The 56,749-nt window shown below is 62.8% G+C and carries 51 protein-coding genes (2 of these 51 only partly in view); 24 read left to right on the forward strand and 27 right to left on the reverse strand.

Annotated elements, in window-relative coordinates:
- The 4 genes in view from AC070A_RS18050 to mnhG are tightly spaced (at most 3 nt apart) and all read left to right on the forward strand, a layout consistent with a single transcriptional unit that may run on beyond the window.
- Nucleotides 1–829, forward strand: the 3' portion of a protein-coding gene (locus AC070A_RS18050; protein WP_112995948.1) for a monovalent cation/H+ antiporter subunit D. Its footprint begins 788 nt before the window's first position; 829 of the gene's 1,617 nt are visible here — the last part of the coding sequence; its start codon lies beyond the left edge, outside the window; it ends in the stop codon at nt 827–829.
- 3 nt (nt 830–832) lie between these two features.
- On the forward strand, nt 833–1,318 hold the full coding sequence (locus AC070A_RS18055) for a Na+/H+ antiporter subunit E (protein WP_057254531.1): 486 nt from the start codon (nt 833–835) through the stop codon (nt 1,316–1,318).
- Nucleotides 1,315–1,596 carry a K+/H+ antiporter subunit F gene (locus AC070A_RS18060; protein WP_057254530.1) on the forward strand — a complete coding sequence of 94 codons (282 nt, stop codon included), beginning with the start codon at nt 1,315–1,317 and terminating at the stop codon, nt 1,594–1,596. The genes AC070A_RS18055 and AC070A_RS18060 overlap by 4 nt, the downstream gene beginning before the upstream one ends.
- Nucleotides 1,593–1,964, forward strand: coding sequence for a monovalent cation/H(+) antiporter subunit G (mnhG, locus tag AC070A_RS18065; RefSeq protein WP_058326881.1), 372 nt, complete (start codon nt 1,593–1,595; stop codon nt 1,962–1,964). Before AC070A_RS18060 ends, mnhG begins: the two co-directional genes overlap by 4 nt.
- Nucleotides 1,965–2,021: 57 nt before the next feature.
- Here mnhG and cobM read toward each other — a convergent pair whose 3' ends face one another.
- Nucleotides 2,022–2,783 carry a precorrin-4 C(11)-methyltransferase gene (gene cobM / locus AC070A_RS18070; protein ID WP_058326882.1) on the reverse strand — a complete coding sequence of 254 codons (762 nt, stop codon included), beginning with the start codon at nt 2,781–2,783 and terminating at the stop codon, nt 2,022–2,024.
- A 122-nt stretch (nt 2,784–2,905) separates the two neighbouring features.
- Entirely contained in the window at nt 2,906–4,147 is a 1,242-nt protein-coding gene (gene cbiE, locus AC070A_RS18075) for a precorrin-6y C5,15-methyltransferase (decarboxylating) subunit CbiE (protein ID WP_112995949.1), read from the reverse strand.
- On the opposite strand from cbiE, the gene AC070A_RS18080 reads away from it, so the two are divergent.
- The gene (locus tag AC070A_RS18080) at nt 4,116–4,901 is read left to right on the forward strand and encodes a cobalt-precorrin-6A reductase (RefSeq protein WP_093233582.1); all 786 of its coding nucleotides are present in this window, start codon (nt 4,116–4,118) and stop codon (nt 4,899–4,901) included. The two genes, cbiE and AC070A_RS18080, sit on opposite strands and share 32 nt — an antisense overlap.
- Here AC070A_RS18080 and AC070A_RS18085 read toward each other — a convergent pair.
- From AC070A_RS18085 to ung, 6 genes are all read right to left on the reverse strand, one after another.
- On the reverse strand, nt 4,880–5,644 hold the full coding sequence (locus AC070A_RS18085) for a precorrin-3B C(17)-methyltransferase (protein ID WP_113132243.1): 765 nt from the start codon (nt 5,642–5,644) through the stop codon (nt 4,880–4,882). The two genes, AC070A_RS18080 and AC070A_RS18085, sit on opposite strands and share 22 nt — an antisense overlap.
- Nucleotides 5,641–6,378 (reverse strand): precorrin-2 C(20)-methyltransferase, encoded by a 738-nt coding sequence (locus tag AC070A_RS18090; RefSeq protein ID WP_112995951.1) that lies wholly within the window; start codon nt 6,376–6,378, stop codon nt 5,641–5,643. Before AC070A_RS18090 ends, AC070A_RS18085 begins: the two co-directional genes overlap by 4 nt.
- Nucleotides 6,375–7,007 carry a precorrin-8X methylmutase gene (locus AC070A_RS18095; protein WP_058325298.1) on the reverse strand — a complete coding sequence of 211 codons (633 nt, stop codon included), beginning with the start codon at nt 7,005–7,007 and terminating at the stop codon, nt 6,375–6,377. Before AC070A_RS18095 ends, AC070A_RS18090 begins: the two co-directional genes overlap by 4 nt.
- Nucleotides 7,008–7,009: 2 nt before the next feature.
- Nucleotides 7,010–8,377 carry a precorrin-3B synthase gene (gene cobG / locus AC070A_RS18100; RefSeq protein WP_162728105.1) on the reverse strand — a complete coding sequence of 456 codons (1,368 nt, stop codon included), beginning with the start codon at nt 8,375–8,377 and terminating at the stop codon, nt 7,010–7,012.
- 110 nt (nt 8,378–8,487) lie between these two features.
- On the reverse strand, nt 8,488–9,258 hold the full coding sequence (cobF, locus tag AC070A_RS18105; protein WP_112995953.1) for a precorrin-6A synthase (deacetylating): 771 nt from the start codon (nt 9,256–9,258) through the stop codon (nt 8,488–8,490).
- 95 nt (nt 9,259–9,353) lie between these two features.
- Nucleotides 9,354–10,061: a uracil-DNA glycosylase gene (gene ung, locus AC070A_RS18110; protein WP_057254522.1), complete on the reverse strand. Its 708-nt coding sequence runs from the start codon at nt 10,059–10,061 to the stop codon at nt 9,354–9,356.
- Nucleotides 10,062–10,286: 225 nt separating this feature from the next.
- Here ung and modA point away from each other — a divergent pair, with 225 nt between their 5' ends.
- The 3 genes from modA (at nt 10,287) to modC (ending at nt 13,018) form a co-directional block, all read left to right on the forward strand.
- Entirely contained in the window at nt 10,287–11,078 is a 792-nt protein-coding gene (gene modA, locus AC070A_RS18115) for a molybdate ABC transporter substrate-binding protein (protein ID WP_112995954.1), read from the forward strand.
- Between the two features lie 168 nt (nt 11,079–11,246).
- On the forward strand, nt 11,247–11,948 hold the full coding sequence (gene modB / locus AC070A_RS18120) for a molybdate ABC transporter permease subunit (protein ID WP_058325301.1): 702 nt from the start codon (nt 11,247–11,249) through the stop codon (nt 11,946–11,948).
- Complete coding sequence (modC, locus tag AC070A_RS18125; protein WP_112995955.1) at nt 11,945–13,018, forward strand: molybdenum ABC transporter ATP-binding protein; 1,074 nt, start codon at nt 11,945–11,947, stop codon at nt 13,016–13,018. The genes modB and modC overlap by 4 nt, the downstream gene beginning before the upstream one ends.
- On the opposite strand, the gene AC070A_RS18130 is transcribed toward modC, so the two are convergent.
- Nucleotides 13,015–13,413, reverse strand: a complete 399-nt coding sequence (locus AC070A_RS18130; protein WP_112995984.1) for a winged helix-turn-helix domain-containing protein — start codon at nt 13,411–13,413, stop codon at nt 13,015–13,017. The genes modC and AC070A_RS18130 overlap by 4 nt on opposite strands.
- A 186-nt stretch (nt 13,414–13,599) precedes the next feature.
- On the opposite strand from AC070A_RS18130, the gene AC070A_RS18135 reads away from it, so the two are divergent.
- The 6 genes from AC070A_RS18135 to AC070A_RS18160 all read left to right on the forward strand — a co-directional run bounded on the left by AC070A_RS18135 (nt 13,600) and on the right by AC070A_RS18160 (nt 21,512).
- Nucleotides 13,600–14,931, forward strand: coding sequence for an NAD(P)/FAD-dependent oxidoreductase (locus AC070A_RS18135; protein ID WP_112995956.1), 1,332 nt, complete (start codon nt 13,600–13,602; stop codon nt 14,929–14,931).
- 419 nt (nt 14,932–15,350) lie between these two features.
- Nucleotides 15,351–16,583, forward strand: a complete 1,233-nt coding sequence (locus tag AC070A_RS18140; RefSeq protein WP_057254517.1) for a 3-methyl-2-oxobutanoate dehydrogenase (2-methylpropanoyl-transferring) subunit alpha — start codon at nt 15,351–15,353, stop codon at nt 16,581–16,583.
- A 1-nt stretch (nt 16,584) separates the two neighbouring features.
- Complete coding sequence (locus tag AC070A_RS18145) at nt 16,585–17,598, forward strand: alpha-ketoacid dehydrogenase subunit beta (protein ID WP_112995957.1); 1,014 nt, start codon at nt 16,585–16,587, stop codon at nt 17,596–17,598.
- Nucleotide 17,599: 1 nt separating this feature from the next.
- Nucleotides 17,600–18,883: a dihydrolipoamide acetyltransferase family protein gene (locus AC070A_RS18150; protein WP_113737283.1), complete on the forward strand. Its 1,284-nt coding sequence runs from the start codon at nt 17,600–17,602 to the stop codon at nt 18,881–18,883.
- A gap of 7 nt (nt 18,884–18,890) precedes the next feature.
- Entirely contained in the window at nt 18,891–20,285 is a 1,395-nt protein-coding gene (gene lpdA, locus AC070A_RS18155; RefSeq protein WP_112995958.1) for a dihydrolipoyl dehydrogenase, read from the forward strand.
- A gap of 45 nt (nt 20,286–20,330) precedes the next feature.
- Nucleotides 20,331–21,512 (forward strand): acetyl-CoA C-acyltransferase, encoded by a 1,182-nt coding sequence (locus tag AC070A_RS18160; RefSeq protein ID WP_112995959.1) that lies wholly within the window; start codon nt 20,331–20,333, stop codon nt 21,510–21,512.
- Between the two features lie 109 nt (nt 21,513–21,621).
- On the opposite strand, the gene purU is transcribed toward AC070A_RS18160, so the two are convergent.
- The 5 genes from purU to hmgA form a co-directional block, all read right to left on the reverse strand.
- Nucleotides 21,622–22,506: a formyltetrahydrofolate deformylase gene (gene purU, locus AC070A_RS18165; protein ID WP_057254512.1), complete on the reverse strand. Its 885-nt coding sequence runs from the start codon at nt 22,504–22,506 to the stop codon at nt 21,622–21,624.
- A gap of 194 nt (nt 22,507–22,700) precedes the next feature.
- Nucleotides 22,701–23,339 carry a maleylacetoacetate isomerase gene (gene maiA / locus AC070A_RS18170; protein ID WP_058325307.1) on the reverse strand — a complete coding sequence of 213 codons (639 nt, stop codon included), beginning with the start codon at nt 23,337–23,339 and terminating at the stop codon, nt 22,701–22,703.
- A gap of 29 nt (nt 23,340–23,368) precedes the next feature.
- On the reverse strand, nt 23,369–24,385 hold the full coding sequence (locus AC070A_RS18175) for a fumarylacetoacetate hydrolase family protein (RefSeq protein ID WP_057254510.1): 1,017 nt from the start codon (nt 24,383–24,385) through the stop codon (nt 23,369–23,371).
- Between the two features lie 69 nt (nt 24,386–24,454).
- Nucleotides 24,455–25,324 carry an MBL fold metallo-hydrolase gene (locus tag AC070A_RS18180; RefSeq protein ID WP_112995961.1) on the reverse strand — a complete coding sequence of 290 codons (870 nt, stop codon included), beginning with the start codon at nt 25,322–25,324 and terminating at the stop codon, nt 24,455–24,457.
- On the reverse strand, nt 25,321–26,688 hold the full coding sequence (gene hmgA / locus AC070A_RS18185; protein ID WP_058325309.1) for a homogentisate 1,2-dioxygenase: 1,368 nt from the start codon (nt 26,686–26,688) through the stop codon (nt 25,321–25,323). Before hmgA ends, AC070A_RS18180 begins: the two co-directional genes overlap by 4 nt.
- Nucleotides 26,689–26,854: 166 nt before the next feature.
- Between hmgA and AC070A_RS18190 the strand changes: the two genes are divergently transcribed.
- The gene (locus AC070A_RS18190; protein WP_112995962.1) at nt 26,855–27,325 is read left to right on the forward strand and encodes a MarR family winged helix-turn-helix transcriptional regulator; all 471 of its coding nucleotides are present in this window, start codon (nt 26,855–26,857) and stop codon (nt 27,323–27,325) included.
- Between the two features lie 4 nt (nt 27,326–27,329).
- Here AC070A_RS18190 and AC070A_RS18195 read toward each other — a convergent pair whose 3' ends face one another.
- Entirely contained in the window at nt 27,330–27,809 is a 480-nt protein-coding gene (locus AC070A_RS18195; RefSeq protein WP_057254506.1) for an Lrp/AsnC family transcriptional regulator, read from the reverse strand.
- A gap of 131 nt (nt 27,810–27,940) precedes the next feature.
- Here AC070A_RS18195 and hppD point away from each other — a divergent pair, with 131 nt between their 5' ends.
- The gene (gene hppD / locus AC070A_RS18200; protein WP_057254505.1) at nt 27,941–29,053 is read left to right on the forward strand and encodes a 4-hydroxyphenylpyruvate dioxygenase; all 1,113 of its coding nucleotides are present in this window, start codon (nt 27,941–27,943) and stop codon (nt 29,051–29,053) included.
- Nucleotides 29,054–29,194: 141 nt separating this feature from the next.
- On the opposite strand, the gene AC070A_RS18205 is transcribed toward hppD, so the two are convergent.
- The 7 genes from AC070A_RS18205 to AC070A_RS18235 all read right to left on the reverse strand — a co-directional run bounded on the left by AC070A_RS18205 (nt 29,195) and on the right by AC070A_RS18235 (nt 38,230).
- On the reverse strand, nt 29,195–30,154 hold the full coding sequence (locus tag AC070A_RS18205) for a glycoside hydrolase family 26 protein (RefSeq protein ID WP_057254504.1): 960 nt from the start codon (nt 30,152–30,154) through the stop codon (nt 29,195–29,197).
- A gap of 18 nt (nt 30,155–30,172) precedes the next feature.
- Nucleotides 30,173–30,688: a DUF995 domain-containing protein gene (locus tag AC070A_RS18210; protein WP_057254503.1), complete on the reverse strand. Its 516-nt coding sequence runs from the start codon at nt 30,686–30,688 to the stop codon at nt 30,173–30,175.
- Between the two features lie 48 nt (nt 30,689–30,736).
- The gene (locus AC070A_RS18215) at nt 30,737–32,731 is read right to left on the reverse strand and encodes a glycosyltransferase (RefSeq protein WP_112995963.1); all 1,995 of its coding nucleotides are present in this window, start codon (nt 32,729–32,731) and stop codon (nt 30,737–30,739) included.
- Nucleotides 32,728–33,711 (reverse strand): UDP-glucose 4-epimerase GalE, encoded by a 984-nt coding sequence (galE, locus tag AC070A_RS18220; RefSeq protein WP_112995965.1) that lies wholly within the window; start codon nt 33,709–33,711, stop codon nt 32,728–32,730. The genes AC070A_RS18215 and galE overlap by 4 nt, the downstream gene beginning before the upstream one ends.
- A 1-nt stretch (nt 33,712) precedes the next feature.
- Nucleotides 33,713–34,753 (reverse strand): UDP-glucuronic acid decarboxylase family protein, encoded by a 1,041-nt coding sequence (locus tag AC070A_RS18225; protein WP_082641249.1) that lies wholly within the window; start codon nt 34,751–34,753, stop codon nt 33,713–33,715.
- Between the two features lie 564 nt (nt 34,754–35,317).
- Nucleotides 35,318–36,118 carry a helix-turn-helix transcriptional regulator gene (locus tag AC070A_RS18230; RefSeq protein WP_057254501.1) on the reverse strand — a complete coding sequence of 267 codons (801 nt, stop codon included), beginning with the start codon at nt 36,116–36,118 and terminating at the stop codon, nt 35,318–35,320.
- A 1,182-nt stretch (nt 36,119–37,300) separates the two neighbouring features.
- The gene (locus tag AC070A_RS18235; protein ID WP_112995966.1) at nt 37,301–38,230 is read right to left on the reverse strand and encodes a siderophore ABC transporter substrate-binding protein; all 930 of its coding nucleotides are present in this window, start codon (nt 38,228–38,230) and stop codon (nt 37,301–37,303) included.
- A 252-nt stretch (nt 38,231–38,482) separates the two neighbouring features.
- On the opposite strand from AC070A_RS18235, the gene AC070A_RS18240 reads away from it, so the two are divergent.
- The 3 genes from AC070A_RS18240 to AC070A_RS18250 are packed head-to-tail and all read left to right on the forward strand — an operon-like array spanning nt 38,483 to nt 41,140.
- Nucleotides 38,483–39,427, forward strand: a complete 945-nt coding sequence (locus AC070A_RS18240; protein WP_492384745.1) for an ABC transporter permease — start codon at nt 38,483–38,485, stop codon at nt 39,425–39,427.
- Nucleotides 39,417–40,385, forward strand: a complete 969-nt coding sequence (locus tag AC070A_RS18245; protein WP_112995969.1) for an iron chelate uptake ABC transporter family permease subunit — start codon at nt 39,417–39,419, stop codon at nt 40,383–40,385. Before AC070A_RS18240 ends, AC070A_RS18245 begins: the two co-directional genes overlap by 11 nt.
- Nucleotides 40,382–41,140 (forward strand): iron ABC transporter ATP-binding protein, encoded by a 759-nt coding sequence (locus tag AC070A_RS18250; protein ID WP_058326893.1) that lies wholly within the window; start codon nt 40,382–40,384, stop codon nt 41,138–41,140. Before AC070A_RS18245 ends, AC070A_RS18250 begins: the two co-directional genes overlap by 4 nt.
- Before the next feature lie 80 nt (nt 41,141–41,220).
- On the opposite strand, the gene AC070A_RS18255 is transcribed toward AC070A_RS18250, so the two are convergent.
- The gene (locus AC070A_RS18255; protein WP_113132238.1) at nt 41,221–44,319 is read right to left on the reverse strand and encodes an efflux RND transporter permease subunit; all 3,099 of its coding nucleotides are present in this window, start codon (nt 44,317–44,319) and stop codon (nt 41,221–41,223) included.
- Nucleotides 44,316–45,479: an efflux RND transporter periplasmic adaptor subunit gene (locus AC070A_RS18260; RefSeq protein ID WP_162728103.1), complete on the reverse strand. Its 1,164-nt coding sequence runs from the start codon at nt 45,477–45,479 to the stop codon at nt 44,316–44,318. Before AC070A_RS18260 ends, AC070A_RS18255 begins: the two co-directional genes overlap by 4 nt.
- Before the next feature lie 277 nt (nt 45,480–45,756).
- Here AC070A_RS18260 and AC070A_RS18265 point away from each other — a divergent pair, with 277 nt between their 5' ends.
- The gene (locus AC070A_RS18265) at nt 45,757–46,356 is read left to right on the forward strand and encodes a TetR/AcrR family transcriptional regulator (protein ID WP_112995973.1); all 600 of its coding nucleotides are present in this window, start codon (nt 45,757–45,759) and stop codon (nt 46,354–46,356) included.
- A gap of 101 nt (nt 46,357–46,457) precedes the next feature.
- Here the strand turns inward: AC070A_RS18265 and AC070A_RS18270 are convergent, their stop codons facing one another.
- On the reverse strand, nt 46,458–47,501 hold the full coding sequence (locus AC070A_RS18270; RefSeq protein WP_057254494.1) for a class I SAM-dependent methyltransferase: 1,044 nt from the start codon (nt 47,499–47,501) through the stop codon (nt 46,458–46,460).
- A 312-nt stretch (nt 47,502–47,813) separates the two neighbouring features.
- Between AC070A_RS18270 and AC070A_RS18275 the strand changes: the two genes are divergently transcribed.
- Together AC070A_RS18275 and AC070A_RS18280 are read left to right on the forward strand one after the other, a co-directional pair.
- On the forward strand, nt 47,814–49,811 hold the full coding sequence (locus AC070A_RS18275; protein WP_162728104.1) for a putative bifunctional diguanylate cyclase/phosphodiesterase: 1,998 nt from the start codon (nt 47,814–47,816) through the stop codon (nt 49,809–49,811).
- A 177-nt stretch (nt 49,812–49,988) separates the two neighbouring features.
- Nucleotides 49,989–51,755, forward strand: coding sequence for a hypothetical protein (locus tag AC070A_RS18280; RefSeq protein WP_112995976.1), 1,767 nt, complete (start codon nt 49,989–49,991; stop codon nt 51,753–51,755).
- Between the two features lie 11 nt (nt 51,756–51,766).
- On the opposite strand, the gene AC070A_RS18285 is transcribed toward AC070A_RS18280, so the two are convergent.
- On the reverse strand, nt 51,767–52,903 hold the full coding sequence (locus AC070A_RS18285; protein ID WP_112995985.1) for an AI-2E family transporter: 1,137 nt from the start codon (nt 52,901–52,903) through the stop codon (nt 51,767–51,769).
- A gap of 356 nt (nt 52,904–53,259) precedes the next feature.
- Between AC070A_RS18285 and AC070A_RS18290 the strand changes: the two genes are divergently transcribed.
- Together AC070A_RS18290 and AC070A_RS18295 are read left to right on the forward strand one after the other, a co-directional pair.
- Nucleotides 53,260–54,633 (forward strand): DUF3300 domain-containing protein, encoded by a 1,374-nt coding sequence (locus tag AC070A_RS18290; protein WP_112995977.1) that lies wholly within the window; start codon nt 53,260–53,262, stop codon nt 54,631–54,633.
- Between the two features lie 21 nt (nt 54,634–54,654).
- The gene (locus AC070A_RS18295) at nt 54,655–55,635 is read left to right on the forward strand and encodes a DUF2950 domain-containing protein (RefSeq protein WP_112995979.1); all 981 of its coding nucleotides are present in this window, start codon (nt 54,655–54,657) and stop codon (nt 55,633–55,635) included.
- A gap of 109 nt (nt 55,636–55,744) precedes the next feature.
- Here AC070A_RS18295 and AC070A_RS18300 read toward each other — a convergent pair whose 3' ends face one another.
- A protein-coding gene (locus AC070A_RS18300; protein WP_218373495.1) for a sensor histidine kinase crosses the window boundary here: on the reverse strand, nt 55,745–56,749 show its 3' portion. It continues 90 nt past the right edge of the window; 1,005 of the gene's 1,095 nt are visible here — the last part of the coding sequence; its start codon lies off the right edge, out of view — the gene reads right to left on this strand; it ends in the stop codon at nt 55,745–55,747.

The raw sequence follows: 56,749 nt of genomic DNA on the forward strand, positions 1-56,749 counted from the left end.
CATCCTCAGGCTTTCGCTGTTGGTCTTCGGCGCCAGCGCCGGCGCCTCGGCGGGCTTCGGCCAACCGATCCTGCTTCTGGGTGGCCTGCTGACAATCGCCTTCGGCGCGATCGGCGTGCTGGCCTCCCAGGCCATGGGCCGTCTGGCCGCCTATTCGGTGCTGGTTTCTTCCGGCACCCTGCTCGCGGCAATCGGCCTCGGCCATCCGAGCATGATTGCCGGCGCGCTGTTCTATCTCGTCAGTTCGACACTGACGATCTCCGCCTTCTTCCTCTTGATCGAACTGGTCGAGCGTGGCCGCGACGCCGGCGCCGACGTTCTGGCGGTGACGATGGAAGCCTACGGCGATGCCGACGAGGACGAGGAGGAAGAAGTGGTCGGCGCCGCGATCCCCGGCACCATGGCGATCCTCGGCCTCTGCTTCTGCCTTTGCGCCCTGCTGCTTGCCGGCCTGCCGCCGCTTTCCGGCTTCGTCGCCAAATTCGCGATCCTCGGCGGTCTTTTCGGCCTGTCGGGAGCCGAAGCCGCTCCGGCGATTTCCGCAGCCGACTGGACCTATGTCACCCTCTTGATCGTCTCCGGTCTCGCGGCGATGATCGCCATGAACCGCGTCGGCATCCGCACCTTCTGGGCGTCGATTGAAAACACCGTGCCGCGGGTGGTCGTCATCGAGATCACACCCGTCGTCGTGTTGCTCGCCACCTGCATATACCTCAGCGTGCAGGCCGGCCCGACGATGCGCTACATGCAGGCGACGGCGGACTCGCTTCTGAACCCGGCAGGCTATGCAGAACGCGTACTCACCGCACCTCGGGCGGAAGGGCAATAGCCGATGCGCACCTGGTTTCCCTACCCGCTTCTTTCGGCCGGTTTGCTCGCCATCTGGCTGCTGCTCAATCAGTCGGTCGCCCCCGGCACGATCCTCATGGGTTCCGTGCTTGCCACCGGTCTCGGCTGGGTGACGCTCAAGCTCGGCCTCGCCCGTTCGCACCCGCGGCGGGTCCTGCTGATGCTGCGTTTCGGCTTTACCATTGCGCTCGACATCATCCGATCCAACCTGGCCGTCGCTGCCGTCATTCTAAGGGGCCGACGCAGACCGCCGAATTCCGGCTTCCTGACCGTCGATATCGATCTCGATGACGAAAATGCCCTGGCGCTGCTCGCCTGCGTCATGACGGCGACGCCGGGAACGGCCTGGCTCGAATACGATCGCCTGCGCAAATCCCTGCTCTTCCATGTGCTCGACATGGAGAACGAGCGCGTTTGGATCGATACGGTCAAGCGCTACGAGGCCGCCTTGAAGGAGATATTCGGATGATGGAACTCACGATCATCTGGTCGATCCTGATTGCCCAGATCATGCTCGGCCTGGCGATGGCGTTCGCCTTCTACCGCATGGTCAGGGGACCACGCGCGCAGGATCGCATCCTCGGCCTCGACACGCTCTACATCAACGCCATGCTGATGCTGCTCACCTTCGGCATCCGCACGGCAAACTCGATCTATTTCGAATCGGCGTTGATCGTCGCACTGATCGGTTTCGTTTCGTCGATCGCCTTCGGCAAGTTCCTGATGCGCGGGGAGATTATCGAATGAGCCATGTCACCGACCTTCCCGTCTGGGCGGCCATTCTGGTCTGCGGGCTCACGGTTCTGGGCGCTGCCATAGCGCTGATCGGCTCGGTCGGCCTGCTGCGGTTTACCAGCTTTTACGAGCGGCTGCATGCGCCGACGCTGGCAACCAGCGGCGGCGTGCTGCTGATCTGCACAGCCTCGATCATCTGCTTCGCCGTGCTGCAGAGCCGCTGGGTGTTCCACGAAATCCTGATCATCGTCTTCGTTCTCGTCACCACACCGATGACGCTGATGCTGCTCGGGCAGGCCGCACTCTATCGCGACCGCGTGGAAGAAAAACACGGCGTGCCGCTCAAGCAGCGTCCGCCGCGCGAAGAACCGGCAGAGTAGGTTTCAGCCTGCGCAACGACAGGGAAAGCCGGCGACAGGGACCTGAAGCGACCCGGCCTATTCGCCGCGGCCCCTGAACCGTCGCTGATAGGCGGGATCGTAGAGCGAACTCTCGCGGAAATCGGAGGCTTCGAGCCCCGGGCCGACGAAGATCAGCGCGGTGCGCTCGATCGGCTCTTCCGCCACCTTGGCGGCGATGTCCCCGAGCGTGCCACGCACCACCCGCTCGTCCGGCCAGGAGGCTTTAACGACGATGGCAACAGGGCAATCGGCGCCATAAAGCGGCGTCAGTTCCTCGACCACCTGCTGGAGCGCGTGGATGGCGAGATGGATCGCCAGCGTCGCGCCGGTGGCGCCGAAGGCGGCGAGCGTCTCACTGTTCGGCATCGGCGAGGCGCGACCGGAGACGCGGGTCAGCACCAAGCTTTGAGCCACCGCCGGAATGGTCAATTCGCGCCCAAGCGCTGCGGCCGCCGCCGCAAAAGATGGCACGCCCGGCGTCATCGTGTAGGCGATGCCGTGCTTCTCCAGCCGGCGGATCTGCTCGGCCACCGCACTCCAGACCGAGAGGTCGCCAGAATGAAGCCGCGCCACGTCGAGACCGTCGGCAGCCGCCTTCAAGTATTCCGCCTCGATTTCGTCCAGCGACATCGGCGCGGTATCGACGATGCGCGCACCCGGCGGGCAATACTGCAGGAGGTCCGGCGAAACGATCGAGCCGGCATAGAGGCAGACCGGGCAACGTCCGATCAGGTCGCGGCCGCGCACCGTGATCAGATCCGCAGCCCCCGGGCCGGCGCCGATGAAATGTACCGTCATATCTAGCTCTCTCTTTGTTTCACGCAGTTGCGGACGCAAAACCGCTTCACGCTCCTGCTGGTTTTGCTCACTTTTCTTCCGCATTTCCGGACGCAAAACCGCTTCGCACTGCTGGTATTGTTCTAGCTCTTCGCCCAGGACCACTGCGTCACCGGCATGGCAGGCCGCCATCCGGTCATCGCGCCAACGGGACCGGCTCGTGCGATATCGATTCGGATCAGCGTGCCACCGAGCCGCACGTGATGATCAAGCAGCACCGCTTCCATATCCGTTGTCACCGCGTTGGCGACCAGACGTCCACCAGGCCCGAGCGCCGCGATCGCGGCCTCCATCACGCCGGCTTCGCTGCCGCCGCCGCCGATGAAGATCGCATCGGGCTGCGGCAGGCCGGCAAGGGCGGCCGGTGCTTCACCTTCGACCACTGTCAACCCCGGCACACCGAACATCGTCGCGTTGCGGCCGATGCGGACCGCACGCTCCGGCGACACTTCGATGGAGATCGCGCGCATGGTCGGGTCGGCCAGCATCCATTCGATACCGATCGAGCCGGAGCCGCCGCCGATATCCCAGAGCAGTTCGCCCTTGCGCGGCGCCAGTGCTGACAGCGTCAAAGCCCGCACCTCGCGCTTGGTGATCTGGCCGTCATGCTCGAACAGCGCGTCGTCGCGGCCGGCCGCAAGCGGCAGGATGCGCGCGCCCTCGTCGGCCGTGACCTCGATGGCGCAGACATTCAAGGGGTGCACGAGGCCGAGCATGAAACGCGAGGCGATCTGCGTCGTCACCCGTTCGCCGGCGCCGCCGAGCGCCTCCAGAACCGTCAGCCGGGACTGACCGAAGCCGCTGGCGACCAGCAGCTCGGCCAGGTCCCGCGGGCCGGCCCCGTCCGATGTCAGCGTCAGCACGCGCGCGCCCGGATGCAGGTGCGGCCGCACCAGATCGAGCGGACGTCCATGCACTGAGACGAGCGTCGCATCCTGCAAGGCCCAGCCTAGCCGTGAGGCGGCAAGGCTGATCGAGGACGGTGCGGGGAGCGTGCGGATTTCGGCAGACGCGATCCGGCGCGCCAGCGTCACGCCGACGCCGAAGAAGAATGGGTCGCCCGAGGCAAGCACCACCACGGGGCTGCCACGGCGACCGACGATTTCCACCACCGAGCGCTCGAGCGGGCTCTGCCAGTGATGAGCCTCGCCTGTGATAAGGGGAGCGGCGAGCTCCAGGTGGCGATGACCGCCATAGACGACGGGTGCCTCGGCGATCAACCGCTTGGCCTCGTCGCCGAGACCCGCTACACCATCTTCACCGATACCGATGACGGTCAGCCAGGGGGAGACGATGGCGGGTTCGCTGTTCGGCACGTCAGCCATGGAAAAACCTCGCATTCTGATATTGGGCGGCACCACCGAGGCGCGCGAACTCGCGAGCCGATTGGCCGAAGACGCCCGCTACGACACCGCAATCTCGCTTGCCGGTCGTACCGCCGACCCGCGGCCGCAACCGGTCAAGACCCGCATTGGCGGTTTCGGCGGCGCCGATGGGCTGGCGCACTTCCTGCGCGACGAAAACATCGCCCTGCTGGTCGACGCCACGCATCCCTTTGCCGCGCGCATATCGCACAACGCCGCGGAAGCGGCGCAACGAACCGGAATTCCGCTGCTTGCGCTTCGCCGACCGGAATGGCTGCCCCTGCCCGGCGATCGCTGGACCACCGTCGACAGCGTTGTCGAAGCGGTGAGCGCGCTTGGCGATCGCCGCCGGCGCGTCTTCCTCGCCATCGGCCGGCAGGAGGCGTTCCACTTCGAGGTCGCACCGCAGCACAGCTACGTCATCCGCAGCGTCGATCCGGTCACTCCGCCGCTTAACCTGCCCGACCAGGAGGCGATCCTGGCGACCGGCCCCTTCAAGGAAGCCGATGAAGCCGCGCTGCTGGAGACCCGGAAGATCGACGTGATCGTTGCCAAGAACAGCGGCGGCAGCGCCACCTATGGCAAAATCGCCGCAGCGCGCCGGCTCGGCATCGAGGTGATCATGGTCGAGCGGCGCAAACCGACGGATGTGCCCGCCGTTGGCAGTTGCGACGAGGCACTCGACCGCATCGCTCACTGGCTCGCTCCCGCATAGAAGCGCGGCGTGTAGACGAGATCGGGTTGCCCTTCACGCTCGACGATGCGCGTTTCCGGCGAGCCGATGATGACGCAGGTCGCCATGTCGGCGCGGTTGGCATCGGCCTCGCCGAGCGGCATCACCGCGATGCGCTCGTCCGGCCGTCCGGCCGCGCGGCCGAAGATGACCGGCACCGTTGCCGGCAGCACACCGCGCAGGATCTCGAAGGCTTCGCCGAGCTGCCACGGTCGCGCCTTGCTGATCGGATTGTAGAGTGCAATGACGAGGCCCGCTTCCGCCGCCAGCCTCAGCCGCCGGGTGATGACCTCCCAGGGCTTCAGGTTGTCGGAGAGAGACATCGCGCAGAAATCATGACCGAGCGGTGCGCCGATGCGGGCGGCAACGGCGAGCATGGCCGTCACGCCGGGCGTGACCACCAGTTCGACCGATTTCCATTCCTTGGGCCCCTTGTCGATCGCCTCGCAGACGGCAGCCGCCATCGCAAAGACACCGGGATCGCCGCCGGAGACCATGCAGACCTTCACGCCGGCAGCAGCCCGCGTCAGCGCCACCTGTGCCCGGTCGAGCTCCTCGCGATTGTCGGAGGCGACGCGCAGCTGGTCGGGACGCAGGTTCAGCCGATCGAGATAGGGAAAATAGCCGTAAAACTCTTCCGCCGCCGCAACAGCTTCCGCCGTCTCCGGCGTCATCTGCTTCGGGCTGCCCGGGCCGGTGCCGACCACATAGAGCGTACCGGTCATGGCCTGTCCTTCCAGCCGGGCACGAGCACCAGCGAGAAATAGGGCGCCTCGTCGTCGGCCTTCTCGGCCAGCGCCGTCATCGCCGCGTTCTTCATCGTGCCGCGCTCGACATAGACCGCCTGATTGAGGCGACCGGAGGCGGCAAGCGCCCGTCGGATCTTCGGCAGATTGCGTCCGACCTTCATGATCACGGCCGCTTCGGTATCCCCAAGCCGCCGGCCAAGCTCGGCCTCGGCCATCGTGCCCGGAAGCACGGAGAGCACATCATCGCCCTGCACCAGCGGCAGGCCGGCAAGCGACCAGCAGCCGGACATGGCGGTAATGCCAGGGATCACCTCGACCGGGAAGCGGTTGGCGAGCCGCACATGCAGGTGCATGTAGGAGCCATAGAACAGCGGATCGCCTTCGCTGAGCACCGCGACCGTGCGCCCGGCGAGAAGATGCGCCGCCACGGCTTCGGCGGATGCATTGTAGAAATCGGTGATCTGGCTCTTGTAGGCGCCGTCGTCCTTGTCGATCTCGGTCGTCACCGGATAGTAGAGCGGCAGCTCCAGGAGATCGGGCTTCAGCAGGCCTTCGACGACCGCGCGGCCGTTGCCGCTGCGCCCGGCCTTGGCGAAATAGGCAAGCACGTCGGCTTCGCCCAGCGCCTTCACCGCCTTGACCGTCAAGAGCTCCGGATCCCCCGGGCCGGTTCCAACGCCGATCAGGCGCCCCACGCCGGCGCCGCTCACAGGCCCGGCCTCGCGAGCGAATTCAGCGCCGCAGCCGTCATGGCGCTACCGCCGAGGCGACCGCGCACGATGGCGAAGGGAACGCCATAGGAATTCTCGGCCAGCGCATCCTTCGATTCCGCCGCGCCGACGAAACCGACGGGCATGCCGAGGATCGCCGCCGGCTTCGGCGCGCCGTCACGCAGCATTTCGAGCAGGAAAAACAAGGCCGTCGGCGCGTTGCCGATCGCCACGACCGACCCGGCCAGGCGCTCGCTCCAGAGCCTGAGCGCGGCGGCAGAGCGGGTGTTGCCGATCGCGGCGGCAATCTCAGGCGTGCGCGGATCGCGCAGCGTGCAGATCACCTCGTTGCCGGCCGGCAGCCGCGCGCGGGTGATACCGTGCGCGACCATCTCGGCATCGCAAAGGATCGGCGCGCCGGCCTTGAGCGCCGCGCGGGCCGAGGTCACGAAATCGGGAGAGAAGACGAACTGCTTGGTCGCTTCGACGGAGCCGCAGGCATGCACCATGCGCACCGCCAGATCCGCTTCCTCCTCGGAGAATCCGGAAAGGTCGGCCTCGGCGCGGATGATCGCGAAGGAACGCTCGTAGATGGCGTTGCCATCGCGGATGTAATCATACTCAGGCATGTCTATTCCTGTTCGAACGCTGCCGAGACGCGCGCAGCTCCGAGCCGTGTAAGACAGGACTGCGCCGATTCGCCAGCGTCTTTGTTTTGCCGCACCAGCCGGCCGAGGCGGGCAAGCGCGGATTTCACTCCATTCTCATCGGTGTAGGCGCTTGGCAAGCCGTTGGCAGCCCCATTTACGACAAGGCCGTATCCTGATGACGCACCGACCAACGTCAGCTCCGATGGCCTCGGTCGGGCACAGCCCTTCGCGCAGCCGGAAAGATGCACGGTAAGCGAGCCGTCGAGCAGCTCGGGCGCCATCTCGACAAGGCTTTGTGCCATGCCCTTGGTCTCCATCCACGCGGAGGCGCAGCCCTTGCTGCCGGCGCAGGTGGCAATCGCGTTGCGCGGGTCGTCTTCGACGATGCGAAAACCATGCGCCGCCGCCAGGCTCTGGGCGACAGCCGCGGTCTCGTGGCCGAGGCCAAGCACGAAGAAGGCATGCCCCGGCGCAAGCCGGATTGCGGTGGCGCCAAGCTCCTGGGCCTGATGGAGGAAGGCCTCCAGCACGGACGCCTCCACCTGCGCGAAGGCGAGGCCGAGGCCGAGAATAACCCCAGCGTCACCGAGGTCATGACTGCCGGGTATCGAGGCCGAACTCAGAACTGCCGGACGTTCGGACAATGCCTCGCACCGACAAAGGGCGCGGATTTCCGCCGGGTCCAGATCGCGCCCACGTGCCGTCGTGCCGAGGCTCGCCAGTTTTTCGAGAATGGTGATCAAGGCCGGCACGACCGCGTTGCCGACAAACGTCCCGATGATCGATCCCTTCGCTGCCGTCCCGCCCAGCGACAGCAGCCATCCAGAGCCGTCGGGCGTCGAAAGCGCCCGAAGGCGAATGTCGGCAACCACAGCATTAAGACCAAAGCGTCCGCCACCGTCGATGACGACCGACAGTTTGGGCGCAAGCCTCAGCATCGGCCGGCGCGCCTGCAAGGCTTCTCGAAGCCCTGCCGCGATCGGCCGGGGATCCGCGGTCTCAGCGGGATCGATACCGGCAAGCGGCGGCACCTCAATAGCAAGGCCCTCGGCGATCATGATCTCGGCGTCCCCGATCGCCTGCGCCAGCCCAGGTACCGTCGCCGCGCTCAGGCCGCGCAACTGCAGGTTTCCGCGCGCGGTGATCTCGATGATGCCGTTGCCGAAGGTCTTGGCGGCGGCTGCAAGCGCGATGACCTTGGGAATGGTCAGGCTGCCGTCATCGGGCCTGAGCCGCACGAGCAGCCCGTCGCCGGTCTGCATCGGTGCGGCGAGCGACGGACAGGCGCCGCGCCGCATCGAGGCGCTGGCACCGGGTTCTCCGGTCGATGGAAGGGCGCAGGTACTCATCAAATCCGTCATCGCTTGAGGCTCTCCTCCCTGAAGAAGCCTCCAAAGACGCTATAACACAGCCGCAAACCTTGAGTGAGATCAAACACGACGCGGTCTGTCCGGCGTCCTCACTCCTCGAAGTCGACACCTTTGCGAAGCAGGTAGATGTCCATGATCCAGCCCATTCTCTCACGCGCCGACGCCCTTGTTTCGAGGATCCGGTCCCTCACCTCGGCGAGACGGCCGGAAAGGACGATCTCATCCGGCGTACCGAGATAGGCGCCCCAGTAGATCTCGGCATCGGGATCGTCGATCCGCTGAAACGCCTGCTCACCGTCGAGCATCACGACGGAAGTCTGGCTCTTTTCCGGAAAGCTCTCGTGCAACCGGCGCCCGGTGGTGATCTCCACCGGCTTGCCGACGAGGTTCAGCGGAATGCGGTGGCTGGCGCAGAGCGCCTGCAGGCTGGTGATCCCCGGAACGACGTCGTAGTCGAAGGCAACCTGCCCTCGCGCCTTGACCCGCTCGACGATACGGATGGTGCTGTCATAGAGCATCGGATCGCCCCAGACGAGGAATGCGCCGATCCCCTGATCACCCAATTCCTTCGCCAGCAACCCTTCGTAGATCGCGGCGATCTGGGCGTGCCAGTCGTCGACGCTGCCGTCGTAGCTGACGCCCTCGGTGCGGCGCACCGGCACCGCGAATTCGACCGTGCGGCTGTCGCCGCGCGTCACATAACGGGCGCAGATGTCGCGGCGCACTTCGGCCAGCTCGGTCTTCTTCGCCCCCTTGGTCGGGATGAACAGCACGTCGGCGCGGTTCAGCGCATTGATCGCCTGTACCGTCATATGCTCCGGATTGCCCGAACCGATGCCGATGATCAGAATTTTGCGCATGTCCTCGCCTCCGCCTGCCTTCTCTCGGCGTGTTTGGCGGATCGCCGTCTCCGGCGCAAGACCTTACCGCGACAGCGGAAACGTCAACGCCGACCTCAGTTCATTTCGGCGACAGCCGGATCTTCGGGCAGCCGCCAGTCGATCGGATCAAAACCCTTGGATTCCAGGAAGGCATTGGCCTGGGAGAAATGCCGGCAGCCGAGAAAACCGGAATGGGCCGACAAGGGCGAAGGATGCGGCGCGCGCAGCACCAGATGGCGCGACCGGTCGACGAAGGCCGCCTTCTTCTGCGCGTAGGAACCCCAGAGCATGAAGACGACGGGATGATCCGCCTCGTTGACCGCGCGGATGATTGCGTCCGTGAACTTCTCCCAACCGCGCCCCTGGTGTGACGCCGCATTGCCGCGCTCCACCGTCAGCACGCTGTTTAAGAGCAGCACACCTTGCTTCGCCCAGCTTTCGAGGAAGCCGTGTCGCGCCGGCGGAATGCCGAGATCTGTATTCAGTTCCTTATAGATGTTGACGAGCGAGGGCGGTGTTCGGATACCGGGGCGCACGCTGAAGCAGAGCCCGTGCGCCTGGCCGTCGCCGTGATAGGGGTCCTGGCCGAGGATGACGACGCGCACTTTGTCGAGCGGCGTCAGGTCGAGCGCGCGGAAGTATTCAGGTCCCCGCGGAAAAATCTGTCTGCCTTCGTTCCTTTGGGCGAGCAGGAACTGCTTGAGCTCGGCCATATAGGCGCTGGAAAATTCCGGCGCCAGCGCTGCCTTCCAGCTCTCTTCGAGCTTCACCGCCGTTTCCATCGCACCTCCGGTCCATCAATTGGCTTTGAGGCCAGCAATTTAGGCCGCCCGACCGCCATCGCAAGCCCCATCGCGGATGTTGCACGGCTTTTGCCTGGAGCGGATGGGCGCGCCGGACGCCGCGCTGGCCGTCTACAAGAGCATTGTATTTCAATGGATACAACGCTAATCAGGAAGCGATATCGTTGTATCCTAAGAGATATCACGCTTCGTTGGAGGAAATCGATGATCAAGAGAAGAGACTGGCTGAAGGGCCTGGTGTTGACACTCTGCCTCGCCTGGGCCGGTACCACCGTCATGCCGGCATCGGCGCAGGCCGAAGAGAAGGTAACGGTCTTTGCGGCCGCTAGCCTCAAGAACGCGCTCGATGCGATCAATGCCGAGTGGCGGAAGGAAAGCGGCAAGGAAACGACCGTTTCCTACGCGGCAAGCTCGGCGCTCGCCAAGCAGGTCGAGCAGGGTGCACCGGCCGATGTCTTCATCTCCGCCGACCTCGCCTGGATGGACTATCTCACGGACAAGAAGTTGATCAAGGACGACACCCGCTCCAACCTGCTCGGCAACCGCATCGTACTCGTTTCCGGCAAGGCCGACGCAGCAGCCGTCGATATCAAGCAGGGCTTCGACCTGGCAGCCATGCTCGGCGACGGTCGCCTCGCCATGGGTGCCGTCGATTCCGTTCCGGCCGGCAAATACGGCAAGGCGGCGCTCGAAAAGCTCGGCGCCTGGAAGGCCGTAGAGCCCAAGGTCGCCGGCGCCGAAAGCGTGCGCGCGGCACTCCTCCTCGTCTCGCGCGGCGAAGCACCCTATGGCATCGTCTACCAGACCGACGCGGCCGCCGACCCGGGCGTGAAGGTCGTCGGTACCTTCCCGGAAGACAGCCATCCGCCGATCATCTATCCGATCGCGATCACCGCCGAGAGCAAGAGCCCGGATGCCGCCGCCTATGTCGACTTCGTCAAGTCGGCGAAGGGAGCCGCCCTCTTCGAAAAGCAGGGCTTCACCGTCCTTAAGTAATCGGCCTGAAAAGGCGGTGGATCTCGGCTGTCCAGAGGCAGGCGAAGCATCTATCGTCACGTGTCGCCCGCGCCCAAACGCGGGCGACGCGATCATTTGTCAGAGGCGGGGGGCGGACGCAGGCGGACAGCCACATCCCACCGGCCTCGTATCGGGGAGCGACATCTGTTGGACTGGCTTGCAGTAAGCGATGCGGAATGGACGGCGATCCTTTTGAGCCTGCGCGTCGCAACCGTCGCGATGATCTGCAGCCTGCCCTTCGCGCTCGCCATCGCCATGATGCTCGCCCGCGGCCGTTTCTGGGGCAAGACGCTGCTGAATGGTCTCGTTCACCTGCCTCTGATCCTGCCGCCGGTCGTTACCGGTTTCCTGCTGCTCCTGCTCTTCGGCAGGCGCGGACCGCTCGGCGCCTTTTTTGCCGACTACTTCGGCCTGGTCTTCTCCTTCCGCTGGACCGGCGCGGCGCTTGCCTCAGCGGTCATGGCCTTTCCGCTGATGGTGCGCAGCATCCGCCTGTCGATCGAAGCAGTCGACCGCAAGCTGGAAGACGCAGCGACCACGCTCGGTGCCAGCCCGCTCTGGGTGTTTGCCACCGTCACCTTGCCGCTGATCATCCCCGGCATCATCGCCGGCATGATCATCGCCTTTGCCAAGGCGATGGGCGAGTTCGGCGCGACGATCACCTTCGTCTCCAATATTCCCGGGGAAACGCAGACGCTTTCCTCCGCCATCTACACCTTCACCCAGGTGCCGGGCGGCGACGCCGGTGCCATGCGGTTGACGATCATTTCGATCGTCATTTCCATGGCCGCGCTCATTTTCTCCGAACTGCTGGCGACCTTCGCCGCCCGTCGGGTGGCGGCCCAATGAGCCTCACCGTCGAAGCCCGCCACCAGTTCGGCAACTTCTCGCTCGATGCCGCTTTCACCTCGGACGGCGGCGTTACGGCGCTGTTCGGTCGCTCCGGCTCCGGCAAGACCTCGCTGATCAATATCATCGCCGGGTTGTTGAAACCGCAAAGCGGTCGCGTTGTGCTCGATGGCGACGTCATTGCCGACAGCGAGCGTCGGGTCTTCACGCCCGTGCATCGCCGCCGCTTCGGCTACGTCTTTCAGGAAGCGCGCCTCTTTCCGCATTTGAGCGTGCGCCGTAATCTTGCCTATGGCCGCTGGTTCGCCGGCAAGAGCGGCGCCGGTGGCGACTTTGCGCGCATTGTCGAGATGCTCGGCATCGGCCATCTGCTGGAACGCAACCCTTCAGCCCTTTCCGGCGGCGAAAGGCAGCGCATCGCGATCGGCCGTGCGCTGCTGGCAGCACCCCGCCTGCTCCTGATGGATGAACCGCTCGCGGCGCTCGACGAGGCCCGCAAGGCCGAGATCCTGCCCTATCTCGAACGGCTGCGTGACGATGCTGGCATCCCGATCGTCTATGTCAGCCATTCCGTCGGCGAAGTCGCCCGGTTGGCGCGGCGCGTCGTCATTCTGGAGGATGGCCGGGTAACGGCATCGGGTGCCGCCGCCGAGGTTTTGAGCGCGCCGGCCGCCATGCTCGCCACCGGCAGGCGCGAGGCCGGCGTCCTGCTGGAAGGCGAGGTCGAGGGAACCGATCCGTCCCACGAACTGACGACGGTCCGGGTCGGGCGGGAACGACTGCGCATTGCGGGTGTCAGCGCGACACCCGGCAGCAGGCTTCGCCTGCACGTCGCCGCGCGCGACGTCATGCTGGCGACATCAAGACCTGTGGAGATCAGCGCGCTCAACGTGCTGGAAGGGCGCATCCTTGCGATCGCGACGGAGGAAGACGGCAGCGTCGATGTCAGGGTGACTTGCGGCGATGCGACGATTGCCGCCCGCATCACCCGCTTTTCGCGCGACGCGCTGCAGCTTGTTCCTGGCAGGACCGTCTATGCCGTGATCAAGTCCGTGGCGATCGACCACTAAATGTCGTTTGAAACAACCGCGTCCGTACCCGACGGTGCAGTGTTGCCGCGAACGCTTTCGAGCCAGGCAAGATCCTCGGCAATCGCGGCTCGCGTTTTTTCCTCCATCTCGCGGTAGCGCCGGATCAGCTCTTCGCCGAAAGCTGTCACTAGCGCCCCGCCACCCTGTTTGCCGCCGCGCTGCGATTCAACCGAAGGCTCGCTGAACATCCGGTTCAAGGCATCGACCAGTAGCCAGGCGCGCCGATAGGACATGTCCATCGCCCGCCCGGCAGCGGAGATCGACCCGGTCTCGCGGATCAGTTCAAGCAGCATGATCTTGCCGCGGCCGAGCCGGTCGGCGGGCGGAAAATCGATGCGCAGGACGGGGCGAAGATCGGGGCGGCTCTCACTCATGCGGGCGAGCATAGAAGCTCCCCGGGCAAACCGGAAGTCCGCCCGATGGCGAGGCGGACCAGCTTTCCCAAACAAAGTGAGCCGGCAAACCCAAGCTTTCGAGCAATGGCCAGATAGCAGGTCTTGATCTCGCGGCGGCGGCATGCACCGATGACCGTGACACGTCCTGCCCGAAAGTACCTCCCCATGCCCGGTCCCGCGCTTGATCCCATCGCCACCGATACCGCCCTGCCCGCCAAGGCCGACGTCGTCATCGTCGGTGGTGGTATCATCGGCGTCAGCACAGCCCTCTTCCTCGCCGAACGCGGCATCGATGTCGTGCTTTGCGAGAAAGGCATGCCCGGAGCGGAGCAGTCGAGCCGCAACTGGGGCTGGGTGCGGGTCATGGGCCGCGACGAGCGCGAGATCCCACTGGCGATCGAGGCGCTGAGGATCTGGGACACGCTCGACGCCCGTGTCGGCGGCGAGACCGGCTTTCGCCGCAGCGGCATTCTCTACATCTCCGAGAATGAACGTGATGTCGCCAACCGCGATGCCTGGCTCGCGATGGCCAAACCCTATGGCGTCGACAGTCGGCAGCTTGGCGCTGATGCGACCGCGGCGGCGATGCCGAGCGCCGCCCTTCGCTATGAAGGTGCGCTCTTCACCCCAAGCGACGGCCGGGCAGAACCGCAAAAGGCCGTGCCTGCGATCGTTGCCGGCGCCCGCCGCGCCGGAGCGCGCATCTTGACCGGCTGCGCCGTGCGTGGCGTCGAGCGGGCGGCCGGGCGGATCTCCGCGGTTGTGACCGAGAAGGGTCGCATCGAAACTTCGACGGTCGTCGTCGCCGGCGGTGCCTGGTCGCGACTGTTCCTCAAGAGCCTTGGCATCCGCCTGCCGCAACTGAAAGTGCGCAACACGGTCGTGAGAACCGGCCCGGCTTCCGGGGGACCGGAAGGCGCCGGCGCAACCGCAACTTACGCCTACCGCAAGCGGCTCGACGGCGGCTACACGATTGCCGACGGCGCGGCCAATCTGCACGCGATCGTGCCCGACAGCTTCGCGTTCTTCCGCGATTTCCAGCCGGCGCGAAAGGCGGAAGGCGAGGCCGTGCAGGTCGGCCTCAGCGCCCAGAGCTGGAACGAGCTGTTCGAAATCGGCGCCGTCCCGCTCGATCGCCCGGGCGCCTTCGAGCGCCACCGCGTGCTTGATCCCAACCCGGATTCCCGCCGCGCACTTCATGCTCTCGACGCCGCCGCAAAAGCCTTCCCGTTTCTGCGTGAGGCCAAGGTGCAGCAGATCTGGGCCGGCCTGATCGACGTGACGCCGGATGCCGTTCCGGTGATTTCAGCGGCAGAAGGCGTTCCGGGACTGATCATCGCGACCGGATTTTCGGGCCACGGTTTCGGCATCGGGCCGGGCGCCGGGCATCTCGTTGCGGATCTCGTGACCGGAGATAAACCGGTCGTCGACCCCACCCCATTCCGGCTCTCGCGCTTCCTCGACGCGACGCCGATTACGATCGCCCCGCCGGTTTGATCGCCGTACGGCGAAACGCCCGCGAAAGAAAATTACAAGCAGCGACCGGCAAGGCCATGCGCAACACAACGCGTGAGCGCACTCCCGGCAGGATTCTATCTTTCTTCGTCTGCCCCTGCCCCGCAACACGGAAAGACCTTCATAAGCCCCGGAACTCGTGGCAGTCTGTGAGCATTCCCGTCGGGAGAGCGGGGCTTAGGAGGAGTGTACGCAGACCTCAGGCAGAGGAGCCGTGTGAGGTCGGAACGTACGTCTTCGCATATGTCAGTCCGATCGTTTTCCCGATTTAGAGCATTTCCAGCAAAACTGCGTAGCGGTTTTGCGTCCGGAAATGCGTGAAAACAGAGATGAAGAGCGGTTCAATTGGAACCGATCTTTGATTTGGTGCGCTGCGCACTCCGGAGGAGGCCGGAAACTGCATGAGCGATCTCGATCGACTTAGCCTGCATGTCCCCGAACCCGCCGTTCGGCCCGGTGGCCAGCCGGATTTCTCCAACGTCAAGATCCCGAAGGCCGGCTCCGTTCCGCGCCCGGAGGTGGACGTCGCGCCGGAAGAGATGCGCGATCTCGCCTATTCGATCATTCGCGTCTTGAACCGTGACGGCGAAGCGGTCGGCCCCTGGGCCGGTCTGCTGTCCGACGACGAGCTTCTGGCTGGTCTCAAGCACATGATGACGCTGCGCGCCTTCGACGCGCGCATGGTGATGGCGCAGCGTCAGGGCAAGACCTCGTTCTACATGCAGCACCTGGGCGAAGAGGCCGTTAGCTGCGCCTTCCGCAAGGCGTTGGTGAAGGGTGACATGAACTTCCCGACCTATCGCCAGGCCGGTCTTCTGATCGCCGACGGCTATCCCATGGTCGAGATGATGAACCAGATCTTCTCGAACGAGAGCGATCCCTTGCGCGGCCGGCAGCTGCCGATCATGTATTCCTCCAAGGAGCATGGCTTCTTCACCATCTCCGGCAACCTCGCAACCCAATATGTGCAGGCTGTTGGCTGGGCGATGGCGTCGGCGATCAAGCGCGACACCAAGATCGCCGCGGCCTGGATCGGTGACGGCTCGACGGCGGAATCGGACTTCCACTCGGCGCTGGTCTTTGCCTCCACCTACAAGGCGCCTGTCATCCTCAACATCGTCAACAATCAGTGGGCGATCTCCACCTTCCAGGGCATCGCGCGCGGCGGCTCCGGCACCTTTGCCGCCCGCGGCCTCGGCTTCGGCATTCCGGCGCTGCGCGTCGACGGCAACGACTATCTCGCCGTCTACGCCGTCGCCAAATGGGCGGCCGAGCGCGCAAGGCGCAATCTCGGCCCGACGCTGATCGAATACGTCACCTATCGCGTCGGCGCGCATTCGACCTCCGACGACCCGAGCGCCTACCGACCGAAGACGGAATCGGAGGCCTGGCCGCTCGGCGATCCCGTCCTCCGGCTGAAAAAGCACCTGATCCTGCGCGGCGCCTGGTCCGAAGAGCGCCACACCCAGGCGGAAGCCGAAATCGTCGATGCGGTAATCCAGGCACAGAAACAGGCCGAAGGCCACGGCACCTTGCATGCCGGCGGCAAGCCGTCGGTGCGCGACATCTTCGAGGGTGTCTATGCCGAGATGCCGCCGCACATTCGCCGCCAGCGGCAGAAGGCAGGATACTGACATGGCCAGAATGACAATGATCGAAGCCGTGCGTAGCGCCATGGACGTCTCCATGCAGCGCGACGACAACGTCGTCGTCTTCGGCGAGGACGTCGGCTATTTCGGCGGCGTCTTCCGCTGCACGCAAGGGCTACAGGCGAAATACGGCAAGACCCGCTGTTTCGATGCACCGATCAGCGAAAGCGGCATCGTCGGCACGGCGATCGGCATGGCGGCCTATGGGCTGAAGCCCTGCGTCGAGATCCAGTTCGCCGACTACATGTACCCGGCCTACGACCAGATCACCCAGGAAGCGGCCCGCATCCGCTACCGCTCCAACGGCGATTTCACCTGCCCGATCGTGCTGCGCATGCCGACCGGCGGCGGCATCTTCGGCGGCCAGACCCACAGCCAGAGCCCGGAAGCGCTGTTCACCCATGTCTGCGGCCTCAAGGTCGTGGTGCCCTCCAATCCCTATGACGCCAAGGGCCTGCTGATCGCTTCGATCGAAGATCCCGATCCGGTGATGTTCCTCGAGCCGAAGCGGCTCTACAACGGTCCCTTCGACGGCCATCACGACCGGCCGGTCATCCCGTGGTCGAAGCATGACCTCGGCGAGGTACCCGAAGGCCACTACACCATCCCGATCGGCAAGGCGGAGATCCGCCGTCAGGGCTCCGCCGTCACCGTCGTCGCCTATGGCACCATGGTGCACGTGGCGCTTGCAGCGGCCGAGGAAACCGGTATCGACGCCGAGGTGATCGACCTGCGCAGCCTGCTGCCACTCGATCTCGATACGATCGTCAAGTCGGTGGAAAAGACTGGTCGCTGCGTCGTCGTGCATGAGGCCACGCTCACGTCAGGCTTCGGCGGCGAAGTGGCCTCGCTCGTTCAGGAGCATTGCTTCTACCATCTCGAAGCGCCCGTCGTGCGCGTTGCGGGCTGGGACACGCCCTACCCGCACGCCCAGGAATGGGACTATTTCCCCGGCCCCGCGCGCGTCGGACGCGCGCTCGTCGAAGTGATGGAGGCCTGAGATGGGCGAATTCGTAATCAAGATGCCCGATGTCGGCGAAGGCGTGGCTGAGGCCGAACTCGTGGAATGGCACGTGAAGCCTGGCGATCCCGTTCGCGAGGACATGGTGCTCGCCGCCGTCATGACCGACAAGGCGACCGTCGAAATCCCCTCGCCCGTCACCGGCACCGTGCTCTGGCTCGGTGCCGAAGTGGGTGACACCGTCGCGGTGAAGGCGCCGCTGGTGCGCATCGAAATCGCCGGTGAGGGGGAAACAGCCGCACCGGCTGTTGACAACAAGCTGGCAGCAAAGGCGGAAGAACAGCCCGCCGTAAAGGTCGAGGCACCCGCCCCAGTCGCCAAGCCTACGCAACCCGTCAAAGTCGAGGCGAAGGCACCGATCGCGAATGGCCACGCGACCGGCGAGCGGCTGGAAAAAGCACTGGCCTCGCCGGCCGTGCGCCTGCGCGCCAAGGAAAGCGGCGTCGACCTGCGCCAGGTGGCCGGCACCGGTCCGGCCGGCCGCATCACTCATGATGATCTCGACCAGTTCATCGCCCGCGGCGCCCAGCCGGCGCCGGCGCCCGCCGGCCTGCAGCGCAAGACCGCGGTCGACGAGATCAAGGTGACCGGCCTTCGCCGCCGCATCGCCGAGAAGATGTCGCTTTCGACCTCGCGCATTCCCCACATCACCTATGTGGAAGAAGTGGATATGACAGCGCTCGAGAACCTGCGGACGACGATGAACCGCGACCGCAAGCCGGATCAACCGAAGCTGACGATCCTGCCCTATCTGATGCGCGCGCTGGTCCGCACCATTGCCGATCAGCCCGCCGTCAACGCGATCTTCGACGACGGTCCCGGCATCATCCACCGCCATCACGCCGTCCATATCGGCATCGCCACCCAGACACCCGCCGGCCTCACCGTCCCGGTCGTGCGCCATGCCGAAGCACGCGGCATCTGGGATTGCGCCACCGAACTCAACCGTCTGGCGGAAGCGGCCCGCACCGGCACGGCCACCCGCGACGAGTTGACCGGATCGACGATCACCATCTCGTCGCTCGGCGCGCTCGGCGGCATCGTCACCACCCCGGTCATCAACCATCCGGAAGTGGCGATCGTCGGCGTCAACAAGCTTGCGATCCGGCCCGTCTGGGACGGCACGCAGTTCGTGCCGCGCAAGATCATGAACCTGTCCTCGAGCTTCGATCACCGCGTCATCGACGGCTGGGATGCGGCCGTCTTCGTGCAGCGGCTGAAGACCCTGCTCGAAACGCCGGCGCTTATATTCGTGGAGGCCTGAGGCGATCATGAAGGAAATTTCCTGCAAGCTGCTCGTGATCGGCGCCGGCCCCGGCGGCTACATCGCAGCCATCCGCGCCGGCCAGCTCGGCATCGACACGGTCATCGTCGAAAAGGCCAAGGCCGGCGGCACCTGCCTCAATGTCGGTTGCATTCCCTCCAAGGCCCTGATCCACGCGGCCGAAGAGTTTCACAAGCTGCGCGCGGCCGCCTCCGGCCGCAACCCGCTCGGCCTCTCTCTGGCCAATCCGTCGATCGACCTCGCCCATACCGTCGCCTGGAAGGACGGCATCGTCGGCCGGCTGAACGGCGGCGTCACCGGGCTTCTGAAAAAGGCCGGCGTCAAGGCCGTGATCGGCGCCGCCCGCTTCGTCGATGGCAAGACCGTCGATGTCGAGACCGAAATCGGGCTGCAGCGCATCCGCGCCGAAGCGATCGTCATTGCCACCGGCTCGGCGCCGGTCGAACTGCCGGACCTGCCCTTCGGCGGGCCGATCATTTCCTCGACGGAAGCCTTGTCGCTGAAGAGCGTGCCGAAGAGCCTCGCCGTCATCGGCGGCGGCTATATCGGTCTGGAACTCGGCACCGCCTTCGCCAAGCTCGGCAGCCATGTCACCATCGTCGAGGCGCTGACGCGCATCCTGCCGCAGTACGACGCGGATCTGACGAAGCCGATCGGCAAGCGCCTAGGCGAGCTCGGCATCGAAGTCTTCACCCAGACGGTTGCCAAGAGCTACTCCGCCGAGACCGGCAGCCTGCATGCCGAGCACAACGGTCGCGCCATCGATGTCGCCGCCGAAAAGGTGCTCGTCACCATCGGCCGCAAGCCGGTGACCGAAGGCTTCGGCCTGGAGGAGATCGACCTCGACCGCACCGGCCGCTTCATCCGCATCGACGACCAGTGCCGCACCTCCATGCGCGGCATCTACGCGATCGGCGACGTCACCGGCGAGCCGATGCTGGCGCATCGCGCCATGGCGCAAGGCGAGATGGTGGCGGAGATCGTCGCCGGGCATAAACGAAGCTGGGACAAGCGCTGCATCCCGGCGGTCTGCTTCACCGATCCGGAGATTGTCACCGCTGGGCTCTCGCCCGACGAGGCGCGCGCGAGCGGCATCGAGATCAAGATCGGCCAGTTCCCCTTCCAGGCGAACGGCCGGGCCATGACGACGCTTGCCGAAGACGGTTTCGTCCGCATCGTTGCCCGCGCCGACAACCACCTGGTGCTCGGCATCCAGGCCGTCGGCCACGGCGTCTCGGAACTCTCGGCAAGCTTCAGCCTGGCGATTGAGATGGGCGCGCGGCTCGAAGACATCGCCGGCACGATCCATGCCCACCCGACACAATCGGAGGCCTTTCAGGAGTCCGCGTTGAAGGCGCTCGGGCACGCGCTGCATATCTGACGGTGGCACCCACTAGCGCCAACCATTGCCGTATGGGAGAAAGACATGAGCAGAATTGACCCTATCGTCATCGTTTCGGCGGCCCGCACCCCAATGGGCGCCTTTCAGGGCAGCCTCAAGGATTTGACCGCGCCGGAAATCGGCGCCATCGCGCTGAAGGCAGCACTTGGTCGCGCCGGCCTTGAAGCTGTCGACGAGGTGCTGATGGGCAATGTGCTACCGGCCGGCATTGGCCAGAACCCGGCGCGCCAGGCCGCTCTTGGCGCAGGCCTCGGCAAGGAAACGCCGTCGACGACCATCTCCAAGGTCTGCGGTTCCGGCATGAAAGCGCTGATGCTCGGCCACGACGCGCTCCTTTCGGGCAGCGCGTCGGTGCTTGCCGTCGGCGGCATGGAGTCGATGACCAACGCCCCGTATCTGCTGCCGAAGGCGCGCGGCGGTTTCCGCCTGGGGCATGGTGAGGTCAAGGACCATATGTTCCTCGACGGCCTCGAAGACGCCTACTCCGGTCGGCTGATGGGCACCTATGCCGAGGATACGGCCGAACACTACCAGTTCTCGCGCACCGATCAGGACGCCTTCGCGCTTCGCTCGCTGGAGCGCGCCAACCGGGCGGCTGAGGATGGTTCCTTTGCCGTGGAAATAGTGGCGGTCAGCGGCGCCGGCAAACGCCAGACCGCCAACCTTGATCGCGACGAGCAGCCGACCAAATCGGATCCGGCAAAGATCCCGAAGCTGAAAGCCGCCTTCCGCGACGGCGGCAGCGTGACGGCGGCCAATTCGTCGTCGATCTCCGACGGTGCGGCGGCGCTGATTTTGATGCGTGCAAGCGAGGCGGAAAAGCGCGGGCTCACGCCCCTCGCCATCGTCGCTGGCCATGCCGGCCATGCGCAGGAACCGGCCTGGTTTACCACCGCTCCGATCGGTGCGATCGACAAGCTGATGGCCAAGCTCGCCTGGGAGAAGGGCAGCGTCGGCCTCTACGAAATCAACGAGGCCTTCGCCGTGGTGGCGATGGCCGCGATCCGCGATCTCGGCCTTTCCGACGATATCGTCAACATTAACGGGGGCGCATGCGCGCTCGGCCACCCGATCGGCGCCTCGGGCGCCCGCATCATCGTGACGCTCCTGCACGCCATGCGCGCCAAGCAGGTCAAACGCGGCATTGCCTCGCTCTGCATCGGTGGCGGCGAGGCGACGGCGGTCGGGCTGGAGCTGTTGCAGTAGGTTTTGAGCGCCGCCGGTCGAAACGGGCGGCGCTTCTCATTATCAGCGGACGATTTGTCCCCCGAGCCTGTCACCCGCTTGGCGGCGAGAGGGCCGGATTTCCCATACCTCAGCCCATGCGCTCGGAAGCGTAGGAACCCGGGCTCGGCGGGAAGACGACGACGCGGTTGCCGTTGATGAAGCAGCGGTTGTGGATATGGGCGTGTACCGCACGGGCCAGCACCTGGCTTTCGACGTCGCGACCGATCGAGACGTAGTCTTCGGCACTTTGGGCATGGGTGATGCGGGCGATATCCTGCTCGATGATCGGGCCCTCGTCGAGATCGGCGGTGACATAGTGCGCCGTCGCGCCGATCAGCTTCACGCCGCGCTCATAGGCCTGCTTGTAGGGATTGGCGCCCTTGAACGACGGCAGGAACGAGTGGTGGATGTTGATGATGCGGCCCGACATCTTCTTGCAGAGCGCATCCGACAGGACCTGCATATAGCGGGCGAGCACGATCAGGTCGGCGCCGGTCTGTTCGACGAGCTCTAGGAGCTGGGCTTCCGCCTTCGGCTTGTTCTCCTTCGTCACCTTGATGTAGTGGAAGGGAATGTCGTGGTTGACCACCACCTTCTGATAGTCGAAGTGGTTGGAGACGACACCGACGATATCGATTGGCAGCGCGCCGATCTTCCAGCGATAGAGCAGGTCGTTGAGGCAATGGCCGAAACGCGACACCATCAGCAGCACCTTCATGCGCTCTTCGCTGTCGCGGATCTCCGCATTCATGTCGAAGCGCTTGACCACCGGCTCGAAGCCCGCTTTCAGCTCGTCGAGCGTGGCGCCCTCCTGGCTGATGAAGGTGAGGCGCATGAAGAACAGCCCGGTTTCGAGATCGTCGAACTGCGAACTGTCCGAAATGTAACAGCCCTTTTCGGCGAGATAGCCGGTGATGGCGGCAACGATGCCACGGGTGGTCTTGCAGCTGACGTTCAGCACATAGCTTTTCATCGGTAGATCTCTCGCTCCAGAGGTTTTTCCGGCCCCCCTTATACGGCCAGTCACACAAAAACTAGCGCGGCCTTGGCCCGGCCGTCGATCCATTCGCGACATCCGTTTGACGGAACCGGCCAGATGAGGCCGGTCAGCACAAGGCAGCTTCAGTCAGATGATGTCTGAAGGAACAGAACGGACAACCGCACCGGTCAGCGCGGCGTGCGATCCGGGTGAGCGCGGGCGAATGCCTCGATCTCCGAACAATTCTGATCGATCGCGACAAGCCGTGGGCAAGCGCTGAGATCCACCTCCCAGCGGCGGGCATTGTAGACCTGCGGCACGAGGCAGAAATCCGCCATCGACGGGCTGTCGCCATGGCAGAACCGGCCGGTTGCGGGATGGTCGAGCAGCTGTTCGAAGGCGGCAAGTCCCTCGCCGATGAACTTGCGCATCCAGTTGCGCCGCGCCGCCTCACCGTCCTCGGCATTGGCCATGACATAGGAGATCACGCCGAGATTGCAGACGGGATGGATGTCCATCGCGATCGCGTAGGAGAGCATGCGCACCCGCTGGCGCCCGACGGCATCGTCAGGCAGGAAACCGGCATTGCTGCGTGTCTCGGCGAGATATTCGATGGTGGCGAGCGATTGCGTGAACCGCTCGCCATCGATGTCGAGAACGGGCACGAGCCCCTGCGGATTGCGCGCCAGATGCTCCGGCGCCTTGTGCGCCTTGGCGAGCAGATCGACCGGCACCGAACGATAGCTTTCGCCGAGGCTGTTGAGCGCGATACGCACCCGATAGCTCGCCGACGAACGCCAGTAGTCGTAAAGGACGGTCTCGCTCATGCCTTTGCCCGTTCTTGTCGTTCAGCCGTTTAGGCCTTGTTGTAGGCTTCGACGGTCTGTTCGATAGCGCCGAAGATCGAATGGCCGGTCTTGTCCTTCATCTCGATGCGCACGACGTCACCGACCCTCAGGAAATGCGTCTTCGCCGCACCACCGACGATGGTTTCGATCATGCGCAGCTCCGCGATGCAGGAATAACCGGCACCGCCCTCTGCGACCGGCTTGCCCGGTCCGCCGTCAAGCTTGTTGGAGACCGTGCCCGAACCGATAATCGTGCCGGCAGAAAGCGGCCGGGTCTTGGCCGCATGCGCGACCAGTTGGGCGAAATCGAAGGTCATGTCGATGCCGGCATTGGCTCGGCCGAAGGGCTTGCCGTTGATGTCGACGCAGAGCGGCAGATGCAGCTTGCCGCCGTCCCAGGCCTCACCCAATTCATCCGGGGAAACGGCGACCGGCGAAAAGGCAGAAGACGGCTTTGACTGGAAGAAGCCGAAACCCTTGGCAAGCTCGGCCGGGATGAGGCCACGCAACGATACGTCGTTGACCAGCATCACCAGGCGGATCGCAGCGCGCGCCTCGTCATTGGTAGCGCCCATCGGCACGTCGTCGACGATGACGGCGACCTCGCCCTCCATGTCGACGCCCCAGCTTTCGTCGGCAAGCGGGATCGGATCGCGCGGCGCGATGAAGCTGTCGGAGCCGCCTTGATACATCAGCGGGTCGGTCCAGAAGCTTGCCGGCATTTCGGCATTGCGGGCCTTGCGGACGAGCTCGACGTGATTGACGTAGGCCGAGCCGTCGGCCCATTGGTAAGCGCGCGGCAACGGCGACAGGGCGTCGTGTTCATGGAACCGGATCGTCGGCTGCGAGCCGGTCTCGATCCCCTCGGCCACGCGGGCAAGCCGCGGGCCTGCGTGTTCCCAGTCGTCGAGCGCTGCCTGCAGCGTACGGGCGATATGCCCGACCTCGGAGCAGCGGGTGAGATCGCGAGAGACGACCACGAGCTTTCCGTCGCGCGTACTGTCCTTGAGTGTCGCCAGTTTCATGCAGTCCTCCCTCTCAATCTTCTCATTGTTCCGGACCGAAAGCCGCTGCGCGGCCTTCGCGGAGTTGTTTTAAGCGGGCGAATCGTCCGCAAGTCTCACAACAAGGCCGTCGGCGGCGATCGTCAAGGCGCCTGCCCAGCTTTTGCGGGTCGCCGCAATCCAATGGCCTTGCGTTATCTCGGGATCATCGGCCGGAATGAGGTGGTGCAGCACCAGCCGACCGACGCCGGCGGACGTTGCGATCGCGGCCGCCTGTTCGGCGAATGTGTGGCTCGCAAGCAGGTGCTCCTTCAATCGCGCGCCGTTGCCGGTGCGCGCCACCAGCCGGTCGACGCCTTCGGCGAGCATCGCTTCGTGCACGAGAATGTCAGCCCCTCGGGCGAAATCGGCGAGCGGCGGAAAATAGGCCGTATCAGCGGAAAAGACGACCGAGCCCTCCGCATGATCGAACCGCAGCGCGAAACAGTCGGTGACTGGCGGATGATCGACGCGTAGCGCCGACACGGTCAGGCCGTTCTCCGAAAAGACCGCGCCCTCGGAAAACTCGATGACGTCGACAAGAGCGCACAGGTCCGGCCGGCCTTCGTCGACGATGCGAATGTCGATGTCGAAGGCCATCGCCTGAAGGAAGCCCTGCCAATAGGCACGTGTCCCGGCGGGGCCGAAGACGCGCACTGGATGCGCGAGCCCCGCGGTCCAGGCCGTGTGGATCAACGGACCAAGCTCAAGCACATGATCCGAATGCAGGTGGGTGATGACGATCAGGTCCAGCGCCTTCAGCGGCACGCCGGCATCCGTTACTCCGCGGGTAACGCCAAGGCCGCAATCGACCACGATCGAACGGCCGCCGATTTGAAGCAATGACGAGGTCGGCCACGGGCCGCCCGGCCGGATCGCCGGACCACCCTTGCTGCCAAGCAAAACGAGGCGTGAACTCAAGACCAATCGCCTTCCGGCGTCCCGTTGAAGCGCTTCTTGAGATCCGTCCAGCAGTCGATGTAGTTGTCCTGCAACGTCTCCAGTTCGGCGGCGAAGCGGGTCAGCTGCTGTGGGAAGCGGGTCTCGAACATGAAGGCCATCGTATGGTCGAGCTTCACCGGTTTCAACTCACTGTTTGTCGCCTTGTCGTAGCCCGACGCATCCGGCCCATGTGCCAGCATCATGTTGTGCAGGCTCATGCCGCCGGGCACGAAGCCCTCTTCCTTGGCGTCATAGCGGCCGTAGATCAGCCCCATGAACTCGCTCATGATGTTGCGGTGGTACCAGGGCGGCCGGAAGGTGTGCTCGGCCACCAGCCAACGCGGCGGGAAGATGACGAAATCGATGTTCGCCGTACCCTCTTCGCCCGAGGGTGCCGTCAGCACCGTGAAGATCGACGGGTCCGGATGATCGAAGAGGATGGCGCCAACCGGCGAGTAGGTCTTGAGGTCGTATTTGTAGGGCGCGTAGTTGCCGTGCCAGGCGACGACGTCGAGCGGTGAATGGCCGATCTCGGTCACATGGAAGCCGCCGCACCACTTCACATGCACGCGGCAAGGCGTCTCCTTCTCCTCGAAGGCGGCGACCGGCGTCTTGAAGTCGCGCGGATTGGCAAGGCAGTTGGCGCCGATCGGGCCGCGATCCGGCAATGTGAACTTGGCGCCATAGTTCTCGCAGATATAGCCGCGCCAGACCTTCTCTTCACCAAGCCGCGTCACCTTGAACATGGTGCCGCGCGGCACGATGCAGATTTCCGAGGGCTCCACATCCATCTTGCCGAGTTCCGTGAAGACCTGGATCGCGCCCGCTTCCGGAACGATCAAGAGTTCGCCGTCGGCATTGAAGAAATAGTCGTCCACCATGTCGGCGTTGAAGGCATAGGCATGGGCCGCCATTCCGGTCTGCGTCGGCGCATCGCCCGCCGTCGTCATGGTGCGGATGCCCTCAAGGAAGTTCAGTTTTTCCGAGGGCGCCGGCAACGGGTTCCAGCGCAACTGGCCGAGCGCCAGGGAATGCTCGGCCACATGCGGCGCCGTCTTCCAGTGCGGATAGTCGATCTTGGAAAACCGCCCGGTGTGGCGGACGCTCGGGCGGATGCGGTAGAGCCAGGAGCGCTCGTTGGTGCCGCGCGGCGCGGTAAAGGGCGAGCCGGAGAGCTGCTCGGCATAGAGCCCGTAGGCGCATTTCTGTGGACTGTTCTGGCCCTGCGGTAGAGCTCCCGGCAGGCTTTCGGTCTCGAAATCATTGCCGAAACCCGGCATGTAGTTGAGCGCCTCGGCTGCGTCAGTCCGTGCCTCGGCCTGTTTTCCTGCCTTGTCGAGCATGGTTCTATCCTCCTCCCTTGAGCATCCGGCTCCAGCTCTCGCAGCGGGGCCAGCGCAATCCCAAACACCGCCCGCAACGGCCCCATCCATGGTGGACGCGAGCCTCGCCTTCGGCATATTAGTTGCAATCGTAACTATCGATTTTGTAACTATCAAGGAAACACCGATGACCGCCGACGGCTTCGAGCTCAATGCCTTCCTGCCCTACCGGCTGAACCGCGCGGCCGAATTCGTCGCCCTGCGCTTTGCCGCACAATACAAGGCGCGCTACCAGCTCACTCGCCCGGAATGGCGAACGCTGGCACCCCTCGGCAGCACCCGTCGTCCAATGACGGCAACGGAAGTGGGCGCGCATTCCGCCATGCACAAGACCAAGGTGAGCCGTGCGGTCGCAGCACTCGAAGAGCGGCGCTGGCTGACGCGCAATGAAAACGAAGGCGATCGCCGCCTCGAACATCTCCAGCTGACGAAGGCGGGCCTGCGTGCCTATGTCGAACTGACGGCGCTTGCGGCCAGCTACCAGGCTGAACTCGACGCTTTGGTTGGAGCCGCCGGAATGCAGGCGCTGACGGCTGGTCTCGAGGCGATTGAACGCGCCATCGGCAAAGTGGAGAAACGTCCTCGCCGCGAGGGGTGAAACGTCAGCCCTTCATCCGCTCCGGAATCGGCACACCTTCAAAACTCTTCAGCGTTTCGAGCACGATCGACGTCTTCACGTGCTGCACGCTGTCATGCGGCAAAAGCACGTCGTTGACGAAGCGCGACAGCCCCGCGAGGTCAGGCGTCACCACCCGCAGGTGATAGTCCATCTCACCGGTCAGCGCATAGGCCTCCAACACCTCGGGCAAACTCGAAATGAGCTTGCCGAAGCGCTTGGCATTGTCGCGGTTGTGGGTGGCGAGCGTCACCGAGATCACCACCATCAGATCGAGGCCGAGCTTCTGCCGGTCGATCTGTGCCTGATAGCCGGTGATGTAGCCTTCGGCTTCGAGCCGGCTACGCCGCCGTGAGCATTGTGACGGCGAAAGTGCGATGCGCTCCGACAGCTCATTATTGGTCAGATGTCCGTCGCGCTGCAATTCGCTGAGGATCTTGAGATCGAACCCGTCAAGCTGCTCCATTCCTGCATCCTAATTCACTATTATGCATGTTCCGTGCGCCATCCTGTCTAAACCGCGCAAGAATACAAGCATCATGCATGGGAATTGCGTCATACTCCAGCGAAGTTTGGAAGAACAAGAGGAGACTTCCGATGGGCCCCTTCCCGCATGACGCCCCGCCGGCAACGATTACCGCTGAAAACCCCGCTGGCACCGACGGCTTCGAATTCGTCGAATTCGCCCATCCGGAACCGGAGAAGCTCGCCGAGCTTTTTGCTCGCATGGGTTACAGCCCGGTTGCCAAGCACAAGACCAAGAACATCACGGTCTGGCGGCAGGGCGACATCAACTACATTCTGAACGCCGAACCCGGCTCGCATGCCATGCGCTTCGTCGATGAGCACGGCCCCTGCGCCCCGTCCATGGCCTGGCGCGTCGTCGACGCAAAGCACGCCTTCGACCATGCGGTTTCGAAGGGCGCGATCCCCTATGAAGGCAAGGACAAGTGCCTCGATGTTCCGGCGATTGTCGGCATCGGCGGTTCGCTGCTCTATTTCGTCGAGACCTACGGCGCCAAGGGCTCTGCCTATGAGACCGAATTCGAGTGGACCGGCGAGCGCAATCCGAGGCCCGAGGGCGTCGGATTCTATTATCTCGACCACCTGACGCACAACGTCTATCGCGGCAATATGGACAAGTGGTGGGCCTTCTACCGCGAGCTGTTCAATTTCACCCAGATCCACTTCTTCGACATCGACGGCCGCATCACCGGCCTCGTCAGCCGGGCGATCACCTCGCCCTGCGGCAAGATCCGCATTCCCTTGAACGAGTCCAAGGACGATACGAGCCAGATCGAGGAGTATCTGCGCAAATACAAGGGCGAAGGCATCCAGCACATCGCCGTCGGCACCGAAGGCATCTACGACGCCACTGACAAGCTGGCGGACAATGGCCTGAAATTCATGCCAGGCCCGCCGGAGACCTATTACGACATGTCGCATGACCGTGTTCACGGCCATGACGAACCGATCGACCGGATGAAGAAGCACGGCATCCTCATCGACGGCGAAGGTGTGGTGAACGGCGGCATGACGAAGATCCTGCTGCAGATCTTCTCGAAGACAGTGATCGGCCCGATCTTCTTCGAGTTCATCCAGCGCAAGGGCGACGAAGGCTTTGGCGAGGGCAACTTCCGCGCCCTGTTCGAATCGATCGAAGCCGACCAGATCCGTCGCGGCGAACTGGGGCCGCAGGCGGCCGAGTAAATCGCAGCCGACAACGCCGGCACTTCTAACTCGAGCCTCTCGCCTCAAGCGAGGGGCTTTTCTGCAAGTAAGGGCATCCAGCCAAACGAGATGCTTGAACTTTCTCGCGCGCCCGTTCAGAGCGCGCTACTGCCGGCAATGTCAGTTCGTGGTCTGGTTGACCACGCGCCAGTTCGGCCGGCCGAGATTGTGCGGCCATTCGATGACGTCACGGTCGTTGAAGTAGACGACTTCGGCCAGGTTGGGGAACTGCGGGTCCGGTTGTGTCGCGGTGTTCATCCAGGGCTGCATATAGGCCGGGCTGCCTTCCCATCCGAGCTCGGCGACCCAGATCGGCTTGTTGTACTTGGCCACCAGGTCGTAGCCGGGCTTGAGCGCCTGCGCGAACGTCCTTGGCGTCCCATATTCGATCTGATCGAATGGTTCGAGCCCGAAGACCGACAGCCCGACGAGATCGACGTAATCGTCACCCGGATAATAGGCATCGAGGTTCGGCAAACCCTTTGGCGACCACATGATCTGCGCCTTCGGCGCCTTCTTGCGCACGATGTCCATCGCATGCTTGTAGGCCTTGATCCAGTCCTGTGGCGCCCAGCCAGCCCAGGAGAACCGTCCGGACGTGTCTTCCATCTCCTGGCCCCAGCGCACGATGACCGGGCTCTTCAGCTCGGCGATCATGTCGGCGATCGCCTCCATGTTGACGTCGTATTCACCCCTGAGCATCCGGTCGCGGAGCTGCGCCGGCGTCAATTTCCAGTCGAGCGACCAGGACCAGGGCTCGATGGTGATCAGCAGATTGCGTCCCCGCTGAAGGGCATACTCGTCAGCGGTGCGCAAGGATGCGAGATCGACGTCCTCCCAGGGCAGGAACAGAGCTTCGGTCGTCACATCGCTTTGGGCGCCGAAATCGCCATGCGGGTCATAGGCGCCGAATCTCGTTCCGCCAGGGTGCATGACGGGACGTTTGTCGATCATGGTCTGGGTCTGACCGGCATTGCCCGCAGGATTGGCTTGCTCCTGCGCCAACGCGGATACCAAGCTGCCGAAGTCCAGTTGCAGGGCCAGGGCAGTGCATAGGGCGAATGCCAATTTGCGTTTCATTTCATCCTCCTGCTGCGTCTATTTTTTGGCCAGGAACTGTTCCTTGAGACGCAACGCCTTTGCTGTGATGTCGTCCTGGGCGACGAGGCTGTAGTAGGCGTCATTGGGCTTGGGTTTTGCATGCTTGAAGACATACCATTCGCCGTTTGGCACCTTCCGCTGATAGATCGTGTCGCCGATCTTGGCATGGCCGAAGCAGGTCCGCGCATCGCCGGCCTCGGCCGCGGTCGTCCAGATGGCCTGCATGCACATCATGCCGAGATCGCTGACGTACCAATTGCCTTCGGCAAAGGATCGGTTGCCGTTGCCCTTGTCGACAAAGGCCACGAGTTTGCGGTCATGCGCGGTGAAGCGTGCACCGCCGGTGGACCATTGCCAGGTCTTGTTGCGGTAGAGGGAATAGACTTCGTAAGCGCTGAGCGGCGTCGGCTTGACTTCCATCTTCGCCTTGACCGGCTGGGCGCCCAAGTAGACCGCAGCGGCTGCAACCGGCAGCAACAGCGGCAGAACCATGACTTTTATCGACCCTTTCATCCACTTTCTCCTCACATTGGAGATTACACACTCGACTGTTCGCCGCCGTCATGACGGCACGTAGTATCGGCCGACCTTCTTTGTCGTCCTGGTTTCCCGGTACTTCGTTTCACTGACACTCCTTCTTCCGGCATTGTTAGAGGTGGCCCGTGATACGGCAGGTTCGATCCGCGCCCCGCTCTCGGGCGGCTGAGAAAAGCCTTTCCATTGCAAATGGAAGCGAACGATCCTGAGTTTCGTACCGTGTCCGGCGCCGGCGACCGTGTATTTCGCCTCGGTGAAGGTCACGAAACCCAAGCCATGCGACAGGGCCTCCGTTGCCTCGGCGCCGTGACGCACCGCCGATTGGGCCGACAGCACCGAAACCAGCACCAGAGAGCCGGCCGTCATTGCGGTCATCGTCGAACGCGGCATAAGCGGCAGCCCGTTCTCGCGGGCGTGTCGAACGTGGATCACCACCACGAGCCCGGCATAGACGAGGGCGTTGATCTCGGCGAAGACGTAGAAGCCGCGTGCCGTTCCGGCATCGGAAATCAGCCAGACGGCGAGCGCCGACATCAGGGAAAGCACGAAATAGGGCATCAATATCCGAAGCGGCAGGGGAGCCGCGGCACCGCCGCCTTTCGGCGTGATGCGAAAATCGACGAACGAGCCGGTCAGGTGATCGCGCACCGCCGCCAGACAGCCGAGCAGCGACCAGGGCCACCGCGCGAACAGGAACAGGACCGTCTCCCAACTCAGCACCCGCGCGTCGTGCGGCCGGAACGTACCGGTCGAACGCCAGAAATAGGCGAGCACGACCAGAACCACTGACAAAGGCACGAAATGCAGCAGAAAATCGGGATAGTCGACGTCAACGAAGGCCCGCCCCATCAACAGCGCCACGATCGGCATCAGGAACATCAGCGCCATGAAGCACGAAAACAGCGGGTACCAGAGTTGCGAAAACAGGAACTGGAACTGCAGCCGCGGCCGCAGCTTCGGCACATACAAAGGCGAATATTTCAGCAGGATCGCGACGAGGCTGCGAGACCACTGGAACTCCTGAACCACGAGATCGGCAAAGTTCGCCGGCCCGTCGCCATGGGCTATGGCGTTGAGGGCATGCACGCCGCGCCAGCCATGGGCATTCATCATCAGCGTGGTCGAATGATCTTCGGCGAGTTCCGGCCCCAATCCGCCGATCTGCTTCAGGGCCTTTGTCCGCACGGCGTAGTGGGAACCGATGCATAGGGGCGCCCAGCCATTGTTGTAGCCGACCTGAAGGGAGCCATGCAGGCTCGCCTCCGCGTAAAGCCGCCCGCGAGCCGACCAGCTTGCCGCGGCATTCGCGTCGCATATGCTCGGCGCCGAGACATAGCCGACCGACGGGTCGTTGAAGGGATGCAGCACCTCCACGAGATAGGTGGCTTCGGGCACGTGATCGGCGTCGAATTGCGCCACGAAATCGTAGCGGTCATAGCCGTGGTGATCGTAGAAATAGGCAAGGTTTCCTTCCTTGCAGCGCGTGCGGCGCGGCCAGGCGGCGCGATGATATTCGGCGAAACCCTTTCGCGTGGAGATGAAAACCCCGTGGGCCGCACACCAGGAAACCGTTTCCGGCGACGGGTCTTCGTCTGCCAGCCACACATCGAAGTCGCAGCCAGTCTGGTCCAGCATCGCCTGCAACGTCTTGCGTACAACGGCAAACGGCTCGGACGGCGCCTTGGTGACGACCATCGCGATCCGCCCCTGGGGCACCGGCCCCGTGCTCACCGTGGCCACCTTCGCGCCGGAAAAGATCGTGATGAAGTAGACCGGCAGCAGGGTGATCCACCCGACGACGACGGTGATAAGGACGTAGGACGGCCAGTCCAGAACATGGGCCGGATCGAGCCACCACCACCAGAAATACGTGAAGGCCGCGAACCACGCGGTAACCCCCAACATGTTCAGTATCTGCAAGCGCCCGGAAAACAGCGTCGTCAGACGCGGCCTGACAGGCCCCGCACGCGCGAGATCGGCATAGCGCCGAAATCCATCGACTGTGGCTGCCCAGCTCATCGCCACACCTCCAGCCCGAAACCCGGCGCCGCCGTGCGGATGATGGTTTCGATATCCGAGAAGGCCGGCCGGAAGCCCAGTTGCTGCCGCGCCCGGCTGGTGTCGGCATAGAGCACGGGCGGATCGCCCGGGCGACGCGGCAACATCTGCACGGGAACCTGCCGCCCGGTAACGCGATCGATCGCTTCGAGAACCTCCCGGATCGAGGTTCCATGTCCGGAGCCGAGATTGGCGCGCAGTACCTCGCCGCCGTCATTCAGATAGTTGACGGCCGCGACATGGGCGTCGGCAAGGTCGGTCACGTGAATGTAGTCGCGAATGCAGGTTCCATCCGGCGTCGCATAGTCGTCGCCGAAGATGTCGAGCCGTTCGATCCCGCCGGCCGCCGCCATCAGGGCACGCGGTATGAGATGCGTCTCGGGATCGTGCCGTTCCGTGAGCTGTCCTTCCGGATCGGCGCCTGCGGCGTTGAAGTAGCGCAGCGCGACGGAGCGGAAATCATAGGCGCGCGCATAGTCGCCAAGCATCAGCTCGATCATCAGCTTCGTGCGCCCATAGGGGTTGATCGGAAACTGTTCCGTATCCTCGGTGATCGGAAGCCGCTGCGGCACGCCATAGGTGGCGCAGGAACTGGAAAACACGATGCGTGCCAGCCCGGTCGCGCGGCAGGCTTCGAGCAGCGCGATGCTGCCTGCGACGTTGTTGCGGTAGTATTTTCCCGGGTCTTCGACGGATTCCCCGACATAGGCGGAAGCCGCAAAGTGGATCACGCATTCAGGCAGGAACGTCCGGACGGCCGTTGCCAGCCGTTCCGTATCCTCGAGATCGCCTTCAACGAGGGGACCCCAGCGTACGTTGGCCCTATGTCCCGTCGACAGGTTGTCATAGACGACGGGGACGAAACCCTGCTGGGCAAGGCGTTTGCAGGTGTGGCTTCCTATGAAGCCGGCACCGCCGGTGACGAGTACGACGCGGGACATCTCATACCGCCTGTCCCGCCGTTGCGCGATCGGCCGCGCTGAGGCGCTCCTCGAAGTAGGCGATAGTGCGCTCAAGCCCGTCGCGCAGGATGACCTTCGGCTCCCAGGCGAGTTCGGTCAGCGCCTGCGAGATATCGGGACGGCGCTGGCGAGGATCGTCGACGGCCGCCGCCTGGTGAACGATGCGCGAGCGCGACCCGGTCAGAGACCGCACCATCTGCGCAAGTTCGAGAACGGTGAACTCCCCAGGATTGCCAAGGTTGATCGGGCCGATGCAGTCATCCGCCGAGACCGAAAGCCGGAGAAAGCCGTCGATCAGGTCGTTGACATAGCAGAAGGACCGGGTCTGCTGCCCGTCGCCATAGATGGTCAGGTCCTTGCCGAGCAGGGCCTGAACGACGAAATTGGAGATCACCCGGCCATCGTCCGGACGCATGCGCGGACCGTAGGTATTGAAGATGCGCGCGACCTTGATCTTGACCCGATGGGATCGGTGGTAGTCGAAGAACAGGGTTTCGGCCGACCGTTTTCCTTCATCGTAGCAGGCACGCGGGCCGATCGGATTGACATTGCCGAAATAGACCTCGCGTTGCGGGCTGAGGAGCGGATCGCCGTAGACTTCCGAAGTCGAGGACTGGATGACCGTGGCGCCGGTGGCGCGCGCATTTTCGAGTGCATGCAGCGCGCCAAGGACGTTCGTCATGAGAGTGCCAACCGGATCGGCCTGATAGTCGGGCGGCGATGCGGGAGAGGCAAAGTTGAAGATGACGTCGGCGTCAATCAGATAGGGTTTGCGAACGTCATGATCGATGATGTGGAAATGCGGGTTCTGCACCAAATGAGAGAGGTTTTCACGCCGTCCGGTTGAAAAATTGTCGAGACAAATAACCGTATGACCTAGAGAAAGAAGTCTTTCGCAAATATGAGAGCCAAGAAACCCGCCTCCACCTGTTACTAGAATTCTCCTTGGTATTCCTGAAATCTTCTTTAGAAATTCCCGTTGCCCGACGACAGACAACGGCCCCGGAACGACCTTTCGCATACACACCTCCAATTATTGTACACACCATTTCTCATGGTGATTGGAGACGGGCTGCCAATGGAAATATAATAAGGATTTTGTTCTTTATTACAAATTCACGCACAACCCGACAGAACTATAATTCTACAATTCATCCGAAAATCTACTTATCTTCAATTTCAATATTAGTTAATTATCAAATAACCATTAGCGCGTCAACTAAAACAATAAGGATTGATATAATGTAATCTGAAATAGGAATAAAATAATCGGAAACATAATCACGAATAGTTACATTATAATCCAATCAACATAATCATCTAATACCTTGTTAACCATCTTGAAGTCACAGCGGGCTATCGGATCGCTCAAGAAACATTGCCATTCTCAGGGGAGTAGACCGTCATGCGGATGCCGGTCGCGTGTTCCGCCGTGGCGACCACGCTTCGCCACAGACCAGATCACGGGAACGCGGCAAACGGGGCCTCACAGACGATATCCAAACACCAACATCTGCGCTCTCGACCACGTCGAGGCACAGAAATGAAGTGTTTGGCCGACGCTGCCGAGCCTAGTTCTTCGAGCCTAGTTCTTCCAGCGCGACGAAAGCGTGTCGCCACCCCGTTCGGCCGCCGCATCGTTGGTGAAGTAACGCGACGCCGCCTCCGTGCGGTTGCGGACGTTCATCTTCTTGTAGATGTTGCGGACATGAACCTTGACGGTATTTTCCGACAATCCAAGACGATCCGCGATGATCTTGTTTTGCGTTCCCTTGCAGATCAGATCGAGGATCTGAACTTCGCGGGTCGTCAGTCCGTCAGGTCCGGCATCGCGCTTGCGCCGACCTGCGCCTGCGGCCGGACCGGATCCGGACAGCTCTGCCCGCCGGCCATAGAGACTGCTCGCAGCGAAGGGCTCGGGCGAAAGCCGTCGCAGTAAGGCGGCTGGGAAGTGCTCGCCTCCCTTCATCAGTAGATCGATGGCCGCAAGGCAGACGTCCAGGTTGAGGTTCAACGGCAGAACGCCATGGATCAACCGCTCTTCAACGAAACCGGCAATCGACGGATCGAGCTCGTCGGCATTCTCCACCACCAGACCGATCGAGGTCTTGGGGTGGAACTCGTGGATCGTCCGCAAGATTGCTGGAAAGGACTTGGCCGGCATCCGGTAGAGCATGATCAACGTCACGTCGACGAGACTGCCGTCCAACAGATTGTCCGGATCGGAAAAGCAGACGATGTCGTGCCCCTGAAACCGCGAGCCGACCGCCTGCATCAGGCACTCGGCAAACAGATCGATCTTGGCAAGCATGACAATCTTTTTTTTCTGCGATAAAGCCTTGTTGTTTTCTTCAAAATCACCAACGCTGGAGCTTCCCGGATACATTACGCCCTCCTAGGATTTTTCCATTTGTTTTTATGGGTGCTGCGTTTTTCCCGCTGTGCACCACACTTTCAGAAAATTTATTCGGAACCACTATGCATCACGATATCTTCCCGCCCCGGGAAAATTCGCGATAGCTAATGTAACGTAAAGATCTTCATTACGAAACAACCCAAAAGGATTAGAGGCGCTTCATAAGCGTTCTTAAATCGTTATAAATCGAACCATCTTTGGGTTACACTGCGATCGACCCCCTTATTGGGGGCGTGAAAAACGTTATCAAGATGGCAGCGATCGCCGTTCCGCCGCACACGACGGGCCATCCATTTCCGCGAGGCGCAACCCTTCCGAGACGAGAAAACGGATTAGCTGCCGAGGTATTCCCGGTATCGCCTACTCATTTCGCAAGGTCGATATACCTAATAATACTTCGTTAGAGCTAGTAAATTTGCGCTTCGGGCGAAGCGGGTCAACCGTTCGCGCGAGGAAGCGGGGCACACAACCGCATGTTTGGTGCCCACAGTCGCGCTGGCAGGCGCGAATCTTAACGCCATAACAACGGCTTGGGACTGCGGATTACGCCACAAACAGCCAATAATTACAAACCACTAACCAGAATTGGTAGCTTCCGCGCGCCCGCGTTTGGAGTCACATTGGCGTTTCGTTCCTGAGTATGAACGAAAACAGCCTGGGTTTCGGAGGATCTTAATCCGCTAATGCCCTTCAACCCAGCGCGTGGCGTAAGCGTAAACCAGAGTAAGCGTAAAGAATACATTGATTGATTGCGGATTTCGTTCCGCTTTGTCATTTAAAAAAAGCATAAAATTCGAAATGTATTTTAATGAAAGCGATATAAATCAAGTTACAATATTGTTTATTCCTCAAAAACGGAGCCAACCCAGAAAAATACCGTAAGATCTAAAGGTATTTGGTGTTGGCTCCCCTTTTAACTTTTACCCCAAAAACGCCGTCTCAGCGTCCTTGAAACGGCTCCTCGCCCGTCAAGCCCTCTTCTCGCTCTCACTCCAGTCGAGTGCCTTCAGCTCTTCCCGAAAGGAAGCCGCTGGACGCTTTCAGCATGATCTGCTCCTCCTGTCGGGTCTCCCTGAACAATGAAACGGCCGCGAGAGATATGTTCGCGGCCGTCCGATCACATCGCACTCAGCGAGCGCTGCCGCCCGAGCCCTACTTCTTCTCGAGTGCCTGCGTGAGCTGGTCGACGATATCCTGCTGCGACTTCAGGCCGGAGGCCGTCAGATAGAGCTTGGCGGAGTCGAGGTAGACGACGTGGCCGTCCTTCCAGGCCTTCGTCTGGCGCACCAGTTCGTTGTCGAGCAATGCCGCTGCGGGCTGCGCCTGCTGGCCGATTGCCGCATCGCGGTCGACGACGAAGATCCAATCGGGATTGGTCTCGAGAATGTACTCGTAGGAAACCGCCTGACCGTGGGTCGTTACCTGCAGTTCCGCATCGGCCGGCTTGATGCCGAAGACATCGTGCAACACGCCGAAACGCGATCCTTTGCCATAGGCGCTGATCTTGCCGCCGGTGGTGAGCAGGATCAGCCCGGTGCCCTTCTCAGCCGCAATGCCGCGAAGCTTTTCGATCGAGGCATCGAGCTTTTCGACGCTCGCTTTGATTTCCGCTTCCTTGCCGAAGATCTGGCCGAGAATCTCGGCATTCTTCTTGACGCTGCCGATGAGATCCTTGTCGTCGGAGGTCAGATCGATCGTCGGCGCGATCTTGGCGACATCGGCATATTTCGCCTGCGATCGACCACCGACGATCACCAGGTCCGCCTCTGCGGCATTGATGGCTTCGTAGTCGGGCTCAAACAGCGTGCCGATCTTCGGATAGCTGTCGGCCTTGTATTTTTCGAGCGAAGGCGGGATTGCCGCGCCGGGAACGCCGGCAACGGGAATGCCGAGCATATCCAGCGTCTCCAGCATGCCGAAGTCGTAAACCAGCACCGTCTTCGGGTTTTTCTCCACGTCGGTGACGCCGCTGCTGTGTTCGATCTTCAGCGTCTCGGCCATGGCGGCCGGCGCGCCGGCGACTGCGAATGCCGCCGCAATGACGAGGTTGCGCAGACCATTAGAAATCGAAGATATATTCATGACTATTTTCCTCATCTTTTATCGGTCGTCGTAGCGCGATTTTCCGGCGAGGGCAATGCACAGCTTCCGCTTGCCGAAGATGCCGCAGAAAACTTGACGAAGCCGATCATATATAAGACTAAGGCGAACCGTCCGCGGAGTGCCACTGCGCGGTGGCAAGCTTGAGCCTTCCACGAGGGGCGTCGAGCGCAAACGGGCAAGGGACATGCAAGCAGTGGTCAAAACGAACAACAGGCAGAGCAGGCCCGTAAGATGAAGCCGGCCCTGATTGCCATCCCCGTCATCCTCCTGCTTGCCGCCGTCAGCGTCTTCACCGGCGTCGGCAGCCTTGCCGCAGCCGACGATGGCCGCGGCTGGTTCCTGGTCGTCGAGAGCCGCCTGCCGCGCACGCTTGCGCTGATGCTCGCAGGCGCCGGCCTCGCGGTCTCCGGGATGATCATGCAGGTGCTGGCGCGCAACCGCTTCGTCGAACCGTCGACGGCGGGCACCGCCGAGTCCGCCGCGCTCGGAATGCTGCTCGCCGTGCTCATCGCCCCCAACCTGCCGGTCGCCGGCAAGATGGTTTGCGCGGCGCTGACAGCGCTTGCCGGCACAGCCCTGTTCCTGCAGATCCTGCGGCGCATTCCCTTGCGTTCGGCCCTGATGGTGCCGCTCATCGGCCTCATGCTCGGCGGCGTCGTCAACGCCATCACCACCTTCATCGCCTATCGCTACGACCTGATGCAGTCGATGGGCGCCTGGATGTCGGGTGACTTCTCGGTGGTGCTGCGCGGTCGCTACGAGCTGTTGTGGATCGGTCTCGCGCTCACCCTCGTCGCCTATGCGACCGCCGCGCGCTTCACCGTCATCGGCATGGGCGAGGCGATCGCGCGCAATGTCGGCCTCAACTACGACAGGGTCGTAGCGCTCGGGCTCGCCATCGTCTCCATGGTTACGGCAACGGTCGTCGCCACTGTCGGCATGATCCCATTCCTCGGTCTCGTTGTTCCAAACATCGTCAGCCTGATCATGGGCGACAATCTCAGGCGCACGCTGCCCGTGGTCGCCGTCTCCGGCGCCGGCCTGGTGCTCGCCTGCGATATCGTCGGGCGACTCCTGATCGCTCCCTACGAGATCCCCGTGGGAACCGTCATGGGCGTCATCGGCAGCCTGATCTTCCTCCAGCTCCTGCTTTCGAGGCGCTCCCATGCAGGCTGATGCCAAGAGGATCGCTCCCTCCACCATCCTGCTTGCTTCGGCCGCGCTTGCACTCGTGTCGATGGTCGCTTTCATGACCATCGGTGCCAAGGGGAGCTGGTCCTTCCTTCTCTCCTTCCGCGGCACGAAACTGCTCGGCATGGTGCTGGTCGCCTATGCGATCGCCGTCTCGACGGTCCTGTTCCAGACGATCTCCGGCAACCGCATCCTGACGCCATCGATCATCGGCTTCGATGCCATGTATACGTTGCTTCAGACGATCATGGTGTTTTTCCTGGGTGCTGCGGGCGCCGGCAGCGTCGATCCGCGGCTGCAGTTCCTTGTCGAAACGGCGGTGATGGTCGGACTTTCGCTGCTGTTGTTTCGGGCGCTGTTTTCCGGCGCCGGCCGCAGCCTGCATCTTCTGATGCTGGTCGGCGTCATCCTGGGCGGCCTGTTCCGCAGCCTGTCGTCTTTCCTGCAGCGCATCCTCGATCCCAATGAGTTCGTCGTGCTGCAGGACAGGCTGTTTGCAAGCTTCAACAGCATCGATGCCAATCTGCTCGGCATTGCCGCCGTCGCTACCCTGGCCGTGACCTTCGTTCTGTGGCGGCTTTCGCCGACCTTCGACGTGCTCTCGCTTGGCCGAGAAGCGTCGATCGGCCTCGGCGTCGATCATCAGCGCGTCGTCACCCTTCTGCTGGTGCTGATCGCCGTGCTGGTGTCGGTCTCGACTGCGCTCGTCGGGCCGGTGACATTCTTCGGCCTGCTGGTCGCAAGTCTCGCCTGGCAGCTGACGCCGACCGCCAGCCACCGCTACGTGCTGCCGGTCGCCGTTTGCATCGCGATCGCCACGCTCGTCGCCGGCCAGGTCATCCTCGAGCGGCTGTTTTCCTTCAACACGGCGCTCAGCATCGTCATCGAATTCTTCGGTGGCCTTGTCTTCATCTTCCTGCTGGTCCGAGGTTCCGCCCGATGATCGAAATCCAAGAGGTGACGAAATCCTACGGTGGCAATGCGGTGGTCGACCGGGTGTCGCTGACGCTGCCCGCCGGCGGCCTGACCTCGATCATCGGTCCGAACGGCGCCGGCAAGTCGACGCTGCTGTCGATCGTCAGCCGGCTGATGCCGATGGATACGGGCAAGGTGCTGATCGACGGTCTCGACGTCAGCCGCACGGCTGGCGACGTGCTTGCCAGGCGGCTCTCGATCATGCGCCAGGACAACCACATCACCGCCCGCCTCAGCGTGCGCGATCTCGTCGCCTTTGGCCGCTACCCCTATTCCAAGGGGCGGCTGACGGCGGCCGACGCCGAACATATCGAGCGCTCGATCGCCTATCTCGGGCTTGAACCCTATCAAAACCGCTTTCTCGACGAGCTCTCGGGCGGCCAGCGCCAGCGTGCCTTCATTGCCATGGTGCTCTGCCAGGACACCGACTACATGCTGTTCGACGAGCCGCTGAACAATCTCGACATCAAGCATGCAGTCGAAACGATGAAGCTGTTGCGGCGCCTCGCCGACGACTTCGACAAGACCGTGGTCGTCGTCCTGCACGATATCAACTTCGCCTCCGCCTATTCCGACCGCATCGTCGCGATGCAGGCCGGTCGCCTCGCCTTCGAGGGGTCGCCGGAAGACATGATCGTGCCGTCCCGCCTTCAGGCGATCTTCGACGTCGATTGCCGCGTTCACGCTGTCGGCGAAACGCGGCTGGTCAACTATTTCGAATAGGTCGGGAACGCAAAGCGCGCTGCACGAAAATTCCGTGCAACGCGCCTTGATCGATTGAGCCAGCACTTGTGCTCGCCACCCTAGCCGGCGACGCCGCGCGCACCCTCCTTGCCGATCCGCGCAGCATCCGCGGCATGATCCTCGTCCGTCACCGAAGAGAGCCTCTTCAGCCGACGGCCGAGCTTCGTGTTGATGTCGTCCATCACGGTGAACATCACGGGCACGAAGACGAGGCTCAGCATCGTCGAGGTGATCAGGCCTCCGATCACCGCGATTGCCATCGGCGCCCGGAAGGCGGCATCGGCGCCGACGCCGATCGCGGCGGGAACCATGCCGGCCACCATGGCGATGGTCGTCATGATGATCGGTCGCGCGCGGGTGACGCCTGCCGTCAGCAGGGCCGTTCGCCGATCGGCACCCTCGTTGCGGCACTCGATCGCATGGTCGACAAGCAGGATCGAGTTCTTGCAGACGATGCCCATCAGCATGAGGATGCCGATCGTCGACGAGAGATCGAGCGAAGCGCCGAAGAGCAGCATGGCGAGCGCCGCTCCGCCGATCGACAGAGGCAGGGCCACCAGGATGGTAATCGGCTGCAGGAAGTCCTTGAAGAGCAGCACCAGAACCGCCGCGACCATCAGGATGCCGGCCAGCAGTGCAAGCGCGAAGTTGCGGAACATCTCCGACATATATTCGGCTTCGCCGTAGTTGGCCTGCGACACGCCCAGGGGCAGTTCGGTCATGGCCGGTAGCGCCGAGATCGCCTCGAACGCAGTCCCGAGCGTGATGCCGTTGAGATTGGCCTCGACGGCGATCAGACGCTTGCGATCGAGACGTTCAACGCTGCTTTCCTCCGCACCGAAGGAAATATCGGCGACCGAGGTCAGCGGCACCACCGTGCCGGCATTCGTGCCGACCCTCAGATTGCGCAGCGTGTCGACGTCGCCTCTGGCCGCCTGGTCGAGCATGACCCGGATCGGCACCTGGCGGTTGCCGAGATTGAAGCGCGCCGAATTGCTTTCGCTGTCACCCATCGTAGCGATGCGGGCGACGGTGCCGATCGAGGTCACCGAGACACCGAGCCTTGCCGCCTCGTCGAAGCGCGGCTTGACCAGCAGTTCTGGCGAAAGCAGCGGCTCTGTGGACTGGACGTTGACCAAACCCGGAAGCGCGCGCATCTCCCTTTCAAGACGCCGCACCGAAGCCATCAGCGCTTCCGGGTCGTCGCTCGTCAGATAGATCGAGAGATCCTTGGCTCCCTCGACCGACGAGAACGTTGCCTGGATATCGGGCGTTGCCGCCAGCAGCGGACGGAGCGACAGCTCGAAGGACTTGCGATCGAGCCCGCGCTCCTTGCGCGGCTTGAGCTTGATGCGCAGGGAGACCTCGTTGAGGTTTTCCGCCGTCGCCAGAACGCTTTCGACCTCCGGCCGCGCCTTGATCTGGCCGACCAGATCATCGGAAATGCGGGCGGTTTCTGCGAGCCGCGTGCCGGGGGGCAAGGTGATCTTGAGCTGGGAGACGTTGCTGTCGCTCGTCGGCAGGAAGCCGGTCGGCAGCATGGTCAAGAGCCCGATCGAGCCGATGAAGATCAGCGCAACCAGCGACAAAGCCGTCTTGCGATGATCCAGGGTCCAACCGAGCAAGCGTCGATAGCCGTTGGCGATACGCGATGGCTTGCCGGCATGGCCATGGCCGCCCCTCGGCCGCAGCAGGTAAGCCGCCATCAACGGCGTCAGCAGGCGTGCCACCGCCAGCGAGAACAGCACGGCGATCCCGACCGTCAGGCCGAACTGCTTGAAATACTGCCCGACGGCGCCGCCGATGAAGCTGACCGGCGCAAAGACCGCGACGATCGTCAGGGTCGTGGCGACGATGGCAAGACCGATCGCATCGGCCGCGTCGATCGCCGCGATGAACGGGCGTTTGCCCATGCCGACGTGGCGTTCGATATTCTCGATCTCGACGATCGCGTCGTCGACGAGAATGCCGATGACGAGCGTCAGCGCCAGCAGGCTGATGCCGTTGAGCGTGAAGCCGAGCAGGTCCATCACCGCGAAGGTCGGCAGGATGGAGAGCGGCATGGCAAGTGCAGAAATCAGCGTCGCTCGCCAGTTGCGCAGGAAGGCGAAGACGACAACGACCGTCAGGATCGCACCTTCGATCAGCGCGGTGACGGCCGCGTCGTAGCTTTCCTGGGTGTATTCGACGAGCGAGATCAGCTCCGTGAACTCGACGCCGGGCACACGCGCGCGGATCTCCTTCAACCGCGCGGCAACGGCGTCGGCAACGACGGTGTCACTCGATCCCTTGCTGCGCGAAACCGAGAAGCTGACGACCGGCTCGCCGTCGACGCGCGCGAAGTTGCGCGGTTCGGAAGACGTATCCTCGATCGTCGCTATGTCGGAGAGCTGCACCCAGCGGCCACCTGACAGCGGGATCGACAGGCGCGAGAGTTCCTCGACCGAGCCGGCGCTGCCGACCGTGCGGATCGACTGTTCGCGGCCGCCGATCTCGCCGCGTCCGCTCGGGATATTGGTGTTGATCTCGCGCAGCGCCGTATTCACCTGGTCGGCCGTCACGCCAACCGCCAGCAGGCGCTCGGGATCGAGCGACACCCTGACCTCGCGATTGACGCCGCCGAGCCGCTGCACCTTCTGCACGCCGGGCAGCGTCAGCAGTTCGCTGTTGATCGTATCGTCCACGAACCAGGAGAGCTCCACGGGCGACATGTCGGGCGCGCGCACGGCGTAATAGACGATGGCGCTGCCATCCACATCGAGGCGCGAGACGATGGGTTCCTGGATAGACTGCGGCAGGTCGGAGCGGATCTGCGCCACGGCCTCGCGCACGTCATTGGCGGCACGATCGGGATCGGTGCCGATCTTGAATTCGACCGTGGTCGTCGACACGCCATTGGTGATGGTCGAGCGCATATGGCTGACCCCGACAAGGCCGGCGGCCACACCTTCGACACGGCGCGTGACCTGCGTTTCCATTTCGGCCGGCTGGGCGCTCGGCTGCGTGATCGTCACCGTCACGACCGGGAACGACACACTCGGATTGGCGTTGACCGGCAGCCGCAGGAACGAGGCGATGCCCATCAATGTGAGGACGACGAAGAGAACGATCGTCGGAACGGGCTTTCGGATCGCCCAGGCAGAGATGTTGCTGGTCATTGCGGCTTGCCCGTCTGGGTCGGCTGGACATCTCTCGCCAGAACCGCTTCACCTTCGCGCAGCGACACCCCGGCCTTGAGAACAACCCGGTCACCGGCTGCAAGCCCGGAGACGATCTCGACCTTGCCACCCTGGCGCATGCCCGGCTGAACCGTCTTGCGCGCCACTTTGCCCGCATCGACGACGAAGACCGAAACCGTGCCGTCGGGAGCCCCGTAAAGCAACGCGGAATCGTCGACCATGATCGCCTTGCGCTCGGCCACCACGATCTCCGCCCGGCCGAAGGTGCCGGCAAAGGGCGGCTTGCTGGTATTCAGCGTGACCTGAGCAGTTCCGAGCCGGGTTTCGCGGTCGATCTTCGGATTGATCACGCGCACTTTGCCCTCGATCCAGTCACTGCGGCCGGAGAGCTTGACCTTGACGACCTGGCCGACGGCAAGTAGCGGCAGTTCCGTTTCCGGAACTTCGGCCGCAAACTCGATCTCGCCCTCGCGGATCAGCTTGACCAGCGGGTCAGAGCCCGCAAGCGCACCGGCACGGGCGAGCCGCTCGGAGACGATGCCTGCGGCGGGAGCCACGATCACGGCGCGTTCGAGTTTACGGCGTGCCTCGGCCTCGAGTGCTTCCGCCTGTTCGTAGTCGGCCCGTGCGACCTTCACCGCCTGTTCGGCGATCGCAAGCGCAGAGACACGCTCCTCGAGAATGGTTTCGGCCTGAAGGTGGCGCAATTGCCGGGCCCGGGCGAGCTTCCTCTGCTCCTGCGTGACCGTTTCCGCCTCCCGCGCCATCGTGGCACCCGCACGGGCCACCCGGCCCTCCGCCTCGCGCAGAAGGTTTTCCAGCATGTCGGTCTCGAGCCGGGCAATCACCTGCCCGGCCGCAACCCGGTCGCCGATCTCGACTTCGACTTTGGCGATACGCTGATCGGTCAAGGTCGTGCCGACCGCAATCTCCTCGCGAGCGACGAAGATGCCGGCGAAGGACCGGGTCCACTCCTGCGGGCGGCTGTCGGCCACGAGTGTCGACACCGTACGGCTGATAGCCGCGCTATCGACAGGAACGGACGCGGCCGCCTCCCCGGAGGCGTGCGCCACACCACCCGTCATAGCGAGAGCAATGAGCGCAGCAAGCATGACCTTCAACTCAACTGTACGTCTCATTTCATTGGCTTTCCATTGGTGAGGCCAGTCGGATCGCAAACACGGGCGCTGCAAGCTGCCGGCCTCGAGATCGGGCAATCTGCATCGAATAATTATTAGATTAGTCAATCTAATAAATTGATCCATCAAACGCGGCGATTGTATGGCAGATTACATACTATCATTGCGGGAAGATGGCGGAGTTCCTGTCGGCAGGCGACCTTGACACCGGCGCACCACCCCACGAAATTAGAGTGCTCGCTCTAATAATGAGATTGCCCTGCAAGGAGAATTGGCGATGCGCAAGGTCGACCCCGAGAAACACGCCGCCAAACGTCGACTGATCCTCGATGCAGCAATCACCTGTTTTGCGCGCAAGGGCTTCCACGGCACGTCGACTGCCGAAATCTGTGCCGAGGCAGGCATGAGCCCGGGCAATCTCTTCCATTATTTTCCGACCAAGCACACCATTATCGCGGCGATCGTGGAGGAGGAACGTCAAGAAACGGCGGAGATCTTCCGAAAATTGGGTGAAGCCGAAGACCTCTTTGCCGCTCTGCTCGGTTTCATGGACACCGTTCTCGAGCTTGCGGGCGACCCGACCTATTCGAGCCTCGCGCTCGAAATCGCCGCCGAAGCGATGCGTGACGAACGGATCGGTACGCTCGCCGCCGCCAATGACGCAGAGCTTCACGGAGCCCTTGCGGCGCTGCTTCGGGGTGCGGCTAGCCGAAATCAGATCGATCGAACCGTGGATGCGGACGGTGCTGCCCGATGGATTGCCGCAATCATCGACGGCATCTTCAGCCGGGTCGCTATCGACCCCGGCTTCAAGCCGAAGCACGAAGGCACGATGCTGCGGCTTCTCCTGACCCGGTTTCTGCGCCCGCAGGGCTGACGCCTTCGAACGGAATGACCGCAGCGAGCATTCTCTCGCCGCGGTCGTTGATTTCAGGCCCACCGGCTTTCGCCGGAGGTTCCCTCAAGACGGAAGCAATATCAGGAATGCTTCTGGATGATGCCGTAGACGATGTTCCGGTTGGCACCGAACTGGACGCGCGCATCGACGGCAGCTTTGCCCGCGCTCTTGTGGATGATGTTCCACATGTCCGCCTCCGAACGCAGCAGCAGTGCCCAGTTCATGAAGGTCTCCATGTAACCGTCGACGCCGATATCCTGGGCGAAGTTGGCAAACAGGAAGACACCGTTCGGCTTCAGCATCTGCAGGCAGCGATGGGTCAGCTTGATGGCCACCTTGTCGGCAAGGTAGTCATAGAGGCCGGCAGCATAGATGAAGTCGAACTTGCCGAGCTTCTGATCGCGGCCAAGCAGGCTGCGGACGGAGCCATCAACGCCTTCGATGCAGGTTCCGGCGAAGTCGCGGCTGATCGAACCGACGCTGAGCGGGTCCTGGTCGAGCGCCACCCACCGCTTGATCCGACGCTCCTCGAGCGCCACCGAGCGATTGGCCTCGCGCAAGTGGCCGGCTGCAATCGTCAGAATTTCCGCCTGCGAACCGCGGCTGGCCGCGATCTCGTCGACGTGACGGGTCAGGAGGTCGCGACGCTCGCGCACCGCAACCGAGGAGGACGCGTCCTTGGTGTAGTCATAGAGCGCTCGCCCGGTGGGCGATGCCCGCTCGATCTCCTTGGCAACGCTCGCATGACCATAGATGAAGTCAAGCAACTGCGCGTCGCCCGAGTAGCCCCTGGGCTTTTCGGAGGACCATCGGGTGAACGGGTCCTGGAGGAAATATTCCGACACCGGGTGTGCCTGGGCGATCGGTATCAGTTCCTGCCAGACGTTCGGGTGGAACTTGGCCCGAGTTTCATGAAGAGCGGCTGCAAGCCGGTCGATAATCTTCGCCGGGTCCGTTCCCTGCAGGAACTGCTCCTGGGCAATCCTGAGAATCACTGCGAGCTCGGCCCTGCCGACCGTGAGCTGTTCGTCGTGCCGCTCGCCCCTGGGCGAAACGAACTCATCAGCCATCGCCTTGGGAGTAATCAGGCTTTGACCATCGAAAACCGTCTGAAATTGGCGCACGCGAGACCATCCGTTAATGCTTTGTTAACAATGGTCGCGAAGATGTGCGCATTACGGCTCGGTTTGCAAGTTTTTGTATATAATAAGGTAAATACTCGTGCTTCCTCCCTTTGGGTTACGCCTAATCCTAGGCGTTCCGGCCCTTTAATTTAACAAAACTTAATGGACACCTCCTATCATCCCACCCGCACCACTCGTCCCTGTTGCAGGCGTAAAGTGGGGGGCAAGCATGGAGTGTCCGAAACAACGTCCATTGATGGAAAAGCGACGACAGATTTCCGTTGACCGTGACGCAGCGCGATGGATCAGTGCATGAAGCACACGTTGGCCGACGTAGTTGACATCGACCTACATAAGCAGCCGCACAGGCCGCATTTGGCTGAGCTTCAGACACTCTATCGAATGGAGGGCGAGGCTGGCCGGCGTGCGGCGACGAGGCAGGGCCTCTGGGTCGCGGTTGCCGTCTATCTGTCGTTTTTCGCGATCGACATTCTGCTGGTCCCTGATGTCGCCTTCAATACGATCCTCGCGCGCCTCGTCGTCGGCATCGGCGCGCTTTTGACCTTCGAGATCCTGTATCGCATCAAGGCCCGAACCAAGTGGCTCGACGGCACCTGCGCCGCTGCACTGGTCTTCGGCTACATCGGCTGGCTCGTGCCTGCGATGATGACGGCCGACGTTGGCAGCATGTCCTACTACATGATCTTCGGCGCGATCTTCATGATGGGCGCCAATCTCTTCTTCAGTTTCCGCTTTCGCCTCTCGGTCGTCGCCTCCGGGATCGTGTTGACGACGTTCTTCATCGCTCTCTCGTTATTCTCCGAGCAAGATCCTGCCTATCTGATCGCCTTCGGGACCTTTTACGTCTCCTGCTTCATCTTCACCTCCTATGTAAACTGGAAGCTCAACCGCGAGCGCTACAAGGTGTTCCTCAACGCCTTCGAGGCGAAGATCCAGCAGAACGAGGCCTCGGAACGAGGCATGGCGCTCCTGCGGCTATCCAACACCGATCCCCTGACCGGTCTGGACAACCGCCGCGCCATCGACCAGCAGCTGCGCGACTATTGGAACGATTGGCAGAAGCTCGGAAAGAGCTTTGCCGCCATGCTGATCGACGTTGATTTCTTCAAGAAATACAATGACTGCTACGGCCATCAGGAGGGCGACCGCTGCCTCGTTCTGGTGGCCAATGCGCTCGGCGAGGCGATCAAGGACTATAACGGCTCCATCGGTCGCTACGGCGGCGAGGAGTTCATCGTTCTTGCCCGCCTGGACACTCTGGAGCAGGCAGCCGAGCTGGCCGAGGTGATCTGCCGTACCGTCGAGAACATGCGGCTGGTGCATGAGCAGCGCCGCGATGGCGTCTCCATCGTCACCGTCAGCGTCGGTGCTGCTTTCACGCGCAATCAGACCGGCGCCAAGCTCGAGAAGATCATCCACGAAGCCGACCGTGCGCTCTATGCCGCCAAGGCGAGCGGCCGAAACTGCGCGAAGCTGTTCGACCCGAACGACCCGCAAAGCAGCGACGAAAGCGAGAACATTGCCGCGCTTCTGAAGATCGCGGTCGATCAGAACCTGGTATCGCTCGTCTACCAGCCGATCAGGAACGTGATGACCGGTGAGGTCGAGGCCGTCGAGGCCCTGATGCGGCTGACGATGCTGGACGGCACGTCGGTTCCGCCGAGCCTTTTCATTCCGGTTGCCGAGCGAACCGGCGCCATTCTCGACCTCGGCCGCTGGGCGATCAAGACCGTCTGCCGCGAACTTCTCGTCGATAACCATATCCCGCTCGTCAGCGTCAACGTCTCGCCGATCCAGCTGAAGACCCCGGGCTTTGCAACCTCGGTCGCCGCGATCCTCGGAGAGACCGGCGTGGCCGGCAGCCGTCTTGCCTTCGAGATCACCGAAGGGCTCGAAATGGAGATGCATTCGGGCATCCTGCGCTGCATCAGCGACCTCGAAACGCTGGGCATCAGGATATGGCTGGATGACTTCGGCACGGGCTTTGCCGGCCTCTCCTGGCTGCGCCTGATCGAATTCGATACCGTGAAGATCGATCGGTCGTTCCTGCACGATTGCAATACCCCCAAGGGGCGCGCCATGCTGCAGGACATCATCGGACTGGTGCGAAACCGCGGCCACAAGATCCTGATCGAAGGCGTAGAGACCGACGAGCAACTGGCGCTGATGCGGCGCTTCCGGATCGACCAGGTCCAGGGCTTCCACGTCGGCCGCCCTGCGCCGGCAGAGACTTTCCGTACGCCACCGGACAAGCCGCGCATGCCGCTGCGAAACGGCGCCCGATCCTAGCCGGGCCCACGCTCGATCCGGAAGCGCATAGTGCGCGCTTCGGAGCCGGCTTCAGCCAAAACACAACCTTAACATAGCCCGCGAATACATGTTGCGCTTCGACCGGGTGGAGACGTAGTATACCGGAGCTTACAGTGCCGCCGGATACAATCTCACATTGTGACCATGGGAGCGTGCATGACCATGGAAAGTCGGCAGGACAGCCGGGTCAAGTCGGCAGTTGCCCCACCCACCGACGCGGAAATTCTGGCACAACTCGATCGAATTCGCCGCAGCGCCGAGTTCGATGCGCCGGAGCGTGATCGCAAATTCCTGACCTATGTCATCGAGGAAACGATTGCGGGCCGAGGAGATCGCATAAAGGCCTATTCGATTGCAACCGAGGTCTTCGGCCGGGATTCCTCTTTCGACCCGCAGACGGATCCGGCGGTGCGGATCGAAGCGGGCCGCATTCGCCGGGCGCTCGAACGCTACTACCTCGTTGCCGGACGGACCGATCCGATCGTCATCAGCATCCCCAAGGGCGCTTACGTGCCAACTTTCGAACGGCGCATCGATGCGTGGCTCCCGTCGCACACGGAAGCCAAGGAAAGTGCCGCACAAAAACCAGCCACTCTACACACCCGGCGAGGAGCCTGGCTCACGGCGGCAGCCATGGTCTGCGTCGGTGGTGGCCTGACAGCCGGGGCGCTCCTCCTTCACGAGGATGACAAATCGATCGTTCGCCTGCAGCCGACGATCCCGAAGCTCGTCGTCACACCATTTGAAGACCTGTCAGGAACCTCCCAATCGGCGATGATGGCCCGCGGGCTCACTGACGAGGTCGTCGGCAACATCGCCAAGTTCAAGGAGATCACCGTCACCACCCGTGAAGGGCCCGATGCCTCGCCGCAGGGTGGTCCGGTCTTTGCCCTGGAGGGTCGGGTCCGGTTCGACGGCGAAAGACTGCGGCTCGTGGCGAGACTCATCCAGCGGTCCGATGGATCGGTGGTATGGACGAATGCCTACGACGAGCGTCTGGAAACCGGCAAGACTATCGACCTGCAGGTGAAGGCGGCCGCCGCTGTGGCTGGCGCCGTGGCACAGCCCTATGGTGCCATTTTCCAGGCAAACGCCACGGCGTTCAAACAGTCAGTTCCCGATGACTGGCAAGCTTATGCCTGCACCTTGAGCTATTACGGCCATCGCGGCGACGTCGGTGCGCAAGGCCAAGCCGGGGTGCAGGAATGTCTGCAACAGGCGACGCGACAGGTGCCAACCTACGCGACGGCCTGGGCCTTGCTGTCGATGTCCTATATCGACGCCTTCCAGGATCGTCTCGATCGCTCCTCCTCGGTAACGCTGGAGCGGGCAACCGAAGCGGCAGCCCGTGCTGTGGAACTGGATCCCCAGGACGTGCGCGCCCTTGAGGCGCGAATGCTCGCCCTGTTCTTCCGCGGCGATGTCGATGCTGCCCTGGCCGTCGGCGCGCGCGCACTTGCGATCAATCCCAACGACGCCGAGCTCGCCGGCGAATACGGGTTCCGGCTGGCGCTTTCAGGCCAATGGGATTCCGGCTGCAAGCTGCTATCGGAAAGCGTCGCCCGCAACTTTGGTCCCGCCCGCTATTTCGAAGCAGCGCTTTCGGTCTGCTCCTACTTCGGGGGCGACTATGTCACCGCCGAGCAATGGGCGCGCATGGCCGATCTTCGCACCCATCCGTTCTCCCGCGTCATGCTTCTGGCCACGCTGGGCAAGCTTGGCAAAGATGCACAGGCGCAGGAAGAAAGGACGTGGATCGAAACCAATCTGCCAGGCCTGCTTGAAGGTATCCCCCAGGAGGTCGCTCTGAGGCTGCGCCGTCCGCAGGATCGGCAACAGCTTGTTGATGGCTTGCGCAAGGCGGGCGTGCCGATTCCCGAAACCGAATTCGAACAGGCACGCACCGATAGTTCGATCCACTGACCGACGCGCGCTCAAACCGGCCGCGGCGATTGCGATGCGTCGGATTGGGGTTTTTCCCCCACGGCGCCCCCCTGCATCCAGACCATCAGCAGATCGTGGACCACACTGAGAACGATGGGGCCCAGGAAGAGGCCGATCAGCCCGTAGGAAAGCGTGCCGCCAAGCACCCCGAGCAGTATGACCAGCGTCGGCGTCGAAAGTCCGCGAGCCACCAGGATCGGCTTCATCACGTTGTCGATGACGAAGAGCGGGACCAACAGAATGGTCATAAGCAGCGCTGGACCGAAATCCATCGTCACCCAGGCCCAGATGATCACCGGAAGCAGCACCAGCGCGGGCCCGATCTGGATGATGCAGAGAACAAGCACGACGAATGCGATGGCACCCGGCGCCGGAACATGGAACAGGCCGAGCACCAAGGCACAGAGAAAGGCCTGCAGCAACGCGACGCCGATGACCCCGCGTGCCACGTTGCGGATCGTCGCTGCCGCCAGACGCAGGAAGCCGATGCCCCTGTCACCGCCGATCCTGCCGGAGAAGCGTTGCGCCATCTCCGCCAGCCGTTCGCCGGAGCCGAAAAGAAAGCCGGCCACCAACACGGACACCACGAAGCTCAGCACCTCGGCGCCGATGCTCGCAATTTTGCCGAGCGCCTTACTGCCCGCCTGCACCAGCGAAGGTTCGAGCTTGCTCAGGAGAGCTTCGAAATTATCCGATGCCATGCTCCAGGCGGCATGAACCCGTTCACCGACGATCGGCCACTCGCGAACGTATTCCGGCGGTACCGGCACTCTGAGAGAACCGTCGGCAAGTTTTGCGAGCAGCGCCTGGAGCCCTTCGGCAAAGCTGACCGCAATCGCGGTCAACGGGGCGACGATGACGGCCAGACAGGTCAGCGTGATGAGAAATGAAGCCAATCGCCGCGAGCCGAGAAGGCGGCCAAGTCGGGCATAGGCCGGGTAGAGCGCCACGGCAAGGATGGCCGCCCAGATGAGAATGATGGCGAATGGCGCAATCAGCGTCAGGGACCAATAGGCAAAAAGCCCGACGATGCCGATCCTGGCGATATCGGTGATCTTCGCCTCAATGGACGGGGGACCGGTTGGCCCATCGCGAACCGCGCCCGTTCGGGAAGGATCATCAACCATTCTCGCCCCTAACCCCTTGATGTGGCAAATCAATGCGCCGCTGAGCTTCTCGACGGCCCCGCCTATCGCCGAATCCATATGCCTGGGACCCGCGGCAGCCAGCATATCTCCGCCCGTGCAACAGTCATGCGGATCGTACCCCAGCGATGGCCGGTAGGCAGTAACATACAGTAGCATACGTCATTCAGGCTTCCCCATCGGCTACCCTCCTCTAGAGATACCTGTGACAGACGGCAGTAGAAATATAAGCTGCGACCGCATCAAGCACTGGTTGCAGCAGAAGCGTCGACAGGGGGCTGTCACGCGCGCTTGTCCAAGCGCCCGCGCGCCTCAGCCAACAAAGGGAGGCTGGATAGATGATCCGGAAAACGATCATCGCGCTCGGCAGCGCAGTGACGATACTGGTTTCAACGCCCATCACGGCCGTCATGGCCCAGCAGACTGCGAGTGCGCCAGCCGCTGAGCAGCAGACGGCGCCGGACCCCCTCAGCGACGACGAGCTCGAAGTTCTGGTCGCACGCATCGCGCTCTATCCGGACGAGCTGGTGGCGCTTATTTCCGCTGCCGCGCTCTATCCGCTGCAGATAGTCGAGGCAGAACGGTTTCTGGAGGCTCGCCAGAAGAAACCCGACATGAAGCCAAAGGACGATTGGGACGGTAGCGTCATTTCGCTGCTCAACTATCCCCAGATCGTCAAGATGATGAGCGAAGACCTCGAGTGGACGCAGGCTTTCGGCGACGCGATCGCCAATCAGCAGAAAGATGTGCTGATCGCGATACAGCAATTGCGCGACGAGGCCGTCGCCAAGAACATCATCAAGAGCGACGACAAGGTGAAGGTGGTCCAGGAAGGCGACAACGTCATCATCCAGGCAGCCAACCCCGAAACGATCTACGTTCCGCAGTATCCGCCGGAGATGCTGTACGAGCCGAATTATGCACCGGCGCCGATCGGCTACTATGAAGAACCCTATCCGGCCTATTGGTATCCGGGGGCGGCCTTCTTCGCCGGCGCGGTGACTGGGGCTGCCTTCGCGGCGATCGTCGACTGGGACGATTGGGGCGTCTGGGGCGGCCGCTGGAACGGCGGCGACATGGACATCGACTGCAACAACTGCTTCAACAACATCAACGGCAAGGTGAAGTGGAACGACATCGACTGGAAGAATGTCGATCGCAGCAAGATCAACTTCGACCGCGACCAGCTTCAGCATTTCGACCGAAACAGCATCAAGAACAACATCAAGGCAAACGGCAACAACAACCTGCGCAACCGCGCCGCCGAGATCAACCGCGATCGGCCGAACGCGCGGCCCGGCGGTGGTGGCGGCGGTCAGATCCGGGACGTGCGCAAGAGCACGCTCGATGGGCTGAAGGCCCAGCAGAGGCCGGCAGCGCGGCCCGGTGGTGGCGGGCAGGGGGTTGCGAAAGCGCGGCCCGGCGACGGCAAGCCGAGCCTCAACCGCCCTGGCGGCAAAAAGCCTTCGCAAGTGAACCGTCAGGGCGGCAAGAAGAAGATGGCCGCCAAGGCGCAGAACCGGTCGAGAAATCCATCGGGCCTCGGCAACGTCAATCCCGGGCGGCGTGAAATCAACTCGTCACGCCGCGGCGGTCAGAGCATGGGCGGTGGCCACCGCGGCGGCGGGCGGCCACAGATGAGCCGCGGCGGCGGCAGACCGCCAATGCACCGTGGCGGTGGTGGTCGCGGCGGCGGCGGACGCAGACGTTGAACGGATCATAGGAGAACGACCATGGCAAAGCTCTTTCATCCGTTTCTCCTCGGAACGGCGATCGCCCTCACGCTGGCCGCCGTGCCACTCAACGCGTCTTTCTCGCAGACACAGACCCCGGCGGAACAGGCGCCAACGGATCAAATGGCTGCGGGCCTCGATGCCTATGCTGCCGACGAGGATCCGCCGGTCTTCGATGATCCCGCCAAAGCGGTCGACGAATTCAAGGCGAAGCTCGCCGCCAATGACTTCGACGGTCTGGCGAAGCTTCTGGGGCTCAATGCGGAGAAGCTGAAGGCCGGTGAAGGGGCGATGGATACGTTCGCGCTCATTCGTGAAGGTGCCGCCCGCAATGTCGTCGTGCGCGACCTCGAAGGGCGCAAGATCATCCAGCTCGGCGATCGGCTCTGGCCCCTGCCCTTCCCAATCACCAAGGGCGAGGACGGCAAATGGGCTTTCGACACCTATGTCGGGCTCGAGGAGATTGTCAATCGCCGCGTCGGCGAGAACGAACTCGAGGCGATCGATACAGTACAGGCCTATGTCGATGCGCAGAAGGAATACGCCTCGCAGGATCGCGACGCCGATGGCGTGCTCGAATATGCCCAGAAGCTGATCAGTACACCTGGCCAGACGGACGGGCTCTACTGGCCGGCCGATCAGGGCGATGGCGAAAGCCCGGTCGGCGACTCGATCAGCGAGGCAGCACTGGAAAAGGCCAAGGCCGGCCAAGGCTACTTCGGCTACCGCTTCCGCATCGTGACATCGCAAGGCGATAACATTGCCGGCGGCCGATATGACTATGTCATCAACGGCAACATGATCGGCGGTTTCGCCTTGATCGCCTGGCCGGTCAGTTATGCCGAGACCGGCGTCAAGACCTTCGTCGTCAACCAGCAGGGCATCGTTTACGAGCGGGACCTGGGGCCGAGCACCGAACAGATCGTGCCCTTCATCGATCGTTTCGATCCCGACGACAAATGGGACGTGGTCCCCGATTGAGCGCCGATCTCAGTTGACGATCTCCTGTCGGGCCGGATTTCCCCTCCGGCCTGAATGGGCGAACGGATCGACGACATCGTTGCCGAGGTTCTCTGACGGTTTCGGCCACCTACGCGTCAGCTTGTGCAAATCTCAGCGGCATGTGCAGCGAAACGCGATAGCGCGTCGGCCCGACATGACCGGCGGTCAATGATGCACCCTCCGGAAAATGCGTCCTGACCCGATGAGCGACATTGGCAAGGCCAATACCGAGGCCCTCGCCCGCCTTGCCGGAAGCGGACGCGGCAACGCCGTTTTCGACGGACAGATTAAGCGTCCCTCCGACCCGGGCCGCCCGGATGTGAATTTCGACCTCGCCGATTGAGCGGCCGACGCCGTGCTTCACCGCATTCTCGACCAGCGGCTGCAGGATCAGACTTGGAACCATGGCACCCTCGAGTTCGGGAGGGATGTCGATACGGACGACCATTCGATCCGAAAACCGCTCCTTCTCGATATCGAGATACTCTTTCTGCAGAGCCATTTCGTCCGCAAGCCGCAATTCGCGCATCGGATCGAGCTGCAGCGTCGACCGCAGAAACCCCGAGAGCGACATGATCATCCGCTCGGCCCGCTGCGATGCCCCCTCCTCCACCAGGCCGGTGATGGAGTTGAGCGTATTGAAGAGGAAATGCGGGTTTATCTGATATTGCAACGCACGCATCTGCGCCGCCAGCGCCTCTTCGCGCGAGGCAATCAGTTTCAGATCCCGATCGCGGACGTCCATGTGATTGAGTAACGCCACGAAGAGAAACGACCAGCCAAAGAAGATCGACATGCGGTAACAGACCGCATAGCCGTAATCCATGATGTTGAACGGCACGACGACGGGCGACATGATCAGCGTGTAGAGGTAGTAGTCCAGCAGCGACATACCGAGGGAGCTGACCAGGGAAAGCAGCAGGCACACGAAAATTTGCGTGGCATAGCGCTGCCTTCTCATGCGGCTGAGCAGATGCGCAAACAGAATGGCCAGAACGACAAAGACCGCTTCAAGGACAAGCTTGCCAAGGAACGGCTTGAGGGGATTGTCACCGATTGTGAGCCAGATCGGACTACTGATCAGCAACTCGGC

It is taken from the genome of Ensifer sp. GW101-20A05 (assembly GCF_059424735.1).

Bases quoted from the DNA above. Each gene is read 5' to 3' on its own strand.
- AC070A_RS18055 (WP_057254531.1), top strand. From the start codon at position 833: ATGCGCACCTGGTTTCCCTACCCGCTTCTTTCGGCCGGTTTGCTCGCC.
- AC070A_RS18060 (WP_057254530.1), top strand. From the start codon at position 1,315: ATGATGGAACTCACGATCATCTGGTCGATCCTGATTGCCCAGATCATG.
- mnhG (WP_058326881.1), top strand. From the start codon at position 1,593: ATGAGCCATGTCACCGACCTTCCCGTCTGGGCGGCCATTCTGGTCTGC.
- cobM (WP_058326882.1), bottom strand. From the start codon at position 2,783: ATGACGGTACATTTCATCGGCGCCGGCCCGGGGGCTGCGGATCTGATC.
- AC070A_RS18080 (WP_093233582.1), top strand. From the start codon at position 4,116: ATGGCGGGTTCGCTGTTCGGCACGTCAGCCATGGAAAAACCTCGCATT.
- cbiE (WP_112995949.1), bottom strand. From the start codon at position 4,147: ATGGCTGACGTGCCGAACAGCGAACCCGCCATCGTCTCCCCCTGGCTG.
- AC070A_RS18085 (WP_113132243.1), bottom strand. From the start codon at position 5,644: ATGACCGGTACGCTCTATGTGGTCGGCACCGGCCCGGGCAGCCCGAAG.
- AC070A_RS18095 (WP_058325298.1), bottom strand. From the start codon at position 7,007: ATGCCTGAGTATGATTACATCCGCGATGGCAACGCCATCTACGAGCGT.
- cobG (WP_162728105.1), bottom strand. From the start codon at position 8,377: ATGAGTACCTGCGCCCTTCCATCGACCGGAGAACCCGGTGCCAGCGCC.
- cobF (WP_112995953.1), bottom strand. From the start codon at position 9,258: ATGCGCAAAATTCTGATCATCGGCATCGGTTCGGGCAATCCGGAGCAT.
- ung (WP_057254522.1), bottom strand. From the start codon at position 10,061: ATGGAAACGGCGGTGAAGCTCGAAGAGAGCTGGAAGGCAGCGCTGGCG.
- modA (WP_112995954.1), top strand. From the start codon at position 10,287: ATGATCAAGAGAAGAGACTGGCTGAAGGGCCTGGTGTTGACACTCTGC.
- modC (WP_112995955.1), top strand. From the start codon at position 11,945: ATGAGCCTCACCGTCGAAGCCCGCCACCAGTTCGGCAACTTCTCGCTC.
- AC070A_RS18130 (WP_112995984.1), bottom strand. From the start codon at position 13,413: ATGAGTGAGAGCCGCCCCGATCTTCGCCCCGTCCTGCGCATCGATTTT.
- AC070A_RS18135 (WP_112995956.1), top strand. From the start codon at position 13,600: ATGCCCGGTCCCGCGCTTGATCCCATCGCCACCGATACCGCCCTGCCC.
- AC070A_RS18140 (WP_057254517.1), top strand. From the start codon at position 15,351: ATGAGCGATCTCGATCGACTTAGCCTGCATGTCCCCGAACCCGCCGTT.
- AC070A_RS18145 (WP_112995957.1), top strand. From the start codon at position 16,585: ATGGCCAGAATGACAATGATCGAAGCCGTGCGTAGCGCCATGGACGTC.
- AC070A_RS18150 (WP_113737283.1), top strand. From the start codon at position 17,600: ATGGGCGAATTCGTAATCAAGATGCCCGATGTCGGCGAAGGCGTGGCT.
- lpdA (WP_112995958.1), top strand. From the start codon at position 18,891: ATGAAGGAAATTTCCTGCAAGCTGCTCGTGATCGGCGCCGGCCCCGGC.
- AC070A_RS18160 (WP_112995959.1), top strand. From the start codon at position 20,331: ATGAGCAGAATTGACCCTATCGTCATCGTTTCGGCGGCCCGCACCCCA.
- purU (WP_057254512.1), bottom strand. From the start codon at position 22,506: ATGAAAAGCTATGTGCTGAACGTCAGCTGCAAGACCACCCGTGGCATC.
- maiA (WP_058325307.1), bottom strand. From the start codon at position 23,339: ATGAGCGAGACCGTCCTTTACGACTACTGGCGTTCGTCGGCGAGCTAT.
- AC070A_RS18175 (WP_057254510.1), bottom strand. From the start codon at position 24,385: ATGAAACTGGCGACACTCAAGGACAGTACGCGCGACGGAAAGCTCGTG.
- hmgA (WP_058325309.1), bottom strand. From the start codon at position 26,688: ATGCTCGACAAGGCAGGAAAACAGGCCGAGGCACGGACTGACGCAGCC.
- AC070A_RS18190 (WP_112995962.1), top strand. From the start codon at position 26,855: ATGACCGCCGACGGCTTCGAGCTCAATGCCTTCCTGCCCTACCGGCTG.
- AC070A_RS18195 (WP_057254506.1), bottom strand. From the start codon at position 27,809: ATGGAGCAGCTTGACGGGTTCGATCTCAAGATCCTCAGCGAATTGCAG.
- hppD (WP_057254505.1), top strand. From the start codon at position 27,941: ATGGGCCCCTTCCCGCATGACGCCCCGCCGGCAACGATTACCGCTGAA.
- AC070A_RS18205 (WP_057254504.1), bottom strand. From the start codon at position 30,154: ATGAAACGCAAATTGGCATTCGCCCTATGCACTGCCCTGGCCCTGCAA.
- AC070A_RS18210 (WP_057254503.1), bottom strand. From the start codon at position 30,688: ATGAAAGGGTCGATAAAAGTCATGGTTCTGCCGCTGTTGCTGCCGGTT.
- AC070A_RS18215 (WP_112995963.1), bottom strand. From the start codon at position 32,731: ATGAGCTGGGCAGCCACAGTCGATGGATTTCGGCGCTATGCCGATCTC.
- galE (WP_112995965.1), bottom strand. From the start codon at position 33,711: ATGTCCCGCGTCGTACTCGTCACCGGCGGTGCCGGCTTCATAGGAAGC.
- AC070A_RS18225 (WP_082641249.1), bottom strand. From the start codon at position 34,753: ATGCGAAAGGTCGTTCCGGGGCCGTTGTCTGTCGTCGGGCAACGGGAA.
- AC070A_RS18230 (WP_057254501.1), bottom strand. From the start codon at position 36,118: ATGTATCCGGGAAGCTCCAGCGTTGGTGATTTTGAAGAAAACAACAAG.
- AC070A_RS18235 (WP_112995966.1), bottom strand. From the start codon at position 38,230: ATGAATATATCTTCGATTTCTAATGGTCTGCGCAACCTCGTCATTGCG.
- AC070A_RS18240 (WP_492384745.1), top strand. From the start codon at position 38,483: ATGAAGCCGGCCCTGATTGCCATCCCCGTCATCCTCCTGCTTGCCGCC.
- AC070A_RS18245 (WP_112995969.1), top strand. From the start codon at position 39,417: ATGCAGGCTGATGCCAAGAGGATCGCTCCCTCCACCATCCTGCTTGCT.
- AC070A_RS18250 (WP_058326893.1), top strand. From the start codon at position 40,382: ATGATCGAAATCCAAGAGGTGACGAAATCCTACGGTGGCAATGCGGTG.
- AC070A_RS18255 (WP_113132238.1), bottom strand. From the start codon at position 44,319: ATGACCAGCAACATCTCTGCCTGGGCGATCCGAAAGCCCGTTCCGACG.
- AC070A_RS18260 (WP_162728103.1), bottom strand. From the start codon at position 45,479: ATGAGACGTACAGTTGAGTTGAAGGTCATGCTTGCTGCGCTCATTGCT.
- AC070A_RS18265 (WP_112995973.1), top strand. From the start codon at position 45,757: ATGCGCAAGGTCGACCCCGAGAAACACGCCGCCAAACGTCGACTGATC.
- AC070A_RS18275 (WP_162728104.1), top strand. From the start codon at position 47,814: ATGAAGCACACGTTGGCCGACGTAGTTGACATCGACCTACATAAGCAG.
- AC070A_RS18280 (WP_112995976.1), top strand. From the start codon at position 49,989: ATGACCATGGAAAGTCGGCAGGACAGCCGGGTCAAGTCGGCAGTTGCC.
- AC070A_RS18285 (WP_112995985.1), bottom strand. From the start codon at position 52,903: ATGGTTGATGATCCTTCCCGAACGGGCGCGGTTCGCGATGGGCCAACC.
- AC070A_RS18290 (WP_112995977.1), top strand. From the start codon at position 53,260: ATGATCCGGAAAACGATCATCGCGCTCGGCAGCGCAGTGACGATACTG.
- AC070A_RS18295 (WP_112995979.1), top strand. From the start codon at position 54,655: ATGGCAAAGCTCTTTCATCCGTTTCTCCTCGGAACGGCGATCGCCCTC.